Here is a 56,457-nt window from a genome sequence, read left to right as displayed (position 1 = left end):
CGGCAATCCGGATATGCAGAACGGTGTCACCATCATCATCGGCCCCGGCACCGAGATCATCGCCGGCGAAGGCAAGATCCTCACCGCCGGCGGCTTCGACGCGCATATCCATTTCATCTGCCCGCAGCAGATCGAGGAAGCGCTGATGAGCGGCATCACCACCATGCTCGGCGGCGGCACCGGCCCGGCGCATGGCACGCTGGCGACCACCTGCACGCCCGGGCCCTGGCATATGGCGCGGATGATCCAGTCCTTCGACGCCTTCCCGATGAACATCGGCCTGTCAGGCAAGGGCAACGCGTCCTTGCCCGCCGCTCTCGAAGAAATCGTGCTGGGCGGCGCCTGTTCGCTGAAGCTGCACGAGGACTGGGGCACGACGCCCGCCGCCATCGATTGCTGCCTGTCGGTCGCCGACGACTACGACGTGCAGGTGATGATCCACACCGACACGCTGAACGAGTCGGGCTTTGTCGAAAACACGGTCGCCGCCATCAAGGGCCGCACCATCCACGCCTTCCACACCGAAGGCGCCGGCGGCGGCCACGCGCCCGACATCATCAAAGTCTGCGGCCTGCCCAATGTCATTCCGTCGTCGACCAATCCGACCAGGCCCTATACGGTCAACACGCTGGCCGAGCATCTCGACATGCTGATGGTCTGCCATCATCTGTCACCGTCGATCCCCGAAGACATCGCCTTCGCCGAAAGCCGCATCCGCAAGGAAACGATCGCCGCCGAAGACATTCTGCACGACATCGGCGCCTTCTCGATCATCTCGTCGGACTCGCAGGCCATGGGCCGCGTCGGCGAGGTTGCGATCCGCACCTGGCAGACCGCCGACAAGATGAAGCGCCAGCGCGGGTCGCTGCCGCAGGAGACCGGCAACAACGACAATTTCCGTGTCCGTCGCTACATCGCCAAATACACCATCAATCCGGCCATCGCACATGGCCTGTCGAAGGACATCGGTTCGATCGCGGTCGGCAAGCGTGCCGACCTCGTGCTGTGGAACCCGGCTTTCTTCGGCGTCAAACCGGACATGGTCTTGCTCGGTGGCATGATCGCGGCCGCTCCGATGGGCGACCCCAACGCCTCGATCCCGACGCCGCAGCCGATGCACTACCGGCCGATGTTCGGCGCCTATGGCAAGGCCAGGACCAATTCGTCGGTGACTTTCGTCTCTAAGGCGGCGCTGGAGTCGGGGCTGCATGGCAGGCTTGGCGTCGACAAGCAGTTCGTCGCGGTCGAAAACACCCGTGGTGGCATCGGCAAGCATTCGATGGTGCTCAACGACGCCACGCCGCATGTCGAGGTCGATCCCGAAACCTACGAGGTCCGCGCCGACGGCGAATTGCTCACCTGCGAGCCGGCCACCGTGCTGCCGATGGCACAACGGTATTTTCTGTTTTGAACAGAATGGTTTGTCTTGGCAATCACTCGGCACGCAAAACGGTCGTGGCAGTTCTTGCTGTGCTTGGTTGTCTCACTGGCTGCGCATATCTCACGAAGCCGGTTGCTTTTCGGGCCGAATACGCAAGCGTGAAATCCGAAGCGGAACGCAGGTTCCCGTATGGTTCAGACGCAGCTGCTTTTGAGACCTGGTTTGCCGGCAAGTCGGCGTCAAAGCTGGTGAACAGCAATCCATCCTTGTCGAGTTCGTATCCGGGTGGCGGCCAATGCGAACCTCGGATAATGCGACTGCAACGCGTCGAAGGTTGCATGAACATCATGACCGCGGACTACTGCGTGGACGCAGAAGGCAAGATCGCAAAGCTGACGTTCTCAGATTCAGGCCACTGCTAGCATCGCGCCAAAGCCGTTGCGAGCCGTAACAGGACGCCCCAATATGCGGTTCATGAGAAGCAGCGTTGTGATCTAGTATGGCCACCGAAATACCCTCTCCCCACGACATCTTCCCGCATATCCGCATCGTCATGGGCATGGTGATCGGTCTCGGCGTTACGCGCCTGCTGTCGGGACTGGCACGCATTGTCCAGCATCCCGGCCAGTACCGGCTCTATCCCGTGCATCTGGCCTGGGTCGCTTCGGTGCTGCTGATGCTGGTGCATTTCTGGTGGTGGGAGTTCGGCCTCTATGCCATCGAGACCTGGACCTTCGGCAAATACCTGTTCATCATTTTCTACGCCATCATGCTGTTCCTGCTGTGCGCGCTACTGTTTCCGGACTCTATGTTGGATTACACTGGCTACGAGGATTTCTTCTATTCGCGCCGTGCCTGGTTCTTCGGCCTGCTGGGCGCCACCTATCTGCTCGATGTGGTCGACACGTTGCTGAAGGGGCCGGAGCATTTCGCCCATTTTGGCAACGAGTACCTGATCCGCACGCCGGTTTTCGTCGCGCTCTGCATTGTCGCCATCCTGGTGCGCGACCGCCGCTTTCACATTGCCTTCATCGCCGGCACGCTGATTTATCAGGTATCGTTCATCCTGCGGCTCTTCGACACGATCGTATGACCGGCATTGGGCTGATGTTAGGGATGGTCTAGGTTTCTCGGGAAAGGCAGGTTTACGCATGTACAAGGCCGTCGGATCGCGCGGTTCCCGGGTCAGCCGTGTTCTCTGGATGCTCGAGGAACTCGGGCAGCCCTATGAATTCGTCGAGGTCAAATTGCGTTCGCCGGAAGCCTATGCGCTGAACCCGTCCGGCAAGGTGCCGATCCTGATCGATGGCGAGCTCAAGCTGACGGATTCGGCGGCGATCTGCGCCTATCTCGGCGAAAAGCATGCCGACAAGGGTATGGGCGCCAACCCTGGGCTCGCCGGCCGCGCCGAGATGGATTCCTGGATGCATTTTGCCCAATCGGAATTCGAGGCGCCGCTCTGGAACAAAGTGCGCCACCGCTTCCTGCTGCCGAAGGAGCTGCGGGTCGATGTCGGCCCTGCCGCGGCGCATGACTTCGCCTCCGAGGTCAAGGCGTTGGACCGCCGGCTTGGCGAAAACCCCTTTGCGCTGGGCGATCGCTTTTCCGCCGTCGACGTGCTGCTCGGGGATATGGGCAGTTGGGCGCGCGCCGGCCGGTTCCCGGTCGAATCCGATCGCGTCAGCGCCTATTTCGACCGCGTTCTGGCGCGGCCCGCCCGCGCCCGCGCGCAGGCCAATGGAGGTTCCCTTAGATGAAGCTCGATATCCGCACCGACTTCACCAAGTTCCCGCGCGCCGTCTCCGTCCTTACGGCCGGCGAGGCCGGAGCCACCACACCGTACGATCGTGCCGTGCTTGCCCATGACGAGCGGCATCTGCGCCGCCGGGCGATCGAACTTGCAAGTGGCGACAAGGTTCTGGTCGACTTGCCACAACCGGTGGCCTTGAACGACGGTGACCGGCTGGTGCTGGAGGATGGCCGCCACATAGAGATCGTTGCGGCTGAGGAACCGCTCTACGATATCCGCGCCAGCAGCGCCGTGCATCTGTCCGAACTCGCCTGGCATATCGGCAATCGTCATCTCGCAGCAAGCATCGGGGCCGGGCGCATCCTCATTCTGCGCGATCATGTCATCAAGGCGATGCTGGAGGGGCTCGGCGCCACGGTCAAGGACGTCTCCGAACCGTTCAAGCCGGTGCGCGGTGCCTATTCCGGGCACGGCCATGACCACGGTCATTCACACGCGGCGGCGCACAGCCACGCGGAGGCCCATTCTCACTCGCACAGCGAATCGCATTCTCATTCACATTCTCACGCCGGCCACCACCACGACCATGACTGACCAGCCTTCCAGTATCGCCTTGTTGCGGCTGATGGCGTGGCTGTCGCCGGCCTTTCCGGTCGGCGGCTTTTCCTACAGCCACGGCCTCGAGCGCGCCGTGCATGACGGACTGGTGGCCGACGGCGAAAGCCTCGCCGCGTGGCTGGAGACGTTGGTCGAGATGGGCTCGGGCTGGAACGATGCCGTGCTGTTTGCCGAAAGCTGGCGTCGAGCCCGTGACACCGGTGATCTCGACGAGATCGCCGCGCTCGTCGAGGCGCTTGCCGGCTCTCGCGAGCGCCACATGGAGACCATGCTGCAAGGTGCGGCCTTCCTCAAGGCGGCGGCGGCGTGGCCCAATCCAGTTCTGCAATGCCTGCCGGCCGAATGCGCCTATTGCGTCGCCGTCGGCGCCGTCGCCGGCGGCAATGCAATCGCCTTGCAGGACGCGCTGTCGGCCTTCCTGCAGGCCTTCTTCTCCAACCTCGTCCAGGCTGCAATCAGGCTTGGCGTCGTCGGCCAGACCGACGCCACCGCGCTGCTCGCCGGCTTCGAGCCGCTGGCCCTATCGACCGCCGCTCGCGCCGCGGGCTCGACCCTTGACGATCTCGGCGGCTGCGCATTCGTCTCGGACATCATGGCGATGAAGCACGAAACCCAATATTCCAGGCTGTTCCGCTCATGATCGTCCTCGCCTTCGCACTTTCCTTTGTCCTGCTGCTGATCACCACGCTGCATGTCTATTGGGGCATCGGCGGCATCTGGCCGGGCAGGGACGCTGCCTCTTGCGCTCGCACCGTGGTCGGCTTTCGCGGCGTCGACGAGATGCCGACGCCCTTCGCCTGCTTTGCCGTTTCCGCCTGCCTTGGCCTGGCGACGCTGTGGCCGATGGCGCTAGAAGGCATCTTTGCCACGCCCTTTCCCAAGGCTGGGCTCGCTGCCACCTCGCTGCTCATCGCCCTGGTTTTCCTCGGGCGCGGCATTGCCGGCTTCACCCCATGGTGGCGCCGGCTGGCGCCCGAACAGCCTTTCGCGCGGCTTGATGTCAGCTATTATTCGCCGCTCTGCCTGTTGATCGGGCTTGGCTTCGCCACCCTTGCCATCACGGAGTTTTCCACATGACACAAGCCAACGGTCCCCTGCGCATCGGCATCGGCGGTCCCGTCGGCTCCGGCAAGACGACGCTCACCGAAAAGCTCTGCAAGGCGCTGCGCGACGAGTTTTCCATCGCCGTCGTCACCAACGACATCTATACCAAGGAAGACGCCATGATGCTGGCACGGCTTCAGGCGCTGCCCGAGGATCGCATCATGGGCGTCGAGACGGGTGGTTGCCCGCACACGGCCATCCGCGAAGACGCCTCGATCAATCTGCAGGCGATCGCCGAGATGAACCGGAAGTTTCCCGACCTCGACATCGTCTTCATCGAATCCGGCGGCGACAACCTTGCCGCCACCTTCTCGCCGGATCTCGCAGACCTGACGCTCTATGTCATCTCGGTCTGCCAGGGCGAGGAAATCCCGCGCAAGGGCGGACCGGCCATCACCCGCTCCGACTTCCTGGTCATCAACAAGAGCGATCTGGCGCCCTATGTGAACGTCAATCTCGAAGTCATGGAGAGCGACGCCGGCCGCATGCGCGGCAAGCGGCCGTTCGGCTTCACCGATCTGTCGCGCGGCAAGGGGCTGCAAGAGGTGATCAACTTCATCGTCGAGCATGGTGGGCTTCGCGCGGCGCGGTCGGCCGCCTGACGCTTGACGGTGCGAGGAGGTAGTTCGTCCCCTGCACCAAACGAAACCGGTTGCACGCATGTCCGCCTCGCGGCATCCTTGCTTCTTTGACGGAGTTTTTTCGATGAGCATCGCCCGGCTGCAGAAGGAAACGCTGACCAACCTGCCCTTCTACGAAGAGCGCGTCGATCTCGCCGCTGCCTTCCGCTGGACGGCGCGGCTCAACATGCACGAAGCGGTGGCCAATCATTTCTCGCTGGCGGTCAATGACGACGGCACAAGGTTCCTGATGAACCCCAACCAGGTGCATTTCTCGCGCATCAAGGCGAGCGACCTGCTGCTGATCGACGCCAACGATCCCGATACGCTCTCCGGTCCCGATGCACCCGATCCGACGGCGTGGGGCCTGCACAGTGCCATCCATCGCAATGTGCGCCATGCGCGCTGTGTCATGCATGTGCATTCGGTCCACGCCACCGTGCTCGCCTCGCTGGCGGATTCGCGGCTGCCGCCGATAGACCAGAACTCGGCGATCTTCTTCAATCGCCATGTCGTCGACGGCCACTATGGCGGGCTGGCCTTCGAGGAAGAGGGCGAGCGCTGCTCGCAACTGCTTGTCGATCCCAAGGTCAAGGTGATGGTGATGGGCAATCACGGCGTGCTGGTCATCGGCGATTCCGTCGCCGACACCTTCAACCGCATGTTCTATTTCGAACGCGCCGCCGAAACCTACATCAAGGCGCTGTGGACCGGCCGGCCACTGCGCGTGCTTTCCGACGAGATCGCCGAGAAGGCAGCGCTCGAACAGGAAGACTATCCCGGCCAGGCCGAGCGCCATCTCAGCGAATTGAAGGCGATCCTCGACGAGCAGGAGCCGGTCTACCGGAACTGATCGAGTTTACCCCTCTCGCCGTCACTATACGGGGAGAAGGTGCCGGCAGGCGGATGAGGGGCAGCACCCACGTGGCCAGTTTCCTCAGAGTCCCAACTCAGTCCGCAACTCTTCAGCACGATTGACAACAATTGCACCCGGCGGCCCTTCCATCGGCGCCTCCGGCCAGAAGATCGTCTTCATCCCGGCCGCTACCCCGGCCATGGCGCCCGTTCGGCTGTCGTCGACCGCGACCGCTTCAGAGGGGTCGACGCCGGCCAGCCAGGCGGCCCGCAGGAAGGGTTCTGGATGCGGCTTGCCTTCGTGCACGTCGTTGCGGCTGATGGTCCTCATGCCGGGATAGATGAGGCCGACCGCGCGCAGATTGGCGTCGACGATCAGCCGGTCGGAATTCGACACCACCGCTTGCGCCACGCCCCGTTCCCGCAATTCGTTGAAGATCTCGATCGCACCCGGGCGCGGCGTCAGCGTCTCGGCCATCGGCAGGTAATGATCGTATTTGCGCACGATCCAGTCGTCGAACGGCAGGTCCAGCCCGAACTCCTCGCGCAGCATCTCGTAGACCGGCCATGCGGCAATGCCGAGAACCCGCTCATGCAGATTGCTCGGCGGCGCGATGCCGACGCTGTGTAGAGCCGCCACCAGCGCCGCTTCGTGCAGCGGTTCGCTGTCGACCAGCGTTCCGTCCATGTCCCAGAAAACCGCTTTCGGCGTCATGCGAGAATCCCTCTTTCGATCCCCTTAAAGCGTTTGTGTCCTGAGATAAACCATCGAGCCCGTTATTCCCGACGCTGGGGGGCGATTGCCTCATCGAAGGCCTCGAAAGGGTGCAAGCAATTGCTCTGACGATAGACAATTGCGCGCAAGCGCGTTCCCTGCAAGACTATGGCGGCTCCGCCGCGGGTGCTTGGCGGGCTTTGGAGGCAGGAAACTTGAATTCCCGGCAGGACAGCGGCAGCAACAGGCTGGACGACGCGGCGCGCGCGGGCTGGCTTTATTATGTTGCGGGCAACACGCAGGATCAGATCGCCTCGACGCTCGGCATTTCCAGGCAGACGGCGCAGCGGCTGGTGTCGCTGGCGGTGTCGGAAGGGCTGATCAAGGTGCGCGTCGATCACCCGATCGCCAATTGCCTCGACCTCTCGGCACGGCTGAAATCGCGCTTCGCGCTCGATCTGGTCGAAGTGGTGCCGAGCGATCCGGCTTCGTCCTCAACCACCATCGGTATCGCCGAAGCGGCGGCCGCCGAGATCGAGCGGCGGCTGCGCTCGCCGACCCCGATCGTCATGGCGATCGGTACCGGCCGTACGCTGAAGGCGGCGATCGAGCAGCTGCCGCCGATGGAGTGCCCGCAGCACAAGGTGGTGTCGCTGACCGGCAACATTTCCCCCGACGGCTCGGCCGCCTTCTACAACGTCATCTTCACCATGGCCGACAGGGTCAAGGCGCGCTCCTTCCCGATGCCGTTGCCGGTCATCGCCTCCTCGCCGGAAGAGCGCGAGATGCTGCTCAACCAGCCGATGATCCAGCCGACGCTGGCGCTCGCGGCAGAGGCCGACGTCACCTTCGTCGGCATCGGCGATCTCGGCCCGAAGGCGCCGCTCTACGAGGACGGTTTCATTTCGGAGAGCGAACTGAAGGCGTTGCAGAAGGCGGGCGGCGTCGCCGAAATCGTCGGCTGGGTGTTCGACCGCGAGGGCCGGATGATCGACGGCATCACCAACGACCGGGTGTCGTCGGCGTCGCTGCCGTCGCGCGAGAAATCGCTGGTGATCGCGCTCGCCATGGGCGAACGGAAACTGCCGGGCATCCTTGCGGCCGTCAATCGGCGGCTGGTCAACGGCCTCATCACCGATGAGCGGACTGCCGCCGCGCTGTTGGCTGGCGCCTGACCCGAACCGCCGGTTTGGAAGGATCATGCGCGAAAATGGAGACGCAGCGTCCTTGCGTGTCCGCAGGGACAGGCGGCGCCGCATCTTGCGATAAGTTCAACAAGGCTATTTGCGCGGCCCGCAAGGATCGTTGCCGTCGAGAAAGCCCATGTCGCGCTGCAGGTGTGGCGGCAATTCCCGGATGTCGAGATAGGTCCGTCTCCGGGCCATTCTCTGTCCAAATGCAAGTGTCAGCCACGAAAACCAGCTGCGGCCTGGAGTTAGGATCAGTTTTTCCTGTACCGTGGTCATGATCGTCAGCCTCCGCTATGTCTGGACGAGAGTGATCGTCGACCCCGAATATCGGCAGGATCGGCCTCCGCTTCCAATCAAACGTCGATTACGGCCCATAAGGAGAGCTTATGCCTGATCTCAACCCCCGACAGATTTCCCAGCTCCCGCCACTGCAGGCGATCAGGGTGTTCGAGGCGGTGGCCCGGCATCTGTCCTTTACCAAAGCGGCCGAAGAGCTGGGCATGACGCAGGCGGCTGCGAGCTATCAGATCAAGCTGCTGGAGGAGCGCGTCGGCGGGCCGCTGTTCCTGCGCCGGCCAAGGCAGATCGTGCTGACCGATGCCGGGCAGCGCCTTGCGCCGGCGGTCAGCGAGGCGTTCGCACTGCTGAGCGGGGCCTATGCCGCCGCGCGCACCGGCGCCGATGGCCTGCTCTGTGTCTCGACGCTGCTGACCTTCGCCTCGAACTGGCTGGCGCAGCATCTCGGCTCATTCCAGCTCGCGCATCCCTCTCTGGCCGTCCGCCTCGACACGTCGAACCGCCTTGTCGACTTCGCTCGCGAGGATGTCGACATCGCCATTCGTTCGGGCGGTGGCAACTGGCCGGGCATGGAAGTGCACAAGCTTCTCGATGCCGATTTCACGCCAATGCTCAGTCCCAAACTGGCGGCCAGCATCGGTGGCGTGAAGGAGCCGGCCGATTTGTTGCGCCTGCCCATTCTCGATCCCAGCGATATCTGGTGGAGGGACTGGTTCGCGGCAGCCGGCGTGCAGTCCCACGATCTTGCCAGTCGTCCTGGCAGCAGCATGGGTGCGCAAGCCTACGAGGCCAATGCCGCCATCGCCGGCCAGGGCGTGGCCATCCTGACCAGGGCGCTGTTCAAGACCGAGCTTGCCGATGGCCGCCTCATCCAGCCCTTTGATCTCGTCGGAGACGACGGTCACGCCTACTGGCTGGTCTACCCTGAGGCGCGTCGCAACGTGCCCAAGATCCGTGCCTTTCGCGACTGGATCCTGGCCGAGATCGCGTGCCCATAGGGCGGATGATCCATCCAGGCCTGTAAGTTCAGGTCGCCGAACTCCGTCGTTCGCGCGACGGCGAGCCCTCCTCAAAACACCTCAAGCCGCCTGGTGCCGGATGCCGCGCGCCATCCCTCGTGCTGCGCTGCAGCAACGATTCCGGCTTGACATAATTAATGGCAGGTGAGTAATTGCTCACAGCCAAGGCAAATGCTCATCTTGGTATATGGGAGGAATTTGATGAAACTTCGCACGCTCACTTTGGGCCTGTTGTCGGCCAGCGCCCTAGCGTTCGCCGCTCACGCCGAATCCATCACCATCGCCACCGTCAACAATTCCGATATGGTCCGCATGCAGACGCTGACGGACGACTTCACCAAGGCGAACCCCGACATTACGCTCAACTGGGTCACGCTCGAAGAGAACGTGCTGCGCGAGCGTGTCACCACCGACATCGCCACCAAGGGCGGCCAGTACGATGTGATGACCATCGGCACCTATGAAGTTCCGATCTGGGCCAAGCAGAGCTGGCTGCTGCCGCTCGACAAGCTCGGCGACGACTACGACGCCAAGGACATCCTGCCGGCCATTGCCGGCGGTCTTTCGGTCGACGGCAAGCTCTATGCAGCTCCGTTCTACGGCGAGAGCTCCTTCGTCATGTACCGCAAGGATCTGATGGAGAAGGCCGGGCTGACCATGCCCGACGCGCCGACCTGGGACTTCATCAAGCAGGCCGCCGACAAGATGACCGACCGCGCCAATGGCGTGAACGGCGTCTGCCTGCGCGGCAAGGCCGGTTGGGGCGAAAACATGGCCTTCCTCACCGCCATGTCGAACTCCTTCGGCGCACGCTGGTTCGATGAGAACTGGAAGCCGCAGTTCGACCAGCCCGAATGGAAGGCCACGCTGCAGTTCTACGTCGACCTGATGAAGGCCGACGGCCCCGAGGGCGCCTCGTCCAACGGCTTCAACGAAAACCTGGCGCTGTTCCAGCAGGGCAAGTGCGGCATGTGGATCGATGCCACGGTCGCCGCATCCATGGTCTCCGACCCGAACAGCTCGAAGGTCGCCGACAAGGTTGGCTATGCGCTGGCGCCTGACAACGGTCTCGGCAAGCGCGGCAACTGGCTGTGGGCTTGGTCGCTGGCCATTCCTGCCGGCACGCAGAAGGGTGACGCGGCACAGAAGTTCGTGTCCTGGGCAACCAGCAAGCAATATTCCGAGCTCGTCGCTTCCAAGCTAGGCTGGGCCAGCGCTCCGCCCGGAACACGCACCTCGCTCTACGCCAATGCCGAGTACCAGAAGGCAGCCCCCTTCGCCAAGATGACGCTGGACTCGATCAACGCGGCCGACCCGACGCATCCGACCGTCAAGCCGGTGCCCTATGTCGGCGTCCAGTTCGTCGCCATCCCTGAATTCCAGGGTCTCGGCACCACGGTCGGCCAGCTCTTCTCGGCGGCACTCGCCGGCCAGTCGAGCGTCGATGATGCGCTCAAGCAGGCCCAGGACGCTGCCACGGCAACGATGACCGAAGGCGGTTATATCAAGTAAGGCTCCTCCCGGTGCCGAATGCCGGTTGCCCATCGTAGCCGGCAAAGGGGCCGCCCGAATCCCAGTTCGGGCGGCCACCTTCAAAATCCTGGAAATTCTGGCACAACTCTAAAAATCTGGCTGACCTTTGGAGGGTGACCGTCATGGCTACTCAGCAGACCCGCTCGCTTGCCCGCTTCATGATGGCGCCATCCGTGGTGCTGCTGTTCGTCTGGATGATTGTTCCGCTGGCAATCACCCTGTGGTTCTCCTTCCAGCAATACAATCCGCTCAACCCGATCCGTGATGGGTTCGTCGGCTTCTCGAACTACGCGCTGTTCTATTCCAACCCGGCTTTCCTGCAGTCGATCCTCAACACGCTTATCCTCGTGGGCAGCGTGCTTTTGATCACGGTGATCGGCGGCATCATGCTGGCGCTTCTGATCGATCAGCCGATGTGGGGACAGGGTATCGTCCGCATCCTCGTGATCTCGCCGTTCTTCGTCATGCCGCCCGTGGCAGCGCTGGTCTGGAAGAACATGATCATGCATCCGCAATACGGTGTCTTTGCCGACATTGCGCGCTTCTTCGGCGGGCAGCCGATCGATTGGTTCGGGCAGTATCCGCTGACTGCGATCATCATCATCGTCGCCTGGCAATGGCTGCCATTTGCGACGCTGATCCTGTTGACCGCCCTGCAGTCGCTTGACGGCGAGCAGAAGGAAGCCGCCGAGATGGACGGTGCCGGCTTCGTCAGCCGCTTCATCTATCTGACGCTGCCGCACATGTCGCGGGCCATCACAGTCGTCATACTGATCCAGACGATCTTCCTTCTGTCGGTCTATGCCGAGATCCTGGTCACCACCAATGGCGGCCCGGGCTACGCCTCCACCAACCTGCCTTTCCTCGTCTACCAGAAGGCACTGCTGGAGTTCAAAATCGGCCAGGCATCCGCCGGCGGTGTCATCGCCGTCATTCTCGCCAACATCGTCGCCTTCTTCGCCATGCGCGCGGTCGGCAAGAACCTGGACAAGTAAGGGAGGATACGATGGCACGTGCAGTCACCACCCAGCACAAGACAATCGCGACCGCGGCCGCCTGGATCGTCGCGTTGCTGATCTTCTTCCCGATCCTTTATACGATCATCACCTCGTTGAAGTCGGAGCAGGAGGCCATCCAGGGCTTCGCCTTGATCCCGTCGGGGACGTTTGAGAGCTATACCGAGGTCCAGGCGCAGAGCGGCTACTTCAAGTTCTTCTTCAACTCGGTGCTGCTCTCGGTCGGCTCGACCATCTTGGCCCTGATCGTTGCGGTTCCGGCTGCCTGGTCGATGGCATTCTCGCCGGGCAAGCGGACCAAGGACATCCTGATGTGGATGCTCTCCACCAAGATGATGCCGGCAGTGGCCGTGCTGTTCCCGATCTACCTGATCTTCCGCGACGCCGGACTGCTCGACAGCCGCATCGGCCTGATGGTCATGCTGATGCTGATCAACCTGCCGATCGTGATCTGGATGCTTTACACCTACTTCCGCGAGATCCCGGGCGAAATCCTGGAAGCGGCGCGCATGGACGGCGCTACCTTGTGGGGCGAGATCGTCTATGTGCTGACCCCGATGGCGGTGCCGGGCATCGCTTCGACGATGTTGCTCAACATCATCCTGGCGTGGAACGAAGCGTTCTGGACCATCCGCTTGACCACCACCGAGGCGGCGCCGCTGACGGCTTTCATCAGTTCGTTCTCCAGCCCGCAAGGCCTGTTCTGGGCCAAGCTTTCGGCGGCCTCGACGCTGGCGATCGCACCGATCCTGATCATGGGCTGGTTCAGCCAGAAGCAGCTGGTGCGCGGCCTGACGTTTGGCGCCGTGAAGTAACGGATACTGCCTGAAGCAATCGGCGAAAAATAACCCTTCGGGGGAGGAAACCATGGGAAACATCACACTCAAGAACGTCTCCAAGCACTTCGGTTCGACGGTCATCATTCCGGGCCTCGACCTGGTCATCGAGAACGGCGAGTTCGTCGTCTTCGTCGGTCCGTCGGGCTGCGGCAAGTCCACGCTGCTGCGCCTCATCGCCGGTCTCGAGGACACCAGCGGCGGCACCATCAACATCGATGGCCGCGACGTGACCGGCGAGGCGCCGGCCAAGCGCAAGCTGGCCATGGTGTTCCAGTCCTACGCGCTCTACCCGCATATGACGGTGGCCAAGAACATCGGCTTCCCACTGAAGATGGCCGGCGAGGACGTGGCGACGATCGACAAGAAGGTGAAGGACGCCGCCCGCGTCTTGAACCTCACCAACTATCTCGAACGCCGGCCCGGCCAGCTCTCCGGCGGCCAGCGCCAGCGCGTCGCCATCGGCCGCGCCATCGTGCGCCAGCCTTCGGCCTTCCTGTTCGACGAGCCGCTGTCCAACCTAGATGCAGCACTTCGCGGCACCATGCGCCTCGAGATCAGCGAACTGCACCACCAGCTCAAGACGACGATGATCTACGTCACCCACGACCAGATCGAAGCCATGACCATGGCCGACAAGATCGTCGTGCTCAACGCCGGCAACATCGAACAGGTCGGCTCGCCGATGGAACTCTACAAGTCGCCGAAGAACCTGTTCGTGGCGGGCTTCATCGGTTCGCCGAAGATGAACCTGATCGAGGGCGCGCCGGCCGGCAAATACGGCGCCAAGACCATCGGCATCCGTCCCGAGCACATGAACATTTCAACGACGGCAGGCGAATGGAAAGCCGTTGTCGGCGTCGCCGAACATCTCGGCTCCGACACGTTCTTGCACGTTCAGGCTGATGGCGCCGGTCCGTTGACGGTGCGTGCCGACGGCGAACTGGCCGTCCGTCACGGCGACACCATCTATCTGACGCCCGACAAGGTCAGGATGCATCGCTTCGGCGCCGACGGAAAGGCCATGGCGCAGTGAGGCTGAAAGGCAAATCGGCGCTGGTCACCGGATCGGCACGTGGCATCGGCAAGGCTTTCGCCGAAGCTTATGTGCGTGAGGGTGCTACAGTGGCGATTGCCGACATCAATCTGGCGGCTGCCGAAAAGGCCGCCGCGGAGATCGGCGCAAATGCCTATGCGGTCAAGCTCGACGTCACCGACCTCGCCTCGATCGAGGCGGCGGTCAAGGCGGTCGAGACAAAGACCGGCGGCCTCGACATACTGATCAACAATGCCGCGCTGTTCGACCTGGCGCCGATCGTCGAAATCACCAAGGCGAGCTACGACAAACTGTTTTCCGTCAATGTTGCCGGCACGCTGTTCATGCTGCAGGCGGCAAGCCGTTCGATGATTTCCCGGGGCAAGGGTGGCAAGATCATCAACATCGCGAGCCAGGCCGGACGGCGCGGTGAGCCGTTGGTCGGTGTCTATTGCGCCACCAAGGCCGCGGTCATCTCGCTCACCCAGTCGGCGGGGCTCGACCTGATCAAGCACCGCATCAACGTCAATGGCATCGCGCCCGGTGTCGTCGACAGCGACATGTGGGATGAGGTCGACGCGCTGTTCGCCAAATACGAGAACCGTCCGAAGGGCGAGAAGAAGAGACTGGTCGGCGAAGGCGTGCCTTACGGCCGCATGGGCAAGCCGGAGGACCTGACCGGCATGGCCGTGTTCCTGGCCAGCGATGACGCAGAATACATCGTCGCCCAGACCTACAATGTCGATGGCGGCCAGTGGATGAGTTGAGGGGGGAGGCGCTCTTCTCCCCGTCCCTCCGCGGGGAGAAGACGCCGGGATCACAAGGCCGGAGCTCGGCCAAAGGGTAAAAGCAGATGACCGTGAAACTCTCTTCTACCGTCCTTGCCAAGCTTCCTCCAAAAGTCGCCGGCCCGAAATACGATCGCGCCACGCTCAAGCCCGGCATCGTGCATTTCGGCGTCGGCAATTTCCATCGCTCGCACCAGGCCGTCTATCTCGACGATCTGTTCAATGCCGGCGTTGGTCATGACTGGGCGCTGATCGGCGCGGGCGTATTCGAGGGCGAGAAAATCGGCCGCGGCAAGCTTGCCGAGCAGGACTGGTTAACCACGGTGGTCGAACAGGATTCTGGCCATATGAGCGCCCGCGTCACCGGCGTCATGATCGATTTTCTGATGCCGGGCGATGCAGCTGGCATCATTGAACGGCTTGCCGATCCGGCGATAAAGATCGTTTCGCTGACCATCACCGAGGGCGGCTATTTCATCGATCCGGCGTCGGGCGTGTTCAACCCGACCCATCCCGACATCGTTGCGGACGCTCAACCTGGCGCGACGCCGAAGACCGTTTTCGGCCTCATCCTTGCGGGGCTGATCCGCCGCCGCGAAGACGGCATCGTGCCTTTCACCGTCATGTCCTGCGACAACATTCCTCACAACGGCCATGTCACTTCCGATGGCGTCGTGGGGCTGGCGCGGCTGATCGATGAGGATCTGGCAAACTGGGTGAGCGCGAAAGTTGCCTTTCCCAACGGCATGGTCGACCGCATCACGCCGGCCACTTCCGATCGTGAGCGTGGCATTCTCTCCAGCGAATTCGGTCTCGACGACAATTGGCCGGTGTTCTGCGAGCCGTTCAAGCAATGGGTGCTGGAGGATCATTTCACCGCCGGTCGGCCGCCGCTGGAAAAGGTCGGCGTGCAATTCGTCAGCGATGTCGCGCCCTACGAGCTGATGAAGATCCGCATCCTCAATGGCGGTCACGCCACCATCGCCTATCCAGCCGGGCTGATGGACATTCATTTCGTCCATGAGGCGATGCAGGAACCGCTGGTGCGCGGCTTTCTCGCCAAACTGGAGCGCGACGAGATCATCCCAACCGTGCCGCCGGTGCCGGACACCGTGCTGGAGGAATACTACCAGCTCATCGAGCGCCGCTTCTCCAACCCCAAGATCGGCGACACCATCCGGCGGCTTTGCCTCGACGGCTCCAACCGCCAGCCGAAATTCATCATTCCGACCATCGCCGACCGGCTGAAGGCCGGAAAGAGCGTCACCGGCCTGGCGCTGGAATCGGCACTCTGGTGCCGCTACTGCTTCGGCACGACCGATAGCGGCGCCGTCATCGAAGCCAACGATCCGAGCTGGGATAGGCTCCAGGCGATCGCGAAAACGGCGAAGGATGCGCCCGCCGCCTGGCTTGCCATGGAGGACATCTATGGCGATGTCGGCCGCTCGGCAGCGTTCGCCGACGCCTTCGCCCATGCGCTCAAGGTGCTGTGGGCGAGCGGAACCCGCGCGACGCTGACGCGCTATCTCGCAGGCAAGCTCTGAAGCAGAGTGAATGCCATGACGCCTGAACTGGTCATTTTCGACTGTGACGGCGTGCTGGTGGACAGCGAGGCTCTCTCCGTTTCGGCGCTGCTCGGCATGATCGCGCTCGCCGGCGGCGCCGTCAGCGAGGACACCGCCTACGAGCATTTCCTCGGCAAGAGTATGAAAAGCGTCCGCGAAATCCTCGGCCGCGACTTCGCACTTGATATCACCGACCAACACCTGGCCGCGATGCGCGTCGAGCTGATGCGCAAATTTCGCCAGGAGCTGAAACCGATACCCGGCATCGAGCAAGTTCTGCCCAGGCTCGGCGTGCCCTATTGTGTCGCCTCCTCGGGCACACTGGACCGCATCCGCTATGCGCTCGATGTCACCGGACTGCTTGGACTGCTGGAGCCGCATCTGTTCAGCGCCGGCATGGTGGCGCGGGGAAAACCGGCGCCCGACCTTTTTCTTCACGCAGCGTCGAGAATGGGAGCCATCCCGCAAAACTGCCTGGTCGTCGAGGACAGCCCGGCCGGCATCGAGGCGGCGCAAGCGGCGGGCATGCGTGTCTTTGCCTTCACCGGCGGATCGCATGCCGGCAACCCGGCGCTGAAAGCGCGGCTTGCGTCGAGTGAACCGGACTTTATATTCGCTGACATGCTGCAATTGCCCGATCTGATTGCAGGCCTGGGAGCGAGAGTAAAAGCATCTTGACGAACAGCTTCGTTTGCGCGGTCGATGTCGGCACCGGGAGCGCCCGTGCGGGCATTCTCGACACCGGCGGCACCTTGCTCGGTCGCGCCGAGCACCCGATCGTCATGAACCAGCCGAAGGCCGATCACGCCGAGCACAATTCCGAAGACATCTGGTCGGCGGTCTGCATTGCCGTGCGTGCCGCCCGCGAAAAGGCAGGGGTCGCGGCGCAGGACATCGTCGGCATTTCCTTCGACGCCACCTGCTCGCTGGTGGTGCGGGGCAGGGATGGCGGCCAGCTCAGCGTGTCGGTGTCGGGCGAAAGGCGCTGGGACACCATCGTCTGGCTCGATCATCGCGCCATTGCCGAGGCCGACGAATGCACGATGAGCGGTCATGCCGTGCTCGACTATATCGGCGGCGTCATGTCGCCGGAGATGGTGACGCCGAAGCTGATGTGGCTGAAGCGGAAGTTGCCGGGTACATGGAATGAAGCCGGCTACCTGTTCGACCTCACCGATTTCCTGACCTGGAAGGCGACCGGCTCGCTGGCGCGCTCGCAATGCACGCTCACCGCCAAATGGACCTATCTGGCGCACGAGGAAACCGGCTGGCGACGCGACTTTTTCGAGACCGTCGGGCTCGGCGATCTTTTCGAACACGGCAATCTGCCGGAGCAAGCAAGTCCGGTCGGCGTCGATATCGGCCCGCTGAGTGCGGAGGCGGCGGCCCAACTTGGCCTTACGCAACAATGCCGCGTTGGCGCCGGCGTCATCGATGCCTATGCCGGCGCGCTCGGCGTGCTTGGCGGCTTTGCCGGCGACGAGAAGAATATCGGCCGGCATCTGGCGTTGATCGCCGGCACATCGAGCTGCGTCATGGCGATGTCGCCCGATCCGCAGCCTTTCGCCGGCGTCTGGGGACCGTACTATGGCGCGGCACTGCCGAAGCTTTGGTTGTCGGAAGGCGGCCAGTCGGCCACCGGCGCGCTGCTCGACCACATCATCCGCTGGCATGGCGCCGGCGGCGAGCCGGACGCCGCCATGCATGCGAAGATCGCCCGCCGCGTCGCCGAACTGCGCAGCGCCGAGGGCGACAATCTCGCCGCGCGGCTGCATGTGCTGCCGGATTTCCACGGCAACCGCTCGCCGCTTGCCGATCCGCACGCTGTCGGTGTCGTCAGCGGGCTGACGCTGGACGCTTCCTTCGACAGCCTGTGCAAGCTCTATTGGCGCACCGCCGTCGGCATCGCGCTTGGTGTGCGCCATGTGCTGGAGGCGCTGAACGAGAACGGCTATCTGATCGACACGCTGCACGTCACCGGCGGCCACACCAAGAATCCGCTGCTGATGGAGCTCTATGCCGACGCCACCGGCTGCACGGTCATTGAGCCGCTGGCCGACGAGGCGGTGCTGCTCGGCACCGGCATGGTCGCGGCCACCGCCGCCGGGCTGTTCCCCGGCTTGAACGCCGCTTGTGTCGCCATGCAGCAGGGCGGAAAAAAGCGTGTCTCAAACTCGGCCTCGGCCGGCCGTTTTGATCGCGACTACCGGGTGTTCCTCGAGATGCACCGGCAGCGGCAGGTTCTGGACGGGATAAGATAGGCAGGCATGTTGCAATCTGCGCTGCCGCCTCGATCCAAATAGCGTCGGTCCGCCCGGGACCGTGCTATGCCTTTACCACCCGATCGCAGACGATGCCGTTGCGTTGCATCGCGTTGCGAGTGTCGATGATCAGCCGCGAATGGTTGGCGATCAGCCCGTAGTCGATGCCGTCGTGGTCGGTGACGATCACAACGGCATCATAGGCGCCGATGGAATCGCGACTAAGCCGGATGCAGTCTTTGCCAGCCAGCATCGGGTGTTTGCGTGTCTTCGGGATGCGGGCGACAAACGGGTCGTGGTAGGCGATATCGGCCGTGCGCGATTGCAGCAATTCGATCAGCTTCAGCGCCGGGCTTTCCCGGACGTCAGCGACGTTCTTCTTGTACGCGACGCCGACGATCAGGATGGCCGCCTGGCTAAGCGGCAGGCCGAGACGCGTGTCCAGCGCTTCAGTCAGCTTTGACATGACATAGTGCGGCATCGACACATTGATTTCGCCGGCGAGTTCGATGAACTTCGTCGAGACTTCGAACTCACGCGATTTCCAGGTCAGGTAGAATGGATCGATCGGTATGCAGTGACCGCCAAGCCCAGGCCCTGGATAAAAAGGCATATAGCCGAACGGCTTGGTCTTAGCGGCTTCGATCACCTCCCAGATGTCGATTCCCATGGCGCCGTAGATCACCTTCAATTCGTTGACCAGGGCGATATTGACCGCCCGGAATATGTTCTCGGTCAGCTTCACCACTTCTGCGACCTTGATGCTTGAAACCGGCACGACCTTGTCGACGATGGCGCCGTAGAACTGCGCAACCAGCCTGGCCGCGACCGCACCGTCCCCGGCCACGACTTTCGGAATGGTGGCGGTCTCGAAGCCCGCACTGCCCGGATCTTCCCGTTCAGGCGAATAGCCAAGGAAAAACTCCCGGCCGGACCTGTATCCCGACGCCTCGAGGATCGGTTTCATCACTTCATCCGTCGTTCCTGGATACGTCGTGGATTCGAGGACGATCAGTTGATCCTTGCGCAGATGTTCAGCGATTGCGCGCGTCGTGTTCTCGACAAAGGAGAGATCAGGCTCGCGCTGCTTCGTCAGTGGCGTTGGCACGCAGATCGATATGACATCGCACTCCGCGAAGTCCGCGAAATCGAATGTCGGTCTGAATGATCCATCCGCAATGATGGTGTGAAGCGTTTGGTCGGTAACGGCGCCTATATAAGACCGGCCGGTTTTCAGTTTTTCGACCTTTGTATGGTCGACATCGAAGCCGATGACCCTGAAGCCGGCGCGGGCGGCCGTCGCGGCCAGAGGCAGGCCGACATAGCCAAGCCCGACGATACCGATCGTGGCCGTCCGCGTTTCCAATTTCGCAAGGAGGGCGGCTCCCCGGGCATGATCAACCAGCATATTCATTTTCGCGCTCTCCTTGATACAGCCGAAGGTCTTTCGAGCCGTATTCTGACGTTCTGCGAGTCGCGATAGATCATCCCTAAGCTTGATCAGCTGTTGGCATCGCGGTTCGCGCCTGTGAGAGCAAGCGCAACCTTTGTGCCAGTTTATGTCTTGAATAGAACTTCCGCCGCAGAAAGGCTCAGGAGGTGGGAAAGCGGCGTTTTCGGCTGCGACGGGAGGGGTATGTTGTCAAGGGCAAACTGCGTGCCATTTTCGGACACATTTGTTGCAAGATAGCTCATATAGAGCCGGCTTCTCAAAAAGCACAATAAATACAACAGGCTAATTAACCACGGCTGTTGACCATATCGTTAACGATTAGTTGCATTGCCTGTGGAAATGCCCTTTTCATACAAAAAGCCGCACAACGGATCAGTGCGACTTCCCCCTGCACTCAATGCCGGATTGATGACGCCATGAATGCATACGAAGCCAAGGAACTCAGAGTCCTGATCGCGGGCGGAGCAGGATTTGTTGGAACTAACCTTGCGCGCCGCCTTCTTGAACAGGGCGTATCTGTGGACTGCGTCGACAACTTCTCGACCGGTCGCAGGGCCAACGTCGACGACCTTGCCCGATATCCGAACTTTCGGTTCCTGAAGCTCGACGTCGCCGACGCTGGTTCTTGCAACCGCCTGCTGCGTCGCCGCTACAGCCATGTCTACAATCTGGCTTGCCCGACAGGTGTTCCCAACATCGCGCTGCTCGGCGAAGAAATGCTGATGGCGTCGTCTCTCGGATCTCTGAACCTGCTCAAGGTGGCGCGCCGATCGAAGGCCAGCTACCTTTTCGCCAGCACGGCGGAAGCCTATGGCGACCCGGAGGTCTTCCCGCAACCGGAAACCTATGTGGGAAAGGTCGATCCGGTCGGCCCGCGCAGCCCCTATGAGGAGGGCAAGCGCTTCGGCGAGGCCCTTACGCGCTTCTGGGGCCGAAAGCACAGTGTCGACGTTCGCATCGTGCGCATCTTCAACACCTATGGCCCGGGCATGTCGCCGGACGACCAGCGCGTCATTCCGCAGATGCTGTCGCGGCTGATTGCCCATAAGCCGGTGCCGATCTATGGCGACGGAGCGCAGACCCGCACCTTCCTGCACATCGACGATCTCGTCGACGGCTTGTTGACGGTGATGGAGAAGGGCGTGAATGCCGAAGTCTACAACATCGGTGGCGCTACCCAGATCACCATCCGTGCGTTGTTCGAGCTGGTGAAAACAGCAACCGGTCTCGCCGGCAACGCCGTCTTCGAAAAGCATTTCATTGCAGACCATCGCGGCCGTTGGCCCGACACCAGCAAGATAAAGGCGCTAGGCTGGCAGCAAAAGGTTTCGCTCGCAGACGGCATCCGCCAGAGCCACCAGGACATCCTGGCTTCGATCCAGGCTTGCCATGACAAGATGAATGGCACCTCGGTCAGGCCTGCTCCTCTCGCCGCGCACCGCAAGTCTGCCGCAGCCGATCATCATCAGCCACAGCTTGCTTTCCCATGACCGAGACCGTCGCCGCGAACGTCACGATGATGCTCCTCAGTGCTTCGCTGGGGATCAATATCGTGTTCTGGTGCATCGTTGGCGTGATCAGGTTTCTCAGTGAAATCGGCTCAAACCCGAAAATCGGCGGCCTGCCAATGATCGGCATCGCCGATGTTGCCGTAGTCATCCCCGCGCACAATGAGGAGATTGCCCTTCCCAGATGCATATGGGCGCTGACGGCCATCATTCCGGCGAGCCAGATCTATGTCGCCAGCGATGGATCGCGCGACGGCACCGTTGCGATCGCGCGTGCCAATGGCTGCAGGGCGCTCGACATCCAGCCGAATGGTGGCAAGGCCAAGGCGATCGACGAGGCGATCCGCCACTACCGCCTGTGCGATCGCTACAAGGCGGTGCTGATCCAGGACGCGGATTCGGAGATCGACCGCCACTATTTCGAGCATGCGTTGCCGTTGTTCAACGACCCGAATGTGGCGGCAGTCGCAGGCCACGTGCTGTCGCGCTGGCGTGGCCGCAGCTGGCTCAGCATGGACATGCTCTATACGGCATACAGGACGCGTCTCTACCGGGTCCTGCAGACGGCGTTCCAATACGGACAGTCCTGGAAATGGACGAATGTCAGCTATATCGCACCTGGCTTCGCCAGCATCTATCGCACAAGCGTGCTGCGCCAGATCGACATCACCGCTCCTGGTCTCGTCATCGAAGACTTCAACATGACTTTCGAGGTTCAGCACAAGGGGTTGGGCCGCGTAGCCTATTCGCCCAAAGCGCGTTGCTCATCGGAAGATCCATTCAATCTGCGCGACTACCGCAAGCAGGTTCAGCGCTGGTATCTCGGCTTCTGGCAGACGGTGCAGCGCCATGGGATCTGGCCGAGCCGCTTCTGGCTGTCGCTGGGCGGGCTGCTTGCTGAACTGCTCGTCATTTCGGTGTTCGCCCTGGCGCTGCCGTTTGCCGCGATCCTCTATCTGGCGACAGGCTTCGAAGTGCCGGCGGTTTCGCTTGGCGAACTCGCAGTGCGGCCCGTGTCGCCGCTTGGCCTCCTGGTCCTGTTTCTCGTCGTGGACTACGTGCTCACCTTCGTTGTCGCGGTCATCGAATGCCGGCCGAGCCTGCTCCTCTACGGCCTCGCCTTTCCGATCCTCCGGCTTCTCGACGCGGCGCTCTTCCTGCGCGCGTTGTTCAAGTCGTTTTCTGTGAAGTCCGATGGCCGCTGGATCAGTCCGGAACGCTACGCAGCAATCGTCCCGACGGGAGGTAAAACATGAACATTACCCGCCGCTCCGCTCTTCTTGGTGGCCTCAGTCTGCCGCTTCTGGCGATCGCCAACAAAGGCATCTCGCAGGCTGCCGCCAAAGAGCCGTTGCCCAACCCGCTGATCATCACGATCAGCGGCGTCGAGGCCAACGCAAATTCGGCCAGGCTCGCCGCGCTCGTCGACCCCTTCCTGACGCGCAAGATGCCGATCATCGTCACGGTTGCGCCATTCGATACGACAGGAAGCATGCTGGATTACAATTCCGACCTGGCCCGCTGGCTTCGCCAGACGGTCGGGCTCAATCCCATGGGCATTGAATTTGGCGCCCACGCCGACACGATCGTGTCCGGCGATCCCTATTTTCAGGCCCGCCAGGCCAGCGACATCCAGGCCGCGTTTTCCTACCTGATCAACGAGTATCAGCGATATCAGTCGCAGGCCGTCAAAACGGCCTTGACCCTGACCACCAATTCGCCGCTGCGCACCTTCCAGGACGGAGCCTCCATGCGTGCCGCCGGGATTCGCTCTGTCATCCGGCTTGCAGGTGGCGTCGAGGACAAGGCCAGGCAACAGCCGGCCGATGGCGGCTACTGGACGACCGAAACCGGCCTGGTCAACACTTTTGCCTCGCCATTGAGCTCGATAAGGTCAGCTGCTGCAAGCGGCGGATTGCTGGCGCCGGCAACGCTCGCCTCGAACATCGCCGCGTTGAGCGCAAACGACAATCCGATCACTGTAGACATTCCGTTCCGGGCGCTCGCCGGTCTGAGCGACGGCGATCTTGCCGGCTATGCCGCCGAAGTCGCGCAGGCTGTGCTTGCGGCTGTCGCGTCCGGCAGCGTGCGCGCAATCCTTCCGCATAGGCTCTATGTCCAGAGCAAGGACACAAGCCGGCTTATCGTCGTTCGCGTAGACGATCTGAGGGTCGATGTCGACGAGGATCCGAGCCACATGGCTTTTGTCTACGGGCTGATCGAGGCCGGTTACCCCGTAACAGACGGGATTATTCCCGCACCGCACGGCAACCTGCTGTCCAAGGATGAAACAAGCAAGGCATATCTGCGCGCCATGCTCCCGGACCGGCGCTTCGATGTCGCGGCCCACGGCTGGTATCACACGCCGTCCGAGCTTTTGGGGAATTCGGCCCGGAAAGATTTTGACCTGATCAGAGACGGTATCAGCGAAGTCTACCGTTCAACGGGCAGGTTCCCGACCTCCTACATACCGCCCAATGATGCCTTTGACGACAACACGCTGGACGCGCTTGCCGCCACCGGGACGCCCGTGTTCAGTGCCGATAGAGGCAGCATGCGCTGGTTCAATGGCATCGACAGGCGCGGCATCCTTCATGTCTCGAACACCATGAAATTCGAGAAGGCCTGGACCGCCGATGTCCCTTATTTTACCAAGCAACAGGTTCTCGATTATTTCGGAACCGACAATGATGCGGTCTTCTGCATCCATCCCGCCACTGCCAACACGCCAGAAAAGCGTGCGGTGATACTGGAAACGCTGGCGGAGCTGTCCGATCAGCGCGGCACCAGGCTCGTCAATTTTGACGAATATTACAAAGCCGTCAGCCCGGCGATGCCAAAGGCCGAGCGCATTCGAAGCGCGCGCGCCGACGTTTCGGTTCGGGACTGGAAGGAGCCGGACCTGTATCCGCTGGATGATGGGGTCCTGAAGGCGGACGCCGAACTGGCCTGGAGCTATTTCGACTGGGGTTCGAAGAACTACAACGGCATGGTGCCGGCGACGTCCTGGATCGAATCCGGCAAGCAGAAGGGCTATCCCTTCACGACCATGTGGGATGTGGGGACACATATCCTCGCTACACTATCTGCCCAGCGGCTGGGGATCATCGATCAACGCAGCTTCGAAACGACCATCACGCGCATCATTGCGTTCCTCGACGAGTCGAGTTTCCGCTACGCCGGTGGAAGGTTGCCGCACACCGAGCGGGCACTGGGATCGCAAGGTGGCCAGCGCGAGGGCTTCGATAGTGCCGATACCGGGCGCTTGCTTATTGCGCTCAAGATTCTTGACCAGCACACGGCGGGTGCCTTCCCTATTTTCAACCTCGTTTCCAACTGGTCCTTCAAGCCGGTTCTCAAAGGCGGCGAAATGCATGTCGTCAACGAGAAGGGCAGGATCTCGTCAGCTCACACCAGCAGTTATGCAGGCTATGCCGGTCGCGGCTACAGTTTCTGGGGAGAACAGATCAAGCCGGTGTTCGATACCGAGGATCCCGGCCGCAACATGGACGAAGCGGTTGCGGTGCTGGCAGAAATCCAGCGGCGTGGGCGGATTGCGACCGAACCGCATGTGACCGAGGAGATCGAGCTGGGCGGCTCGCCGCATGGCCGCCTCATGGCCGACATTCTCTATGCCGCCCAGATGAAACGCTATCGTGAGACAGGCATGCTTACCTGCGTTTCGGAATGCTCCATGGCGGGTCCGCCCTACTTCACCTACCAGGGGTATCAGCTGACGGACAATGGCGGCGTGTTTTCAGTCGACACGATGAAAATCTCTGCACAAGCCAAGATGGCCAAACTCGCGGATTCGTTGCGCCTGATCAGCACCAAGGGTGCGTATCTCTGGTATTCTACCCGCCCGGGCGATTACTCGGACAAGCTTGTCGCCCTGGTCAGGGAACGGGCCAAAATGCCCGGCATGGGATTTTCGTCCGGCATCTCGGAGCGGACCGGTAAACCGATTCAAGTCACCGACATCAATACAAACGGCATCGTTCTGGAATCCATCGCCTACATTCTGGGTGGCCGAAAGCCGTTTCTCCTGTCGGAAGGCGCATAGTCTACGAATCGACGACGCGGCGCCGCCAATCGCTCACCGAAGCCGAGGCCGCCGGCTATGCCAGCCTCAGCCTCAGCCGCCGCGCGCTCGAAATCCCGCCGCGGCAGAATGATCGCTTCATCGCCGCGCTAGTGCCGAGGGTGAAGACGATCGGACTTGCCCTTGGTGAGGCGTGCGGAGGCTCCCTGGCTCAATCGCTCCCCATCCGTCCTCCCTTGCCTTCATGTCGCATTTCGTTCAAAAGACGGCGCAAACGCTGCGAAGCCGAAGGTTTTGCCGTTTGAAATGCGGCTTCCGGCTCGATCCCGACGTGCCGCAATCGGAAAGAGCAGAAAAATGTCTGCGATCGAAGCCGGCGCTCGTGCGCCGGAAAATCTTTGGCGTCAGGAAATCAGGGCGACGCTGGCGCTCGCCTGGCCGATGGTGCTGACCAATCTCGGCCAGACCGCGATGACCGCGACCGACGTCATGATGATGGGGCGGGTGGGACCGGATACGCTAGCCAGCGGCGCGCTCGGCGCCAACCTCTACTTCATGCCGCTGATCTTCGGGCTCGGCCTGATGCTGGCGACCTCGCCGATGATGGCGACCGAGCTTGGCCGCCGACGCCATTCGGTGCGTGACCTGCGCCGCACGGTGCGCCAGGGCCTGTGGCTGGCGATCCTGATCTGCATTCCGATCTGGTTCGTGCTTTGGCACGGCGAGGCAATTCTGCTGGCGATGGGCCAGGAGCCGGGACTGGCGCGGCAGGCCGGCATCTATCTGCGCTGGCTGGAATGGGCGGTGCTGCCGTTCTACGGCTACATCGTGCTGCGCTCGTTCATCTCGGCGCTGGAGCGGCCGGGCTGGGCGCTGGTCATCGTCTTCGTCGCTGTTGCCTGCAACGTCTTCTTCAACTGGGTGTTCATGTTCGGCAATCTAGGCATTTCGCCGATGGGCATTGCCGGATCTGGCCTCGCCACCACACTGTCGAGCATGCTGATGTTCGTCGGCTTGGCGGCGGTGGTGATGCTTGAGAAGAATTTCCGGCGGTATCGTCTGTTCGGACGCTTCTGGCGCGCCGACTGGCCGCGCTTCAAGGGGCTGTTGCGGCTGGGCATGCCGATCGCCGGCATTCTGGCCTTCGAGGTGACGATCTTCAACGCGGCGGCCTTTCTCATGGGCCTGATCGATGCGGATTCGCTTGCCGCACATGCCATCGCCATCCAGATCGCCTCGATCTCCTTCATGGTGCCGCTCGGCCTCAACCAGGCGGTGACGGTGCGGGTGGGCTTGGCCCATGGCGCTGGCAACCCGGAAGGTGTCAGCCGTGCCGGCTGGACTGCCTTTGTCATGGGCGTCTCCTTCATGGCGCTGATGGGGCTGGGGATGATCCTGTGGCCGCATCTCCTGATCAGCGCCTTCATCGATCTTGGCAATCCGGCCAATGCCAGAGTGATCGGGCTTGCTGTGTCGTTCCTGGCCTTTGCCGCGCTGTTTCAGATTTTCGACGGCGCGCAGGCGGTAGCCGCCGGCATGCTGCGCGGCCTGCACGACACCAAGGTGCCGATGATCTATGCCGCGATTGGCTATTGGGGCGTCGGGCTGCCGCTTGGCGTGCTGCTCGCCTTCCATTTCGGCTTCAACGGCGTCGGCATCTGGATCGGCCTGTCGTCGGGGCTGGCCGTGGTGGCGGCCCTGCTTCTGGCGCGCTGGTTGCGGCGTGACCGAATCGCGCCGCCGCTCGCCCTTGGCCATTGAAAAAGGCCGCCGGTCATCCCGGCGGCCGCTTTTTGTGCAGGCTCGCTCAGTTGCCGTCCGACGACATCGCGCCGAGTAGCCTGCGGATATCGCCGAACCTGGCGATCGCACCGAACACAAGGGCTGCCACCGCGACGAAGAACACCGACACCGAGGCCATGGTCGGCGTGTAGCCGTAGCGCAGTGCGTTGAAGATCTTGATCGGCAGCGTTTCGGTGGTGAAACCGATCGTCATGTAGGCGACGATGTATTCGTTGAGCGACAACACGAAGGCAAAGGCAAAACCCGAGACCAGGTAGGGCAGGATTAGCGGCAGAACCACTGTCTTCAGCACGGTGCGGTCGTCCGCACCCATGGTTGCGGCAGCTTCGACCAGCGAGCGGTCGATCGAGGCAAAGCCCAGCGACAACGTCACCAGCGGCAGCGTCACGAAGAAGATGGCGTGGCTGATGATGGCGGTGAAGAACTGGCCGAACAGCCCGACCGTCGCCCAGAAGGTGAGGAAACCGAGCGCTGTGATGACCGGCGGCAGGATGAAGGGCGCCAGCCCCAGGACCTGGAAGATGTTCGCCCACGGGGCGATGCGCCGCCACAGGAACCAGGCCAGCGGCAATGCGATGGCGACGGCTATCGCAGCTGAACAGACGGCCAGCGTCACCGAATGGATCAGCGCCAGCCGCCATTCCGGATCGGAAAAAATCTGTCCGTACCATGCCAGCGAGAAACCGACCGGCGGGAAGGCCAGATCCTGCTTCTCGTTGACCGAGACGCCGGCAACGACGATCAGCGGCGCTGCCAGGAACAGCGCGACGACAGTGAAATAGAGGCGGCGAAGCAGGGTCTCGATCATAGCGCGTTCTCCCTGCGTCCGACGAGCAGCATCATGCCGACCAGCGCCAGCGAGATCAGCACCAGGAACACCGCCATCGCCGCCGCGAACGGCATGTTGGACTGGTAGATCGCCTGGTCGGTGATCAGCACCGACAACGTCCAGTGCTGCGGCCGTCCTAGGATCTGCGGCAACAGATAGGAGCCGAGCGCGAAGACGAAGACCATGATCAGCGTCGCCACGATGGTGTTTCTGAGCGCCGGCGCAACGACGTTGAAGAAGGCCCTGACCGGCGAGGCGCCAAGCGTGCGCGCGGCCTCGAGCAATGTTGGATCAAGGCGCACAAGGGCGGGGTAGAGCACCAGGACGGTGTAGGGCAGGGCCTGGTAGACCATGCCGGTCAGCACTGCGCCGAAGCTCGGCAGCAGCGCCACCGGCTTGTCCATCAGCCCCATCGCCACCAACAGATTGGTGATCCCGGCGGTGCGCGAAAACAGCGTCGACCAGGCAAAGCCGATGATGACTTCCGACAGCGACAATACCGACAGCAGGCCGACCAGCCACAGCGTCTGCACGTGGCGCGGCCGCCTGGTCAAGAGATAGGTGAAAGGAAAGGCGATACAGACGCAGCAGATCGCGACCAGCACCGCCAGCATCAGCGAAAAGCCAAGCACGCCGCCGAAGAACACCGACAGGAAGCGGGCGTAATTGTCGAAGACGAAGTCCACCGTGTAGAAACCGGCCGGGTTGCGCTTGAAGAAGCTCACCGCGATCATCGTCGAGAACGGCACGACGAAGAAGACGATGAGCATCAGGCCCGGAAAGAACAGCGGTGTGTAGTCGGCGACCGACCTTGGGACTTCGCGTCTCATGAGCCGAGCACCACGCAGCTCTCCGGCGGCAGCACGACGCCGACCTGCGCACCAACCGACACGTTGAGCCGTTCCCGCGGCGTGGTGACGGCGATGATGCTGGTGCCGCCGACCTCGACGAAGGTCTCTATGGTGCCGCCGAGATCGCGCACGAAGCTCACCTGCCCGGTGATGGCGCGGCTGCCGGGTTCGCCAAGATGCACGTCTTCGGGGCGGATCGACACCGAAGCCTTCTTCAGGCCGGCCGGCATGACGAGACCCGGGATGGCGGTGCCGAGGATGGTGGTGCGCCCGGCGCTGTCGACTTCCGCCGGCAAGAGATTGGTGATGCCGATGAAGTCGGCGACGAAGGCGTCGGACGGCTTGCGGTAGATCTCGATCGGCGGCGCCGCCTGCAGGATCTTGCCGTGGCCCATGACAACGACCAAATCGGCCATGGTCATCGCCTCGCGCTGGTCGTGGGTAACGACGATGGTGGTGATGCCGAGCCGCTGCTGCAGCTGGCGCAATTCCACCTGCATGGCTTCACGCAACTTGGCGTCGAGCGCCGAGAGCGGCTCGTCGAGCAGGAACAATTTGGGCGACAGTGCGAGCGCGCGGGCAATCGCCACGCGCTGACGCTGGCCGCCGGACAGTTTGGCCACGGGACGATCGGCAAAGCCGGGCAGATGGATCAGCGTCAGCAACTCGTCGACGCGCTTCTTCTGCTCTTCCTTCGAGGCGCCGCGAATGCGCAGCGCATAGGCGATGTTGTCGCCCACCGAGAGATGCGGAAACAGCGCCAGCGACTGGAACACCATGCCGAGATTGCGCTTGTGCGTAGGCAGCGGCGTGATGTCCTCGCCATCCAGCACGATCGCGCCACTGGTCGGCTCCTCCAGCCCGGCGATCATGCGCAACAGCGTGGTCTTGCCGCAACCCGATGGCCCGAGCAGGCACACGAAGGTGCCATGCGGCACGTTCAGCTGGACATTTTCGACGGCGGCAAAATTGCCGAATTTCTTGGTGATTGCGTTGATGTCTAATCCGGACATGAGTCGATCCTGTAAACCGGAGGATATTGCGAATGGCCCCGCTTTCCCCATTTCGCGATACGAAAGGGAATTGCGGATTCGGCGATCGGCGACCTCTCCCCTGTCAGGGGAGAGGCAATATGCGAGGTCAGGCGAGCTGTTCGGGGTTTAGCCGACGATAAGTTCGGTCCATTTCTGGTTTATCCAGTCGGCCTTCTCCGTGTAGAGGTCGTAGCGCGGGATGATCGGCTCGATATCCGACGACACCGAGGCGAACTCTTCCGGCTTGAGGTCGAGCACCTCTTTCTTCAGGGTCGGCGTGGTGCCGACCTTGCGCGACATGAGGCCCTGAATCGACGGCTGGCTCATATAGTCAATGAAAGCGTGCGCCTCGTCGACCTTGGTCGAGGCGCGCGACAGCACCCAATTGCCGGAATCCTGGATGCCGCCCTCCTTCGGGAAGGTCGAGCGGACATGGAAACCGTCGGCGGCCGCCAGGCCGGTGACGTCGTGATAATACTGGCCCATCGGGATTTCGCCTGACTTCAGCGCCTGTTCGAACTGTGCCTCGTCGCGATACCAGAGGCGGACGTTCGGCTTGACCTCGGCGAGCTTCTCGAAGGCCTTGTTCAGCCCCTCTTCGGTGTCGAGCGCGTTGGTGCCGCCCATGAAGGTCTTGGCCGTCACCTCGAGCAGGAACGAGTTGGAGGCAAGCGCCAGCAGGCCGAGCTTGTCCGCGTTGGCCTTGTCCCAGAGTGCTGCCCAGGATTCCGGTGCATCCTTGTAGACATCCGTGTTGGTGACCAGCGTGATCCACCAGGCAACGGCGCCGATGCCGGCAACGCGGCCATCCGGATACTTGTTGATGAAGCGCGGCAGCAGGTCGCCATAGTGCTTGAATTTCGAGGTATCGAGCGGCGTCCACAATTCGGTCGACTGGCCCTTTATCGTTGAACCCTGCGACATCATCGAAAGGTCGGCCGGTGCCTGACCGGCCTTGGCCGCCTGTTCAAGCTGCACCAGCCACGCCTCGCCGGTTGGCTCGGCGACCGACTCGACCGCGATACCGGTGGCCTTGGTGAAGTCGGGGAAAATGTGCTCGTCGAACGATTTCTTGAAGTATCCGCCATAGACGCCGACCTTCAGCGACTTGTCCTGCGCCCGCAGGATAGATGGCATGGCGAGCACACCGGCGGTGGCAAGACCGGCGGCAAGCATGCCGCGTCGGGTGACGGGTGTTGTGATCAGTCTGTTCATCTGGTTTCTCCTCTGTTTGTGCCGGCTCCCCGGCTGTTACCCTTTCATCCCACCGTTCGCCGCTTTTCGCGGCTCAGTGGGCCGCCGCGCGTTGTTCGAGCGTGCGTGCATATTGCGTCAATGGAAAGCACATGACGAAGAAGATCAACGCCACCAGTCCGTAGACCTTGAACGGTTCGAAGGTGGCGTTGTTGATGGCGTTGGAGGTCCGTACCAGTTCCTCGAAACCGATGATCGAGGTCAGCGCCGTCGATTTGATCAGCTGCACCAGGAAGCCGACGGTCGGCGCGCGGGTGATCGAGAATGCCTGCGGCAGGATGATCAGTCTGAGCTCCTGCAGATAGTGCAGCCCGAGGCTGGCGCCGGCATCCCACTGGCCACGCGGCAGCGCATCGACGCCGCTGCGCCAGATCTCGGCCAGATAGGCACTGGCAAAGAAGGTGAGGCCGAGCACCGCCGCTGTCCACGGCTCGATGCGCAGGCCGAGCATCGGCAAGCCGAAGAACATCAGGAAGAGCTGCATCAAGAGCGGCGTTCCCTGGAACAGCGCGATGTATCCCGAAGCGATACGCCGGCTCCACTTGTTCTTGGCGATGCGGAAGAACAGCACGACCATGCCGACCACGCCGCCGCCGACGAAGGCGGCGAGCGATAAAAGCACCGTCCAGCGGGCGGCGAACAGAAGGTTGCGCAGGATGTCCCAGAAGGTGAATTCGATCATGACACGCCGGCTCCCAGAACACGGCGTCCGCCGCTGACCAGCAGTCGACGCAGTCCCATCGACAGGATGAGATAGACCATCGTCACCACGAAATAGGTCTCAAAGGCGCGGAAGGTGCGCGCCTGCAGCATGTCAGCCTCGTAGGTCAACTCGCGCACCGCGATCTGCGACACGACGGCGGACTCCAGCATCATGATGACGATCTGGCTGGTCAGCGCCGGATAGATCACCTTGAGCGCCTGCGGCAGCACGATCTTGATAAACACCTGACGCGGTCGAAGGCCAAGCGCAAGCGCTGCCTCCGTCTGCCCGCGCGGCACCGCGTCGAGCCCGGCGCCGACGATCTCGATGGTGTAGGCGGCCATATTGAGCGTCATCGCCAGCATGGCGGCCAGTATCGGATCGAGCCTCACGCCGATGCTGGGCAGCCCGAAGAAGATGAAGAACAGCTGCACCAGGAACGGCGTGTTGCGCATCACCTCGACATAGATGGCGATTGCCCGCTTCAGGAGCGGCGGGCCGTTTCGCCGGCCTGCCGCGCCAAGGATGCTGAGCAGCGTTCCCACCAGAGTGGTCACGACGATCAGCAAGACCGTCGTGAGCGCTCCGCGCGCGATGTCGCCCACAGCATCTGGAAGCCAAGCAAAGGCCACGGTAGATCAATCCTTGAGGTTGTCGGGATTGAGCGGCGTCTTCAGCCAGGCTTTCGAGCTTTCGTCGAGTTTGCCGTCGGCCAGCATCTTGGCGACCGCGTCATTGACCGCTTTTTTGAGGCGGTCCTCGTTCTTGTTGAGGCCGATATGCGAGGGCGAGGTGAGCAGCTGGAACTTCTGCTCCGGCTTGATCGCATCCTGCTTCGCCAACACCTGGGCGCCGACATCGTTGCCGACCACCATCAGCTGGGTCTGGCCCGAGATGAAGGCCTGGATGACGGAATTGTAGTTGTCGAAACGCTTGATATCGGCGGAGGCCGGGGCGACTTCGGTGAGCGACGTATCTTCCAGCGTGCCGCGGTTGACGGCGATCGACTTGTCGGCGAGGTCTTCCTTGCCTTTGACCGCAAGTGCTGCCGGGCCGATGACGGCGATGTAGTAAGGCGCGTAGGCGGCGGCGAAATCGATCACCTGCTCACGCTCCTTGGAGTAGCCGACACTCATCAGGATATCGACGCGCTTGTCGGTCAGATACGGGATGCGGTTCTGGCCGGTCACGCTGACCAGGTTGAGCTTGACCTTCAAGGAATCGGCGATGAACTGCGCCACATCGATGTCATAGCCCTTGATGCTCATATCGGCGCTAGCCGAGGAGAAGGGCGGGAAGTCGGAGAAGATGCCGACATTGATGGCACCCGCCTTGGTGATGTCGTCGACCGCGTCGGCATTGGCCTGCGTGACGAAACCAAAGCCGGTCACTCCGAGCATCAGCACGGCGGCAATGGATGATTTGAGTTTCATGTGAAGTGTCATTGTCATTCCCCTTCTGGAAGCTTGTTTGTTTGAGTGCGGCCGCCGGCTCCAGCGCGGCGACCGCCTTGGAATTGTTTCGGGTATCAGGCTCCCTTGCCGGTGATCGCCGGGCTGAAAACCATCAGGCTCAGGATCTCGAACAGAACCTGCGCGCCGACATGCGCGGTGTTGGTGGTCGCGTCATATTGCGGCGCCACCTCGACGACGTCGCCGCCGACGATGTTGAGGCCCTTGAGGCCGCGCAGCAGTTCGAGCACCTCGCGGGTCGTCAACCCGCCGATCTCAGGCGTGCCGGTGCCCGGCGCGAAGGCCGGATCGACGCTGTCGACGTCGAAGGAGATGTAGGTCGGGCCGTCGCCGACGATTTTGCGCGCCTTCTCGATGATGGCGGGAATGCCGAGGCCGGTCACCTCTTCGGCATGCACCACGGTCATGCCGGATTCGTAGGTGAACTCCCACAGATACTCGGCCGAGCCGCGAATGCCGATCTGGATTGTGCGCGACGGGTCGAGCACGCCGTCCAGCACCGCGTTGCGGAACGGCCCGCCATGGTGGAACTTGGTCATGTCGAACAGGCCGCTGGTGTCGCAGTGGGCATCGATATGGATCATGCCGACCGGCGCCTTTTTGCCGACCGCCTTCAGGATCGGATGACTGATCGAATGATCGCCGCCGACTGACAACGGAATCACGCCGGCATCGACGATCTGGTTGGTGCGGCGCTCTATGTCGTCATGGCTGGTCTCCAGCCGGTAGCGGCTCTGGAACGGCACGTCGCCGATATCGGCCACCCGAAGCTCATGCGTCGGTGCGCATTCCAGAACATGGTTGTAGGGGCCGATGCGCTCGATGGCGCGCAGCGCCCTTGGCCCGAAGCGGGAGCCCGGCCGGTTGGTGACGCCGAGATCCATCGGCACGCCGATGATCGCCACCTGCAGATCGCCGAAATCCGGATTGTCGGCGGCGATTTCGCGGTAGGGAGCGGCGAGGAAGGTCGGGATGCCGGAATAGGGCGCCAGCCTGGTGCCGCTCTTGGAAAAGATCTTGTCGGCGACGCGCCTGAATTTCGGGTCGAACATTTCGCCGCCATGGCTTTCGCCATATTTGCGACGCAACGCTTCGAGCTTGCCGCGATCGTAACCCATGTCCGGTCCTCCTGCTGGGCTGGTGCAGTGCGGCGTCGGCGACATCTAACGAACTGACCGTCATCCGGCCGGGTCGCTGTCCCGCTGGCTGCCTGCAGATTTCACGTCTTGATGCTGTTCCGGGTCAAAGTGTCCGGCAGCTGCATTGAAAAATCAATTGATATTGTTAGGGTGTGAGTTGTGAGAAAATCTCACAGTAAATTTGGACATCCATGGCCAAGCGTCTGCCCCCCTTGAATCCGCTGCGCGCCTTCGAGGCGACGGCGCGCCACGCCTCGCTGACCAAGGCGGCGGCCGAGCTGAACGTCACCCATGGCGCCATCAGCCACCAGATCAAGGCGCTCGAACAATCGCTTGGCGTCAAGCTGTTCGAACGCACCGGTCAGCGGGTAAAGCTCACACCGCACGGCGCCGAACTGCTGCCGGCGGTGTCGACCGCCTTCGACGGCATCGCCGCCGCCACGCAGCGCATGACAAGGCCGGCCAGCGCCGGCACGCTCTCGGTCTCCTGCGTGCCGGCCCTGCTGCTGCTGTGGATGACGCCACGACTGGGCAGTTTCATGGCGCAATATCCCGACATCAGGCTGACGCTGATCCCCTCCAACGACCCCAAGGACATCCGCGCGCCGCAGATCGATGTCTGTGTGCATTATGGCGACGGCAGTTGGAGCGATTGCTGGATGCGCAAATGGTCGGGCCTCGAACTGTTCCCGGTGGTCAGCCCGACGCTGATCAACAACCGTCCGATCCGCACCGTCCGCGATCTCGCCGATCATGTCTTCCTGCATGGCGATGATGGCCGCGAGTGGCATACCTGGCTGGCGGCGGCTGACGGGCTGGATCTGGAACGCGGCCGCCGCCACCATCTCGGCGACGCGCGCATGTCGACGGAAGCCGCGGTTCATGGCCATGGCGTGGCGCTCGGCGATTCAGTGACGGCGAGCGCGCTCCTCGCCAGGGGGTTGCTTGTTGCGCCGTTCAGCCTGTCGGTGCCGGCGGTCGACGATTTCTATGTCGTCTGCCGCAACGAGATGAAGTCGACGCCGATCGTGCAACTGTTCATCGACTGGCTGTTTGCCGAGAAGGAGCAGGCCGACAGCCGCGCCGACGCGCCGGTGGCGGGCCGCATCGGCATTCGCCGGAAGCGCCCGGCGCTGCGCGTGATCGGCGCCAAGTCCCCGTCCTGAGCCTGGCCGCAGGGCCTTCTTTTTGTCAGGCCAGCCCGCAAAGCGGGAGGCGCTTTCAAAAATTCAATGCTAAGAGGCATTTGGCCAGTGCATGTCGCCCAAAAGTGCGCAGCGGTTTTGGGAAACGACATGCATAAAACTTAAGACTTGAAGCGCATCGCCTCGTTTCGGCGCGAAGCGCTTCAAGAGCGAGCAGCGAAGGCGGCATCGAGATATGGCAAAGACCGATATAGCGCGGCGTGTCTACAACCACACTTGGAAGCTCGACCCGATCGTCCGCAGTCTGCTCGACACCGATTTCTACAAGCTTTTGATGCTGCAGATGATCTGGGGCATGTACCCCAAGGTCGACACCACTTTCTCACTGATCAACCGCACCACCTCGGTCCGCCTCGCCGACGAGATCGACGAAGGCGAGCTGCGCGATCAGCTCGATCATGCCCGCACGCTGCGCTTCTCGAAGAAGGAGATGATCTGGCTGGGGGGTAACAATTTCTACGGCCGCAAGCAGATCTTCGAACCGGAATTCCTCGCCTGGCTCGAGAATTTCCGGTTGCCCGAATACGAGCTTTCCAAGCGCGATGGCCAGTATGAGCTCACCTTCAGCGGCCCGTGGATGTACACGACGCTGTGGGAGATTCCTGCGCTGGCAATTATCAATGAACTCCGATCTCGCGCCGCCATGCGGGCCTTCGGCCCCTTCGCGCTCGACGTGCTCTATGCCCGCGCCAAAGCCAAGATGTGGGCCAAGACCGAGCGGCTGAAGGCGCTGCCCGGCATCCGTATTTCCGACTTCGGCACGCGCCGCCGCCATTCTTTCCTGTGGCAGCGCTGGTGCGTCGAAGCGCTGAAGGAAGGCATCGGCGAGGCTTTTACCGGTACCTCCAATGTGCTGCTCGCCATGGACAACGACCTCGAAGCGCTCGGCACCAATGCGCATGAACTGCCGATGGTGTTTGCCGCACTCGCCAATTCGGAAAAGGAATTGAAACAGTCGCCATACAAGGTGCTGCAGGACTGGCAGCGCTACTATGGCGGCAATCTGCTGATCGTCCTGCCCGATGCCTTCGGCACCGCTTCGTTCCTGCGCGACGCGCCGGACTGGGTCGCCGACTGGACCGGCTTTCGCCCGGATAGCGCACCGCCGATCGAAGGCGGTGAGAAGATCATTTCCTGGTGGCGCGAAAAGGGCCGGGACCCCAAGCAGAAGCTGCTCATCTTCTCCGACGGGCTCGAAGTGGAGACCATCGAGGAAACCTACCGCCATTTCCGCGGCAAGGTGCGCATGTCCTTCGGCTGGGGCACCAATCTGACCAATGATTTCGAAGGCTGCGCGCCAACCGAAACCAACAGCCTCGACGCCATCTCGCTGGTCTGCAAGGTCACCGAGGCCAATGGAAGGCCGGCGGTCAAGCTGTCCGACAATCCGGCCAAGGCTACGGGGGATTTGAAGGAGATCGAGCGCTATCTGCGCATCTTCGGGGCCAAGGATCGCGTGGAGCAGCTGGTCAAGGTGTGAGGGTCCGACGGATCAATTTCGCCCTCCGGTTAAGATGGAAATCTCGGATAGCGTGAGTTCCCGCCCACCCCCCTCTGTCCTGCCGGACATCTCCCCCTCAAGGGGGGAGATTGGCAGTTCGTTCGAGGGGCGCCTCTACTGCAGCAACGCTGAAGATTTGCGAAAGCCGATATGCCAGCCGATCTCCCCCCTTGAGGGGGAGATGTCCGGCAGGACAGAGGGGGGTGTGAAGGATCACGGCGGGCGAAAATATTTCGTCTGTTCGGCTCTCATCGCGTCGTTCCTCCCCACCCCCGCCTTCGCCCACGCCTCCGACCGCGGCCACGTCCTGTTGCTGCCCACCGGTTACTACGTCGCCGGCGGCGCGCTCGCCGTTGCCGCCAGCTTCCTGGCGTTGGCGCTCCTGCCGCCAGACGCGCTCGACCGCTTTTGGCGGCGGCGCCTGCCGTTTTTCGCATTTGGCGACGGCGCACGGACTGCTGTCAGCCTGCTATCCTTTGCCGGCTTTGCAGTTCTCATGGCCGCCGGCCTGTTCGGCAGTCGCGATCCGCTTTCCAACCCGCTGCCTCTGGTGATCTGGACGCTGCTCTGGGTCGGACTTGCCTTGCTGCAAGGCTTGCTTGGCGATCTCTGGTCGTGGCTGAACCCATGGTACGGGCCATGGCGTATCACCACCCGCCTGATCGGCCGTCGTGGCGACGAAACGCAGGAATCGCGGCTGCCTCCCTGGCTCGGCTACTGGCCGGCCGTCGTGCTGTTCTTCGCCTTCGCCTGGTTCGAGTTGATCGACCCAGCGCCCGACGATCCCTGGCGGCTGGCACGGGCGTCGGGCCTTTACTGGCTGCTGAGTTTTGTTGCCATGCTGATGTTCGGCTACCGCGACTGGAGCCGCAGCGGCGAGTTCCTGACCGTTTTCTTCGCCATGGTGGCGCGCTTCGCAATCGTCGAGCGCGGTGAAGACGGCAGGCTGAACCTGTGCTGGCCGGGCGCGAAGCTGCTCAACGCCGAACCGCTGGCGCTCAGCGGCATCGCTTTCCTGCTGCTCAGCCTGTCATCGGTCTCGTTCGACGGCCTTTCGAAAACCTTCTTCTGGCTCGGTCTGTTCGGCATCAACCCGCTGGAGTTTCCCGGCCGTACGGCGCTGATCGGCTTAGGCAGTTTCGGCCTCGTGCTGACCTTTGTCCTGCTTGCGGCAGTGTTCGCGCTTGCCGTCGTCCTCGGCCAACGTCTTGCCGCCAGCCAGCATCCTTTCAGTCAAGCAGCCGGGCTGCTGGTCTGGTCGATCGTGCCGATAGCACTCGCCTATCATTTCGCACACTATCTGACGGCGTTGCTCGTCGATGGCCAATATGCGTTGGCCGCCCTGTCCGATCCGTTTGCGCTGGGTTGGAACCTGTTCGGCACCGCCGACATGCAGATCGAAGCCGGCATGGTCACCGGCGCCGGCTCGGCCTGGTGGCTGTGGAATTTTCAGGCCGGTGCCATCATTGCCGGCCACATGCTCGCGGTTCTCGTCGCCCATGGTTTTGCCTGGCGGCTGCACCCGGTTCCCACGCGCGCCGCGCTCAGCCAGTTGCCGCTTACCGTGTTGATGATCGCCTACACCGTCTTCGGCCTCTGGCTGCTTGCCACGCCGACCGCCGGATGACGCAAGGCCGGCTTTAATGCCTAGGTGGAAAGCCCGCTTGCCATGCTCGGGCTTTGGTGATTTAGTTTGTACACATGCAATTTCGGACCTCTCGCCAAGTGTGGTCCGCTGTGCTCCAGCCATTGGTCAAAACTCAAAAACAGGGGAACTGCCGTGACTGACAAGAATGGGTTTTTCGATCTCTCCAAAAACGCTCTTACCCGCCGCACCGCACTGAAGGGTTTGGCTGCAGGCGCCGGCCTTGCCGTCGCCCCGGGCTTCGTCCGTTACAGCCAGGCGCAGAGTTCGGCGCCGATCAAGATCGGCTTCCAGTCGCACCGCACCGGCATCGGCGCCGCCTATGGCCGCTGGTACGAGAAGACCACCGCCGCAGCGGTGAAGGCGATCAACGACGCTGGCGGCATCAACGGCCGCCCGGTCGAAGTGATCATAGAGGATGACGGCACCGATCCCGGCCGTGGCGCCGAGGTGGTCGGCAAGTTTGCCACCCAGCACAAGACCGACATCGTCTTCGGCACGCTGTTCTCGCATGTCGTCATCGGCTCGGCGCCGGCCGCCGGCGAGGCCAAGATTCCCTATTTCGTTGTCAGCGAAGGCCACCACGTCGCCTCGACCAAGCTCAACCGCTACGTCTTCCAGCCCGGCATTACCGACGTGAAGAGCCAGATCCAGTCGATGGCGCCGTGGATTGCGGCCAATGCCGGCAAGAAGGTGACGCAGATCTTCCCCGATTTCGCCTTCGGCTACGACCATCGCGACTACCTGCCGCCGGCGCTGAAGGCGCAAGGCGCCGACGTCATCGCCCAGATTGCCATCCCGCCGACGGAATCGTCCTTCACCAAATACTTCCCGCAGATACCGGCCGAAACCGAGGTCATCTACCACGTCATGGTTGGCCCGGCTGTGCTCACCTTCGTCAAGGAACTCGGCGAATTCTACGGCTCCAACCGCCCGCAGCTGTTCGGCTTCATCGATTCGCTCGAAGCCACCGACATCAACAGCCCCGGCCTCGAATTCCTCGATGGCAGCCATTTCTGGGAAGGCTCGCCACGCTATGCGCAGGCCGATGATAGTGCTGCGCAAAAAGCCTATCGCGCCGCCGTCGGGATCGACGACAATGGCGCTGCCGTCGGCGATCCCAAGGACGTCTCCACCGCCGCCCACATGTTCGGCTGCTGGGAAACGCTCTACGTCGTCAAGAAGGCGATGGAGGATGCCGGCTACAAGGGGCCGGAAGACCGCGCCAAGCTGGTCGAGGCGACCGAGGCCCTGACCGAGTTCGCCGAAGGGCCGGAGCATCCGCAGGGACCAAAAACCTTCAACGGCAAGATCCACCAGTGCTTCGGCATCCAGAACATCTCCAAGGTCGAAGGCGGCAAGTTAAAGGTCGTCCACAAGACCAAGATCGAGGACGGGCTCTACGAGCCGGAAGGGGATTATACGACGCAGGCGCTGTGAGCTTAGTTCTTTAAGCGCAGTGCCCTTCGGCCCACCCCCCTTTGTCCTGCCGGACATCTCCCCCTCAAGGGGGGAGATTGGCAGTTCCTGCGATGGCGATCACCTGTCGACCTTGGCGATTGGCGAAAGCCGTCGCGACAGTCGATCTCCCCCCTTGAGGGGGAGATGCCCGGCAGGGCAGAGGGGGGTGCCTCGCGCACTCGTTGGCGCATAAACGATGCACTTCGGACCACACCTCCTCCTCGCCGCCCTAGAAGGCCTCGTCACCTCCGCCGTGCTGGCGCTGACGGCGCTTGGCCTGTCGCTGGTGTTCGGCGTCATGCGCGTTGTCAACGTGGCGCATGGCGAGTTCTTCATGCTGGGCGCGGTGCTTGCCTGGGCGATCAGCACGGCGATATCAGGTCATCCGGCGCTTGGCTTCCTGGCGGCACTGGTGCTGGCGCCGCTGATCGTCGGCGCCATCGCCCTCGTCGCCGAGCGGCTGGTGCTGCGCCGGCTCAACTACAATCCCGAAGCCACCATCGTCGCCACCATCGGCATGCTCTACATTATCCAGCAGCTGGCGCTGACCTTCTACGGTCCGGAAGCGCGGCCCGTGGAGCCGCCCTTCAGCTACCGCATCCTTCTGCCGTGGTTCGGCTATTCCGGCTACAAGCTGTCGATCATCGCCGCATCCTCTTTTCTGCTGCTCGCGACATGGTTCGTGCTGACACGCACGAAGATCGGTCTCGTCATGCGCGCCACGCAATATGACAGCGAGACGGCGCAGGCCTTCGGCATTCCGGTCGGCCGGGTCTATGCCGGCGTCTTTGCGCTCGGCGCCATGCTGGCGGCGGTGGCTGCAGTGCTGATCGTGCCGATCAGCCAGGCACATTATCTGATGGGGCAGGACCCGCTGCTGCTGTCGTTCATCGTTGTCATCATCGGCGGGTTGGGTTCGCTGCGCGGCACCGTCGTTGCCGCCGTACTCATTGGCCTGTCCGACGGCATCATCTCGGTGTTCTTCTCGCCGACGCTGGCCAAGATCATCGCTACGATGCTGGTCGCCATGGTGCTGGTGTTTCGGCCGCAGGGCCTGTTCGGGACGGCATCGCGATGACGGATGCTTTGCCGGCAAAGCCCTATGCGCTGCATCTCGGTGTTGTCGCCCTGCTCTTCGCCCTGAGCTTCGTCCTGCCGGAATATCATCACGGCCTGCTCGCCCGCATCATGGTGCTGGCGGTCTTCGCCATGGGCTACAACATGCTGTTCGGCTATGTCGGGCTGCTCAGCCTCGGCCATGCCATGTTCTTTGCCGCCGGGCTCTACGGTGCGGGCCTAAGCGTCATCCATCTCGGCTGGAATGTGCCGGCCGCTTTCGCCGCCGGGCTGGCCTGCGGCGCGCTTCTGGCGCTGGTGATCGGCCTGCTGGCGCTGCGCACCACCGGCGTCGCCTTCATGATCGTCACCATGATGTTTGCCCAGGTGTTCTATCTCGTCATCCTCTATTTCGCGTCATGGACCGGCGGCGACCAGGGCATGGTCGTGCCGCAGCCGGCGCGCGTGCTCAGCTTCGGCACGACATCGCTCGATCTCACCAACCCGACCGTGCGCTACATGAGCGCCTTGGCGCTGTTCTCGATCGTGCTGCTGGTCACGCTGGCCATTGTTCGTTCCAGGCACGGCCGCGTGCTGGTCGCCATCCGCGAGAACGAGGAGCGGACAAAAATGCTTGGCTACGACACGTTCTCCAACAAGCTCGCCGCGGTCGTCCTCTCCGGCACCATATGCGCGGCGTCGGGCGCTGCCTACGCGCTGCTGTTCGGCTATGTCGGCTCGAGCTTCGCCTCGGTGCAATATTCCATCCTGCCGCTGCTCTGGGTGCTGCTGGGCGGGGCCGCCACGACGCTTGGGCCGCTGATCGGCACGCTGTTCATGTACTATGTCGTCGACGTCACCAGCGGCTTCACCTCGGCCTATCTGCTGATTGTCGGCATTGCCCTCATCCTGCTGGTCTTGTTTTTCCCCAAGGGCATTCTGGGCAGCATTCGCCAGCGCTGGCTTGGGTGGCTGCCATGATGCCGCTGCTGACTACCAAAGGCCTGTCGCGCAATTTCGGCGGCCTGCGTGCCGTCGATGGGGTCGATTTCGCGCTGATGCCCGGCGAGATCCGCGCCGTCATCGGCCCCAACGGTGCCGGCAAGACCACCTTCGTCAGCCTGGTCAGCGGCCGCATCCAGCCGTCCTCCGGCATGATCGTCTTCGATGGCGCCGACATCACCAGTCTGCCGGCCTACGCCAGGGTTCGCCTCGGCGTCGCCTACACTTTTCAGATCACCAGTGTGTTTGCCAATCTCACCGCTTACGACAATGTGGCGCTGCCGGTGCAGCGCACGCTGACCGATGGCCGCTCGAAGGGCGCGGTGCACGCCGGCGTCATGGCGGCGCTCGAGCGCACCGGCCTCGCCGACCGCGCCCACATGCCGGCCGGACAGCTGTCCTATGGCCACCAGCGCCTGCTCGAAGTGGCGATGGGACTGGCGCTGAAACCGCGCCTGCTGATCCTCGACGAGCCGACGCAAGGGCTGGCCGACAGCGAGATCGACAATTTCATCGAACTCGTGCGCGAGATCGCCAAAAGCGCTACCGTGCTTCTGATCGAGCACAACATGCCGGTGGTCATGCAACTCGCCGACCGCATCACCGTTTTCAACGCCGGCAAAATTCTCGCCGAAGGAACACCCGAGCACGTTCGCGCCAACGCCGAGGTGCAGGACGCCTATCTGGGGACCACCCATGGCTGAGACGTTGGTAATCTCAGGGCTCGATTGCTTCTACGGTGAGGTCCAGGTTCTCTACGGCCTCGACCTCGTGCTGAACAAGGGCGAGGTGCTGTGCCTTTTCGGCCGCAACGGCGCCGGCAAGACGACGACGCTGAAGGCGATCATGGGCCTGGTTCCCTCAAGCGCTGGTTCGATCAGGCTCGATGGCCAGGAGCTGACCGGCCTGCCGGCGCACGAGGTGCCGAAGGCCGGCGTCGCTTACGTGCCGCAAGGCAGGCGGTTGTTTGCCGAGATGACGGTGGCGGAGAACATCGAGATCGGCCTGATGGCGCGCGGCAAGGGCAAGGCGACGCGCGAAAACGTGCTCGACCTCTTCCCGCTGCTGCGCCAGCGGCTCAGGCAGCGCTCCGGCACGCTGTCGGGCGGCGAACAGCAGATGCTGGCCATGGCGCGGGCGCTGTGCATCGAACCGCAGGTGCTTCTGCTCGACGAGCCGACCGAAGGCCTGATGCCGTCGATGATCGCCAAGATTCGCGAGACGGTGTCGAAGCTGCGCGAGCTGGGCGTCTCCACCATCCTCGTCGAGCAGCGCGTCGATGCCGTGCTGTCTGTCGCCGATCGCGTCTGCTTCATCGAGAACGGGCGCAACCGCGAGACGGTCGATGTCGAGGAGCTGCGCGCCGACCCCTCGGCCGTCCGCCGCTATGTCGGCGTCGGCTGATCAGCCAAAGAACAGAAAGCCGGCGATCAGGAACGTCGGGATCAGCACCAGGCCCGACCACGCCATGTAGCCGAAGAAGCCCGGCATCCTGACGCCGTGATGCCTGGCAATGGCGTAAACCATGAAATTCGGTGCATTGCCGATATAGGTGTTGGCGCCCATGAACACAGCACCTGCCGAGATCGCCACCAGCGTCGTCGCGGCCTCCGTCATCAGATGCTGCGGGTCGCCGCCGGCGAGCTCGAAGAACACCAGATAGGTCGGCGCATTGTCGAGGAACGATGACAGAGCGCCGGTCAGCCAGAAATAGGCGAAGTCGTTGGGCGCGCCTGCGGGCGAGGTGACAAGCGCGACCAGCGGCGCCAGTGCCCCATCGTGGCCGGCCCTGAGGATGGCGATGACCGGCACGATGCAGATGAAGATGCCGGCGAACAGTTTTGCCACTTCTGATATCGGCCCCCAGTTGAAGCCATTCGCTTCGCGATGGCTCTTGCGCGAGACGGCCAGCGACAGGAAGGCAAGCGCCAGGATGATGGCGTCGCGCACTATGTTCTGCAGCTCGAGACTGACGCCGAGGACGGAAAAGCTGAGCGCAGGTTTCCATGTCGCCGAAAGCAGGATCGCGCCGATCACGCCGGCCAGCAGCGGAATGTTGGGCAGGCCGCGAATGCGCACTTTCGTATCGGGCGTCGGATCCTTGATCTGCGGCGCGCCGCCCTCGCGGCGATGCAGGATGATGTCGATGGCCAGGAAGACGGCGAGCACGACGCCGCCGACGAACAGGGTTTCCTGGTAAAGGTTCGCGGTCGTCCAGAAGAAGTCGACGCCGCGCAGGAAGCCGACGAACAGCGGCGGATCGCCGAGTGGCGTCAGCGAGCCACCGATGTTGGACACCAGGAAAATGAAGAAGATGACGACATGGGCATTGAACGGCCGGTTGTCGTTGGCGCGGATGAGCGGCCGGATCAGGATCATCGAGGCGCCGGTCGTGCCGATCACCGAGGCAAGGATCGCCCCGACCAGCAGCAGCCCGGCGTTCACCGCCGGTGTGCCGTGGATGTTGCCGACAACAAGGATGCCGCCCGAAATGGTGAACAGCGCAAACAAGAGGATGATGAACGACATGTATTCGGTGAGCAGCGTGTGTAGCACCGCCTCGGTGGCCGCAGGCATGCCGAACGCGAGTGCCAGCGGCACGACCACCAAAGCGGCCCAAAGGGCTGATATCTTGCCGTAGTGATGCTCCCAGACATGGTGGAACAGCAAAGGCCCGGTGGCGATCGACAAAAGCAAGCCGGCGAAAGGCAGCGCCCACCACAGGGACATCGCGGCCCCCGGCAATTCATGAGCTTCCGCCGCGAGCGCCAGCCCTGGAAACAGGGTTGCAACAGCCATCACCGCGCCTGCCGTCAAAGCTGTCGCTCGCATCACATTCATCAGATGCTCACGGTCCTATCAGTCCGGCGCGTGTTCTTCGAGCGTCACGCCGGCATCGCGCATCCGCTTTAGCATCGCTTCGACCGAGCCGTTGAGATCGATACCGCGGCAGGCGTCGAGCCGCACTGTTGTCTGGAAGCCGTGCGTCACCGCGTCGAGCGCCGAAAAGGCGACGCAGTAGTCGGTTGCCAGCCCGACCAGGGTCACACTATCGATGCCGCGTTCCTTGAGATAGCCGGCAAGGCCGGTCGGCGTCGTGCGATCGTTCTCGAAGAAGGCCGAATAGCTGTCGATCGCCGGACGGAAGCCCTTGCGGATCACCAGTTCGGCCTTGGTCCAGGCCAGGCCCGAGTGGAAATCCGAACCCAGGCTGCCCTGGATGCAATGGTCCGGCCACAAAGTCTGCTGGCCATAAGGCATGTCGATCGATTCGAAGGGCTGCTTGCCGGGATGACTCGAGGCAAAGCTTGAATGGCCGGCGGGGTGCCAGTCCTGCGTCAGCACGACATGCTCCGTCCGCCGGATCAGGTCGTTGACCAGCGGCACGATCTCGTCGCCGCCGGCCACCGCCAGCGCGCCGCCGGGACAAAAATCGTTCTGCAGGTCGATGACAACAAGCGCTTCGACGGCCATGGGGCCTCCTCTTGGTCTCAGGCTCCAAGTGAAAAATGCCGCTGACGCGACCGGATGCAGAAACTTGACCAGATGGCCGGCTGCGTCAACCACTACAGCGCCGCGCGTCCCTGTTGGACGCGCAAAGGACGCTGTAGCACTTTGATTTTGCGCAAGATCCTTTCCGAAAATCGATTCCGATTTTCGGGGATCATGCGCTGGCGGCATAACAAATGCTTGTGCGCAGGATCGATGCGCACAGCGGCGCAAACTCCGGCTTTGACAATCCCTGCCGGCTTGATATCATTTGCATACGAATGAATTTGGCCAGTTCGGACGCCGGCAGGGTTCCTCGGGAAGCCCTCTTTTCTGGAAGGCCCTTTGTTTCGGAAGGTAAGGCGTGATCCGTTACGCGAAACCCACCACGGTCGACGAGGCGCTCGCTTTGCTTGGCGAAGCTCCGTGGCGCATCCTTGCCGGCGGCACCGATTTCTATCCCGCGCAGGGCAGCAAGCCGCACCGCGAAAACGTCCTCGACATCAATGGCCTGGCGGCTTTGCGCGGCATCACTGAGACCGAGGCCCATTGGGTTATCGGTGCGCGCACGACCTGGACCGATCTTGTCCGCCATCCCTTGCCGGCGGCCTTCGATGCGCTGAAGCAGGCGGCGCGGGAAGTCGGCTCGGTGCAGATCCAGAACGTCGCCTCGATGGCCGGCAATCTCTGCAATGCCTCGCCGGCCGCTGACGGCGTGCCGCCATTGCTCGTGCTTGATGCCGAGGTCGAATTGCGCTCGGCGGCGACGACCCGCACTCTGCCACTGCAAAAATTCATCCTCGGCAACCGCCGCACCGAATTGCAGCCGGACGAAATGGTCACAGCCATCCGTGTCCCGAGATCCGTGGCCACCGGCACCTCTGCCTTCGTCAAGCTTGGCGCCCGGCGCTATCTCGTCATATCCATCGCCATGGCGGCAGCACGCCTGACCGTCGAGGGTGGCATCGTCAGGGACGCAGCCGTCGCCATTGGCTCCTGTTCGGTGGTTGCCAAGCGCCTTTCAGCCGTCGAAGCCGCCTTGCGCGGCCTGCCGGCCAACGCTTTGCTCGCCGATGCGGTCCTGTCCGCGCCGATGGATGAACTTTCGCCGATCGGCGATGTGCGCGGCAGCGCCGAATACCGACTGGGCGCGGCGCGCGAGATCGTCGCCCGCGCCGTGCTTGCTGCGGTCGGCCACAGCGCCAGTGACAAGGTGGCGGCATGATGGAACGCGCCGACATCGCTTTCGAGGTCAACGGTGCCGCCGTTTCCGTCTGCGTGTCGCCGGTGCGGCGTCTCTCCTCGGTGCTGCGCGACGAATTGCGGCTGACGGGCACCAAGGTCGGCTGCGATGCCGGCGATTGTGGCGCCTGCACGGTGCTTGTCGACGGTAATCCGGTCTGCGCCTGCCTGGTGCCTGCTGCCTCCGTGGCTGGCGCGGCCGTGACGACCGTCGAAGGGCTCGCCAACGGAAAACTGTCGGCGCTGCAGGCCTCGTTCCTCGATCATGGCGCGGCGCAATGCGGTATCTGCACACCCGGCCTGCTGGTCGCCGCGACAGCGCTTCTGGATGAGAAACCCTTCCCGACCGAGGCTGAAACCCAGGATGCGCTGGGCGGTATTCTTTGCCGTTGCACCGGCTACCGGAAAATCGTCGCCGCGGTGATGGATGCGTCGCGCCACGCCAACGGCCTCGACCACCGCATGCCGCAGTCCGGCCATGCCGTGGGCTCGTCGCCGATCCGGCTCGATGGCCAGCCAAAGGTCACTGGCGGCGAAAAATTCGGTGGCGATTCCTTCCCGGTCGATGCGCTTGCGGTTCTGGTTGTCCGCTCGCCGCACTATCATGCTGGCTTCACCTTCGGCGACCTGGAAGCCTGGGCGAAGACCCGTCCCGGCATTGTCGGTGTCTTCACCGCTGCCGACATCCCGGGGAAAAACTGTTTCGGCGTGATTAGGCCTTTTGCCGATCAGCCCGCTCTCGCCGAAGGTTTTTCGCGCTTTCGCGGCGAGGCGGTGGCGCTGGTCGCCGGCGAGCGCGAGGCGATCCTCGATCTCGACCTTGCGGATTTTCCGGTTCGCTGGACCGAGCTGCCGCATTTCCTGCAGCCATGCGATGCGCAGGCCGGCGGTGCCCAACTGATCCATGAACACCGGCCGGAAAACCTGCTCACTTCCGGTTTTGTCGAACGCGGCGATCCGGAAGCGGCCCTTGCCGGGGCGACATTCACCGTTTCCGGTGCCATAGACACACCCTATGTCGAACACGCCTACATCGAACCGGAAGCCGGCTATGCCTATATGGACGGCGACACGCTGGTCGTCGTCGCCTGCACGCAGGCGCCCTACATGGACCGCGACGACACGGCAAAAGTGCTTGGCCTTGCCATCGACAAGGTGCGCATCGTGCCGACCGCCACTGGTGGCGGTTTTGGCTCCAAGCTCGATGTCTCGCTGCAACCCCTGATCGGCCTGGTGGCGATGAAGACCGGACGGCCGGCCGCACTCACCTACACCCGCAATGAATCGATGATCTCGACCACCAAGCGCCATCCCGCCGAGATGAAGGCGACGATCGGCGCCGATGCCGATGGCCTTGTCACCGGCATGATCTTCGCGGGCGATTTCAACACCGGCGCCTATGCCAGTTGGGGGCCGACGGTGGCCAACCGCGTGCCGGTGCACGCCTCCGGCCCCTATGCAACGCCGAACTACCGCGCCGAAGGCCGCGCCATCCACACGCATGGCCCGATCTCCGGCGCCTTCCGCGGCTTTGGGGTGCCGCAGGCGACGATCATGCAGGAAACCCTCTATGACGAACTGGCCGAAAAGCTCGGCCTGGATCGGTTGGATTTTCGGCTGAAAAACTGCCTTCGTAACGGGTCCGAAACGGTTACTGGCCAGAAGCTGGTCTCGGGCGTCGGCATCGAAGAGTGCCTTGAGGCCTTGCAGTCGCATTGGGCGCGCGCGCTTGTCGATGCCGAGGCGTTCAACGCCGGCAGCAGCGCAAAAAAACGCGGCGTCGGCGTCGCCTCCTGCTGGTATGGCTGCGGCAACACCTCGTTGCCCAATCCTTCGACCATCAGGGTCGGCATCTCGGCCACCGGCGATGTCGTCCTGCATCAGGGCGCCGTTGACATCGGGCAAGGCTCGAACACCGTCATCACGCAGATCTGCGCCGACGCGCTTGGCCTGCCGCTGGACAAATTCCGGCTGAAGAGCGCCGACACGGCGATCACCCCCGACGCCGGCAAGACATCCGCCTCGCGCCAGACCTTCGTCACCGGCAAAGCCGCCGAAAAGGCCGGTCGCGCCTTGCGTGAAACCATCCTGCGTTTCGCCAATGTGTCGGAGAAGGCATCGCTGCATCTGGATGGGCAGACAATTGTCATTCGTGAGGGCGAAGCCACCCGCCGCATCGACCTTGTCGCGCTCGATGTGGATGCGGACGGGTTCGTCTTCCGTGCCGAGGAGACCTACGACCCGCCGACCCTTCCGCTCGATGCCAAGGGGCAGGGCAAGCCCTACGCCCTCTATGGCTACGGGGCGCAGATCGCCGAACTCGAGGTCGACCTCAAGCTCGGCACGGTCAAGCTGATAAAAATCACCGCCGCACACGATGTCGGCAAGGCGATCAATCCGTTGCTTGTCGAGGGCCAGATCGAGGGCGGCATCGCGCAAGGCATCGGCATGGCGCTGATGGAGGAGTACATTCCCGGCCGCACCGAGAATCTGCACGACTATCTGATCCCCACCATCGGCGACGTACCGCCGATCGAGACCATCCTGATCGAGGTACCCGATCCGGAGGGCCCCTTTGGCGCCAAGGGGCTGGGCGAGCATGTGCTGATCCCGACGGCGCCAGCGATCCTCAACGCCATCCGCCATGCCACCGGTGTGCTGGTCACCAAGGTCCCGGCGACGCCGAGCCGCATCCGCGCGGCGATCCGCGACAAGGAGGCACGCCGATGAGCGAGCTTGCCGAACGTTTCGAAACCCACGATCTCGGCGAGAAGCAGGTGGCGGAGAAGATCCGCTGCGATGCCTGTCCGGTCATGTGCTACATCGCTGACGGCCGCACCGGCGCCTGCGACCGCTACGGCAATGTCGGCGGCAGCATCGTGCGCATGGATCCGCTGACCATCCTCGACCATGCGGCCGAGACCGGCGGCGCGGTCGTGCCCTTCGTTGCCGAGGGCGAGGCCTGGGACGGCGAACTGGTCAACACCGGCCGCCGCTTCGTCACCGCGATCGGCGCCGGTACCACCTATCCCGACTACAAGCCGGCCCCCTTCATCGTCAGCCAGGAGGTCGAAGGCGTCGATCTCGTCACCGTGGTCACCGAGGGCATCTTCTCCTACTGCGGCGTCAAGGTGAAGATCGACACCGACCGTCACCTTGGTCCCGAGACAGCCATTGTCCGCGCCCAAGGCGAGGCGATCGGCCATGTCACCACAGGCGAGTATGGTTCGCAGATGCTGTCGCTGGGAGGCGTGCATCACCTCACCGGCGGCTCCAAGGCGGAAGGTCGCGCGACCTGCGACGCGCTGCTCAATCTGTGCAACGGCAAGCCGGTCGAACTGACCATCGATGGCGGCGCGACCATCATCGTCGAAGCCGGCAAACCGCCGGTCATCGACGGCAAGGTCGAACACCGCATGCGCGTTGGCTGTGGCTCGGCCACAATCGGCATGTTCGCCACCCAGTGGCGGGGCCTTGTCGACGAGGTGGTGGTGGTCGACGATCACATCACCGGCGTCGTCTCCGAGCATCAGGCAGGCAAGGTGCTGGGATGGCAGGACACCGGGATAAAGATCATCGGCCGCCGTTCGACGCCAGGCCGCTATTTCAAGGTCTCCGAGCCCGGCCTCGGCTGGGGCGGCACCAGCATTTCCGACCCGCTGTCGATCCTTGGCGAATGGAATGCGAAGAAGGGCGCTCGCCCCGGCCTGTCGCTGCTGATGGTCTCGACCACTGGTGAGCAGTTTGCCTACTACGAGCTCGACGACGAATTGAAGCCGGTGCAAAAACCGTTCCCGGAGCGGCTGCAGAAGTCGGTCGGGCTGATCGAAGACAATTGCGAGCCGGCGCTCTGCACCGTGCTGTTCATTGGCGGCGCCGGCGGTTCGCTGCGCGCCGGCGTCACCGAAAATCCGGTCAACCTCACTCGCTCGGTGCAAGGCCTGACCACCTATGTGACGGTCGGCGGTGCGCCGGTCTATGTCTGGCCGGGCGGCGGCATCACGCTGATGGTCGATGTTACCCGCGTGCCGGAAGGTGCCTTCGGCTATGTGCCGACCCCGGCATTGGTGGCGCCGATCGAGTTCACCTTGCGTCGCGACGACTATATCAGGCTGGGCGGCCACGAAGCCGAGATCCGCAGCGTCGATGATATCTTTGCCAAGGGCGGCGAGTACCTCAATCCGCGCCGCAACGCCGGTGCAGCAGCACAGAACCCATGGCCGCCGCTGGCACAGTTGCGGCGTGCGCCCTCGTATGGTGCCGGATGATGAACGGCCCGCAGGCGCATTGGCTTGAGAGCGGCAGGCGGATGCATCTCAATCACGGCCCGATCGACCTGATCGTAGAGGCTTTTGGCGAGGCGGGCGAACGCCGCGCGGCCTACGAACAGGCGGTGGCGCGCTTCCAGACCATTCTGACGGAGCTTGTAGAGGAGCTCTCTGAATTGCGCCGCCCGGCCTCATCGCGGTTACGCCATTTCGCCAGCCCGACCGCCCGGCGCATGGAAGCGGCAATCGTGCCGCTGGCGAAAAGATTCATCACGCCGATGGCTGCGGTTGCCGGCTCGGTAGCCGACGAAATTCTTGGCGCGCTGCTTGCCGGGCGAAAACTAGACCGCGCCTATGTCAACAATGGCGGCGACAGCGCCATCCATCTCGGCCCGGGCCAGTCGATGACCCTCGCCATCGCCGGCACTGGACACGGACTTTCCGACCGCATCACCGTACGTGCCGAAGACGGAATTCGCGGCATCGCGACAAGCGGCTGGCGCGGCCGCTCCTTCTCGCTCGGCATTGCCGACGCCGTCACCGTGCTGGCGCGGACTGGCGCCGAAGCTGATGCCGCCGCGACGCTCATCGCCAACGCAATCGACCTGCCCGGTCACCCCGCCGTCAAGCGCGAGCCGGCGCACGATCTCGCGCCCGACAGCGACCTTGGCGACCGCTTGGTCACGCAGGGTGTCGGGCCACTTTCCGCGGCTGAAATCGCCACTGCACTGGACAGCGGGCTTGCTGTCGCCGATGATTTTCGCCGAAACGGCCTGATATCAGCCGCCGCGCTTTTCCTTGCCGGTCATATCAGCATCACTGGTTCCATGGCGCTTGCCGCGCCCACCAAAATCCCTGGGAAGGAAGTTGCCCATGCCTGAGTTTTCGATCCGCAAGATCGCGGTGCTGACCGAGGAGATCTTTCACGAAGGTGGGCCGGTGGCCAAGGTGCCGCGCCGCCGCGCCGCCGCCATGGCGCTGGTGAAGAACCCGTTCGCCGGCCGTTACGTCGACGACTTGCAGAGCGCCATGGACGATCTGAAGCCGCTTGGGCTGCTGCTCGCTGACCGGCTGATCGCCGCTTTGGGCGGCGACGTGAAACAGATCGACGGCTACGGCAAGGGCGCCATCGTCGGCACGGCAGGCGAGCTGGAGCATGGCGCGTTGTGGCATGTGCCCGGCGGCTATGCCATGCGCGAACGGCTCGGCGACGCCAAGGCGATCGTGCCGTCGGCAAAGAAGGTCGGCGCCTTTGGTTCAAAGCTCGACGTGCCGCTTGGCCACATCAACGCCGCCTATGTGCGCAGCCATTTCGACGCCATGGAAGTTGGCATCAGCGACGGCCCCCGCCCCGACGAAATCCTGTTCTGTCTCGCCATGACCTGCGGCCCGCGCGTGCACGACCGCATGGGCGGTCTCGCGGCCAAGGACATCAAGGCCTGGGACGGATTGCGGTGAGCGGCGAGGACAAATTGCTCAAGCTCGTCGAGGCCGAGGAGCCCGACGAAAACGACTATCGCTTGCAGGAGCAGGTCGGTTTCATCCTGCGCAAGGCGCACCAGCGCCATGTCTCGATCTTCGCCGCGCGTATCGCCGATCTGACGCCGCCGCAATTCGCCGCTCTGGCCAAACTGCACGACGTTGGCGAGACCTCGCAGAACCAGCTCGGCACGCTGATCGCCATGGATGCGGCAACGGTGAAGGGTGTCATCGACCGGCTGAAGGCGCGTGGCCTTGTTGACCTTACCAAGCACGAGGTCGACAAGCGGCGCCTGCTGGTCAATCTGACCGCCGAGGGCCGCGACGCGATCGAGCGGCTGATACCGCTCGCTCGCGACATCACTGAGGAAACGCTGGCCCCGCTCTCGGCCAAGGAGGCAGCGACTTTCATGAAGTTGTTGGCCAAGCTGGCCTAGACCTGAATCTCGACACACCCTGGGTCGCGCTACCTTCAAGCGCGCAGCCGTACGCCCTCGGGATCGAAGAACGGTATCGGCGCCACCACCACGCGTGTCGGCGTACCGTCGATGTCGATGCTGAGCTCCGTACCGATCCCGGTGAACGGCAGCCGCAGATGCGCGGTCGCCAGCACTGTGCCCAGCGAATAGCCGTGGTCGCTGTAGGTGACGACGCCGGCATCCTCGCCGTCGGCCAGAACCCGCGCATTCGTCGCAGCCGGCGTATCACCATCGAGGATCAGTCCGGTCCACCGCTCGTCGACGCCTCTGTCGCGAACCCTGAGCAACGCCTCGCGGCCGACGAAATCGCCCTTGTCGAACTTGATCCAGCGATCGAGGCCGACATGAAACGGCGTGCGGCTCTCGTCCATGTCGATGCCATGCGCTGGATAGGCCTTCTCCAGCCCGAGCGTGAACATCGCCAGCACGCCATACGGTTTCAAACCAAAATCCCGGCCGGCCCGCATCAGCGCGTCCCAGATCACAGGGGCCTCGTCGGCCGGCACGAATAGCTCGAAGCCGAGTTCGCCGGTCACCCCGGTGCGCGAGATCAGCACCTTCGTCTCGCCGATTCGACCTGACGTGAACGCCCAGCGTTTCAATCCACCCAGATCGGCATCCTGCACCAGTGCCTTCAGCAGTTCACGCGAGCGCGGACCCTGTATCGTCGGGAAGGCGATGGAAGCGGTGATGTCGGTCACATAGGCCTTTCGCCCCTCTGCATGATGCAGCAGCCATGGCAGCATTTTCAGGCGGTTGACCGATCCTGTCACCAGCATGAAATGCTCAGGCGCCAGCCTGAACACGGTCAGGTCGTCCATGATGCCGCCGTCGTCGCGACACACGGTGGAATAGCGCACCTGGCCGGGTTTCATGGCGGCGGCATCGTTGACGATGACATGATTGACCAGCGCCTCGGCGTCGGGGCCCTTGATGTCCATCTTGCCCATGGTGCTGAGGTCCTGGACGCCGACATTCTTGCGGGTGTTCAGATGCTCGTCGGCAATGCCGGAATAGATCTTGGCCGAGATGAAATCGCCGCCGACCCGTCCCATCGTCGCGCCCAGTCCGACGATGCTGCTGTAGAATGGGGATCGCCGTTCGGCCAAGAAAGTCTCCATCATTCAGAAAAAATCGGCAGCGCCCAGGCGGCGCTGCCGAAGTTGATTGTTGCCGGGATCAGGTGCCGTAGACGTCGAAAGCAAAATACTTGTCGTTGATTTCCTTGTACTTGCCGTTGGCGCGCAGCGCGTCGATCGCGGCATTGAGCTTGTCGGTCAGCTCCTTGTTGCCTTTCTGCAGCGCGATGCCGACGCCGGGACCATGAATGGCCGGATCCGCGGTCAGGGTCCCAAGCAGCTTGCAGCAGGCGCCCTCGGGCTTCTTCAGCCATTCGGTCAGGATGATAGAGCCGTCCATCACCGCGTCGAGGCGGCCATTGACCATGTCGGCGCGGGCCTCGTCACCGGTTGGATAGGCCTTGACGGTCGAACCGCTGTATTTCTGCTCGGCGAAATTCTGATGGATGGTCGCGCTCTGCACGCCCAGCGCCTTGCCCTTCAGGTCCTCAGGTGCAGTCCCGGTGATCGCCGAATCCTTCGGCACGGCTATAGCCGGCGGCGTTTGGTAGTATTTGTGGGTGAAATCCACCTTCTCGGCGCGCTCCGGCGTGATGGTGAGGTTGATGATCGCATCGAACTTGCCGGCCTGCAGCGCGGGGATGGAGCCGTCGAAATCCTGCACGACGAATTCGCATTCGGTCTTCATCTCGGCGCACAGCGCCTTGCCGAGATCTATGTCGAAGCCGCCCAGCGTGCCATCGGCATTGGCGTAGTTGAAGGGCGGATAGGCACCCTCGGTGCCGAGCTTGAGTTTCTTGTCCTGGGCGGAAGCAGCACCCGTGGCGAGAGCCAGGGCGAGCGAAGCGGCAAGCACGAAACGAGCGTAGGGGCGCATGGTCCTGATCTCCGTTGACCGGAGAAGTCTACGATCTTTTGTGTCCCCGGCGGAGACGGAAACGACATGTCATGCGCCGATCGCGGCGCAGCGATCGATCGGCGCTAGAGCAATTCCAGGAAAAGTGTGAAACGGTTTTCCGTCCGGAATTGCGTCAAAACAAAGAGATAGAGCGGTTCTGCCTTTTCGTGAAACGATGAACCGCTCTAGCGAGATTAGCCGGTGCGCGTGCTTGTTGTTGCTGCCCGGTCGATTGCCCGCCCATCCGCCGACAGCGCAACGCCGAATTTCTCCGCGGCTTCTGCGGACGTGTAGTAGCCCAACCCCACATCCCGCAGCACCAGATCGGCGTCGCGCTGGAACGGATCGCCATAGCCGCCGCCGCCCGGCGTGCCGACACGAACGCGGTCGCCGGCTTTCAGTGCGATGTCCTGCTCCTTGGACAGATGCGGCGGCACATGCTCCTCGCCACCACGAAACACCGTCACTGTGTTGACCGCGCCATCCTTGCCGCCGAGCGCGCCCTGCGGTCCGAAACGGCCATGGTCCATGACGAAGGAGGCGCGGGCGTCGCCGCGCAGGATCTCCACCTCATAGGCAAGGCCGAACCCGCCGCGATGCTTGCCGGCGCCGCCCGACCCTTCGCGCAAGGCGTAGTGGCGATAGAGCACCGGAAACGCCTGCTCCATGATCTCGACCGGTGGCGACTTGGAAATGCCGATGGTCGAGCAGCCATTGGTCAGCCCGTCATGGCCGGCATTGCCGCCATAGCCGCCGCCGGAGATCTGGTACATGACGTAGTCGCGGCCGCGCGCCGGGTCGTTGCCGCCGAGCGCGAAATTGCCGCTGGAGCCGGCCGGCGCGGCCGTCACCTTGTCGGGCAGCGCCTGCACCATTGCCGCGAACACCGCTTCGGCGATGCGCTGCGAAACTTCGGCCGCGCAGCCAGACACCGGGCGCGGATACTTTGCGTCGAGGAAGGTGCCGTCCGGCCGCTTGACG

At 62.9% G+C, this 56,457-nt stretch carries 51 protein-coding genes (2 of these 51 only partly in view); 36 read left to right on the top strand and 15 right to left on the bottom strand.

Features of this window, described 5'->3' with window-relative positions; genetic code table 11:
* The 8 genes from ureC to LHFGNBLO_RS07060 form a co-directional block, all read left to right on the top strand.
* Positions 1 to 1,411 carry the 3' portion of an urease subunit alpha gene (ureC, locus tag LHFGNBLO_RS07095; RefSeq protein WP_413774669.1) on the top strand. It extends 302 nt beyond the left edge of the window, so the window shows 1,411 of its 1,713 coding nt (coding positions 303-1,713); the start codon falls outside the window, past its left edge; the stop codon is at positions 1,409 to 1,411.
* 469 nt (positions 1,412 to 1,880) lie between these two features.
* A complete protein-coding gene (locus tag LHFGNBLO_RS07090) occupies positions 1,881 to 2,474 on the top strand; it encodes a hypothetical protein (RefSeq protein WP_258605466.1) in 594 nt (197 codons plus the stop codon).
* 58 nt (positions 2,475 to 2,532) lie between these two features.
* Positions 2,533 to 3,138 (top strand): glutathione S-transferase family protein, encoded by a 606-nt coding sequence (locus LHFGNBLO_RS07085; protein WP_258605464.1) that lies wholly within the window; start codon positions 2,533 to 2,535, stop codon positions 3,136 to 3,138.
* Positions 3,135 to 3,725, top strand: a complete 591-nt coding sequence (locus LHFGNBLO_RS07080; protein WP_258605463.1) for an urease accessory protein UreE — start codon at positions 3,135 to 3,137, stop codon at positions 3,723 to 3,725. Before LHFGNBLO_RS07085 ends, LHFGNBLO_RS07080 begins: the two co-directional genes overlap by 4 nt.
* The gene (locus LHFGNBLO_RS07075) at positions 3,718 to 4,389 is read left to right on the top strand and encodes an urease accessory protein UreF (RefSeq protein WP_258605461.1); all 672 of its coding nucleotides are present in this window, start codon (positions 3,718 to 3,720) and stop codon (positions 4,387 to 4,389) included. Before LHFGNBLO_RS07080 ends, LHFGNBLO_RS07075 begins: the two co-directional genes overlap by 8 nt.
* A complete protein-coding gene (locus tag LHFGNBLO_RS07070) occupies positions 4,386 to 4,826 on the top strand; it encodes a DUF3995 domain-containing protein (protein WP_258605460.1) in 441 nt (146 codons plus the stop codon). The genes LHFGNBLO_RS07075 and LHFGNBLO_RS07070 overlap by 4 nt, the downstream gene beginning before the upstream one ends.
* Positions 4,823 to 5,455 (top strand): urease accessory protein UreG, encoded by a 633-nt coding sequence (gene ureG, locus LHFGNBLO_RS07065; protein ID WP_258605459.1) that lies wholly within the window; start codon positions 4,823 to 4,825, stop codon positions 5,453 to 5,455. Before LHFGNBLO_RS07070 ends, ureG begins: the two co-directional genes overlap by 4 nt.
* A 103-nt stretch (positions 5,456 to 5,558) precedes the next feature.
* Positions 5,559 to 6,326 (top strand): class II aldolase and adducin N-terminal domain-containing protein, encoded by a 768-nt coding sequence (locus LHFGNBLO_RS07060; RefSeq protein ID WP_258605458.1) that lies wholly within the window; start codon positions 5,559 to 5,561, stop codon positions 6,324 to 6,326.
* Positions 6,327 to 6,410: 84 nt separating this feature from the next.
* On the opposite strand, the gene LHFGNBLO_RS07055 is transcribed toward LHFGNBLO_RS07060, so the two are convergent.
* Positions 6,411 to 7,043 (bottom strand): HAD family hydrolase, encoded by a 633-nt coding sequence (locus LHFGNBLO_RS07055; protein WP_258605457.1) that lies wholly within the window; start codon positions 7,041 to 7,043, stop codon positions 6,411 to 6,413.
* A gap of 215 nt (positions 7,044 to 7,258) precedes the next feature.
* Here LHFGNBLO_RS07055 and LHFGNBLO_RS07050 point away from each other — a divergent pair, with 215 nt between their 5' ends.
* The 10 genes from LHFGNBLO_RS07050 (at position 7,259) to LHFGNBLO_RS07000 (ending at position 18,584) form a co-directional block, all read left to right on the top strand.
* Positions 7,259 to 8,218: a sugar-binding transcriptional regulator gene (locus tag LHFGNBLO_RS07050; RefSeq protein WP_258605455.1), complete on the top strand. Its 960-nt coding sequence runs from the start codon at positions 7,259 to 7,261 to the stop codon at positions 8,216 to 8,218.
* 401 nt (positions 8,219 to 8,619) lie between these two features.
* Positions 8,620 to 9,528 (top strand): transcriptional regulator GcvA, encoded by a 909-nt coding sequence (gene gcvA / locus LHFGNBLO_RS07040; protein WP_258605452.1) that lies wholly within the window; start codon positions 8,620 to 8,622, stop codon positions 9,526 to 9,528.
* A 222-nt stretch (positions 9,529 to 9,750) separates the two neighbouring features.
* Positions 9,751 to 11,061, top strand: coding sequence for an ABC transporter substrate-binding protein (locus tag LHFGNBLO_RS07035; RefSeq protein ID WP_258605450.1), 1,311 nt, complete (start codon positions 9,751 to 9,753; stop codon positions 11,059 to 11,061).
* 143 nt (positions 11,062 to 11,204) lie between these two features.
* Positions 11,205 to 12,077, top strand: coding sequence for a carbohydrate ABC transporter permease (locus LHFGNBLO_RS07030; protein ID WP_258605449.1), 873 nt, complete (start codon positions 11,205 to 11,207; stop codon positions 12,075 to 12,077).
* An 11-nt stretch (positions 12,078 to 12,088) separates the two neighbouring features.
* Positions 12,089 to 12,913, top strand: a complete 825-nt coding sequence (locus tag LHFGNBLO_RS07025; RefSeq protein ID WP_258605447.1) for a carbohydrate ABC transporter permease — start codon at positions 12,089 to 12,091, stop codon at positions 12,911 to 12,913.
* A gap of 52 nt (positions 12,914 to 12,965) precedes the next feature.
* On the top strand, positions 12,966 to 13,970 hold the full coding sequence (locus tag LHFGNBLO_RS07020; protein WP_258605445.1) for an ABC transporter ATP-binding protein: 1,005 nt from the start codon (positions 12,966 to 12,968) through the stop codon (positions 13,968 to 13,970).
* Positions 13,967 to 14,737, top strand: coding sequence for an L-iditol 2-dehydrogenase (locus LHFGNBLO_RS07015; RefSeq protein WP_258605443.1), 771 nt, complete (start codon positions 13,967 to 13,969; stop codon positions 14,735 to 14,737). The genes LHFGNBLO_RS07020 and LHFGNBLO_RS07015 overlap by 4 nt, the downstream gene beginning before the upstream one ends.
* An 86-nt stretch (positions 14,738 to 14,823) precedes the next feature.
* A complete protein-coding gene (locus LHFGNBLO_RS07010; protein WP_258605441.1) occupies positions 14,824 to 16,302 on the top strand; it encodes a mannitol dehydrogenase family protein in 1,479 nt (492 codons plus the stop codon).
* Between the two features lie 15 nt (positions 16,303 to 16,317).
* Positions 16,318 to 17,001 (top strand): HAD family hydrolase, encoded by a 684-nt coding sequence (locus tag LHFGNBLO_RS07005; protein ID WP_258605439.1) that lies wholly within the window; start codon positions 16,318 to 16,320, stop codon positions 16,999 to 17,001.
* Entirely contained in the window at positions 16,998 to 18,584 is a 1,587-nt protein-coding gene (locus tag LHFGNBLO_RS07000) for an FGGY-family carbohydrate kinase (protein WP_258605436.1), read from the top strand. Before LHFGNBLO_RS07005 ends, LHFGNBLO_RS07000 begins: the two co-directional genes overlap by 4 nt.
* 64 nt (positions 18,585 to 18,648) lie before the next feature.
* On the opposite strand, the gene LHFGNBLO_RS06995 is transcribed toward LHFGNBLO_RS07000, so the two are convergent.
* Positions 18,649 to 19,992, bottom strand: coding sequence for a nucleotide sugar dehydrogenase (locus tag LHFGNBLO_RS06995; protein ID WP_258609634.1), 1,344 nt, complete (start codon positions 19,990 to 19,992; stop codon positions 18,649 to 18,651).
* 461 nt (positions 19,993 to 20,453) lie between these two features.
* Here LHFGNBLO_RS06995 and LHFGNBLO_RS06990 point away from each other — a divergent pair, with 461 nt between their 5' ends.
* The 4 genes from LHFGNBLO_RS06990 to LHFGNBLO_RS06975 all read left to right on the top strand — a co-directional run bounded on the left by LHFGNBLO_RS06990 (position 20,454) and on the right by LHFGNBLO_RS06975 (position 27,348).
* Positions 20,454 to 21,527 (top strand): NAD-dependent epimerase/dehydratase family protein, encoded by a 1,074-nt coding sequence (locus LHFGNBLO_RS06990; protein ID WP_258605434.1) that lies wholly within the window; start codon positions 20,454 to 20,456, stop codon positions 21,525 to 21,527.
* Positions 21,524 to 22,801 (top strand): glycosyltransferase, encoded by a 1,278-nt coding sequence (locus tag LHFGNBLO_RS06985; protein ID WP_258605432.1) that lies wholly within the window; start codon positions 21,524 to 21,526, stop codon positions 22,799 to 22,801. Before LHFGNBLO_RS06990 ends, LHFGNBLO_RS06985 begins: the two co-directional genes overlap by 4 nt.
* Complete coding sequence (locus tag LHFGNBLO_RS06980) at positions 22,798 to 25,608, top strand: DUF3131 domain-containing protein (protein ID WP_258605431.1); 2,811 nt, start codon at positions 22,798 to 22,800, stop codon at positions 25,606 to 25,608. Before LHFGNBLO_RS06985 ends, LHFGNBLO_RS06980 begins: the two co-directional genes overlap by 4 nt.
* A gap of 336 nt (positions 25,609 to 25,944) precedes the next feature.
* Positions 25,945 to 27,348: an MATE family efflux transporter gene (locus LHFGNBLO_RS06975; protein WP_258605430.1), complete on the top strand. Its 1,404-nt coding sequence runs from the start codon at positions 25,945 to 25,947 to the stop codon at positions 27,346 to 27,348.
* A gap of 46 nt (positions 27,349 to 27,394) precedes the next feature.
* Here LHFGNBLO_RS06975 and LHFGNBLO_RS06970 read toward each other — a convergent pair whose 3' ends face one another.
* The 8 genes from LHFGNBLO_RS06970 to speB all read right to left on the bottom strand — a co-directional run bounded on the left by LHFGNBLO_RS06970 (position 27,395) and on the right by speB (position 34,651).
* Positions 27,395 to 28,198, bottom strand: coding sequence for an ABC transporter permease (locus LHFGNBLO_RS06970; protein ID WP_413774668.1), 804 nt, complete (start codon positions 28,196 to 28,198; stop codon positions 27,395 to 27,397).
* Positions 28,195 to 29,049: an ABC transporter permease gene (locus LHFGNBLO_RS06965; protein WP_258605429.1), complete on the bottom strand. Its 855-nt coding sequence runs from the start codon at positions 29,047 to 29,049 to the stop codon at positions 28,195 to 28,197. Before LHFGNBLO_RS06965 ends, LHFGNBLO_RS06970 begins: the two co-directional genes overlap by 4 nt.
* Positions 29,046 to 30,083, bottom strand: coding sequence for an ABC transporter ATP-binding protein (locus LHFGNBLO_RS06960; protein WP_258605427.1), 1,038 nt, complete (start codon positions 30,081 to 30,083; stop codon positions 29,046 to 29,048). Before LHFGNBLO_RS06960 ends, LHFGNBLO_RS06965 begins: the two co-directional genes overlap by 4 nt.
* 147 nt (positions 30,084 to 30,230) lie before the next feature.
* Positions 30,231 to 31,319: an ABC transporter substrate-binding protein gene (locus LHFGNBLO_RS06955; RefSeq protein ID WP_258605425.1), complete on the bottom strand. Its 1,089-nt coding sequence runs from the start codon at positions 31,317 to 31,319 to the stop codon at positions 30,231 to 30,233.
* 73 nt (positions 31,320 to 31,392) lie between these two features.
* On the bottom strand, positions 31,393 to 32,040 hold the full coding sequence (locus tag LHFGNBLO_RS06950) for an amino acid ABC transporter permease (protein ID WP_258605423.1): 648 nt from the start codon (positions 32,038 to 32,040) through the stop codon (positions 31,393 to 31,395).
* Positions 32,037 to 32,693, bottom strand: coding sequence for an amino acid ABC transporter permease (locus tag LHFGNBLO_RS06945; protein ID WP_258605422.1), 657 nt, complete (start codon positions 32,691 to 32,693; stop codon positions 32,037 to 32,039). The genes LHFGNBLO_RS06950 and LHFGNBLO_RS06945 overlap by 4 nt, the downstream gene beginning before the upstream one ends.
* A gap of 6 nt (positions 32,694 to 32,699) precedes the next feature.
* Complete coding sequence (locus tag LHFGNBLO_RS06940) at positions 32,700 to 33,506, bottom strand: transporter substrate-binding domain-containing protein (RefSeq protein WP_258605421.1); 807 nt, start codon at positions 33,504 to 33,506, stop codon at positions 32,700 to 32,702.
* An 83-nt stretch (positions 33,507 to 33,589) separates the two neighbouring features.
* Positions 33,590 to 34,651: an agmatinase gene (gene speB / locus LHFGNBLO_RS06935; RefSeq protein ID WP_258605419.1), complete on the bottom strand. Its 1,062-nt coding sequence runs from the start codon at positions 34,649 to 34,651 to the stop codon at positions 33,590 to 33,592.
* A gap of 212 nt (positions 34,652 to 34,863) precedes the next feature.
* On the opposite strand from speB, the gene gcvA (LHFGNBLO_RS06930) reads away from it, so the two are divergent.
* The 8 genes from gcvA (LHFGNBLO_RS06930) (at position 34,864) to LHFGNBLO_RS06895 (ending at position 43,946) form a co-directional block, all read left to right on the top strand.
* Positions 34,864 to 35,838 carry a transcriptional regulator GcvA gene (gene gcvA, locus LHFGNBLO_RS06930; protein WP_258605418.1) on the top strand — a complete coding sequence of 325 codons (975 nt, stop codon included), beginning with the start codon at positions 34,864 to 34,866 and terminating at the stop codon, positions 35,836 to 35,838.
* Positions 35,839 to 36,052: 214 nt separating this feature from the next.
* Positions 36,053 to 37,357, top strand: a complete 1,305-nt coding sequence (gene pncB / locus LHFGNBLO_RS06925; RefSeq protein WP_258605416.1) for a nicotinate phosphoribosyltransferase — start codon at positions 36,053 to 36,055, stop codon at positions 37,355 to 37,357.
* Positions 37,358 to 37,559: 202 nt separating this feature from the next.
* Positions 37,560 to 39,005: a hypothetical protein gene (locus LHFGNBLO_RS06920; protein WP_258605415.1), complete on the top strand. Its 1,446-nt coding sequence runs from the start codon at positions 37,560 to 37,562 to the stop codon at positions 39,003 to 39,005.
* Positions 39,006 to 39,158: 153 nt separating this feature from the next.
* Positions 39,159 to 40,463, top strand: coding sequence for an ABC transporter substrate-binding protein (locus LHFGNBLO_RS06915; RefSeq protein ID WP_258605414.1), 1,305 nt, complete (start codon positions 39,159 to 39,161; stop codon positions 40,461 to 40,463).
* 217 nt (positions 40,464 to 40,680) lie between these two features.
* On the top strand, positions 40,681 to 41,562 hold the full coding sequence (locus tag LHFGNBLO_RS06910; RefSeq protein ID WP_258605412.1) for a branched-chain amino acid ABC transporter permease: 882 nt from the start codon (positions 40,681 to 40,683) through the stop codon (positions 41,560 to 41,562).
* The gene (locus tag LHFGNBLO_RS06905; protein ID WP_258605411.1) at positions 41,559 to 42,521 is read left to right on the top strand and encodes a branched-chain amino acid ABC transporter permease; all 963 of its coding nucleotides are present in this window, start codon (positions 41,559 to 41,561) and stop codon (positions 42,519 to 42,521) included. The genes LHFGNBLO_RS06910 and LHFGNBLO_RS06905 overlap by 4 nt, the downstream gene beginning before the upstream one ends.
* Positions 42,518 to 43,246, top strand: a complete 729-nt coding sequence (locus LHFGNBLO_RS06900; protein WP_258605409.1) for an ABC transporter ATP-binding protein — start codon at positions 42,518 to 42,520, stop codon at positions 43,244 to 43,246. The genes LHFGNBLO_RS06905 and LHFGNBLO_RS06900 overlap by 4 nt, the downstream gene beginning before the upstream one ends.
* Positions 43,239 to 43,946 carry an ABC transporter ATP-binding protein gene (locus tag LHFGNBLO_RS06895; RefSeq protein WP_258605407.1) on the top strand — a complete coding sequence of 236 codons (708 nt, stop codon included), beginning with the start codon at positions 43,239 to 43,241 and terminating at the stop codon, positions 43,944 to 43,946. Before LHFGNBLO_RS06900 ends, LHFGNBLO_RS06895 begins: the two co-directional genes overlap by 8 nt.
* On the opposite strand, the gene LHFGNBLO_RS06890 is transcribed toward LHFGNBLO_RS06895, so the two are convergent.
* Entirely contained in the window at positions 43,947 to 45,341 is a 1,395-nt protein-coding gene (locus tag LHFGNBLO_RS06890; protein WP_258605406.1) for a sodium:proton antiporter, read from the bottom strand.
* A gap of 60 nt (positions 45,342 to 45,401) precedes the next feature.
* Positions 45,402 to 46,016: a bifunctional nicotinamidase/pyrazinamidase gene (pncA, locus tag LHFGNBLO_RS06885; RefSeq protein ID WP_258605404.1), complete on the bottom strand. Its 615-nt coding sequence runs from the start codon at positions 46,014 to 46,016 to the stop codon at positions 45,402 to 45,404.
* A 379-nt stretch (positions 46,017 to 46,395) separates the two neighbouring features.
* Here pncA and LHFGNBLO_RS06880 point away from each other — a divergent pair, with 379 nt between their 5' ends.
* From LHFGNBLO_RS06880 to LHFGNBLO_RS06855, 6 genes are read left to right on the top strand one after another with little or no spacing between them, the layout of a single operon-like run.
* A complete protein-coding gene (locus tag LHFGNBLO_RS06880; RefSeq protein ID WP_258605402.1) occupies positions 46,396 to 47,256 on the top strand; it encodes an FAD binding domain-containing protein in 861 nt (286 codons plus the stop codon).
* Positions 47,256 to 50,003, top strand: coding sequence for a molybdopterin-dependent oxidoreductase (locus tag LHFGNBLO_RS06875; RefSeq protein WP_258609631.1), 2,748 nt, complete (start codon positions 47,256 to 47,258; stop codon positions 50,001 to 50,003). Before LHFGNBLO_RS06880 ends, LHFGNBLO_RS06875 begins: the two co-directional genes overlap by 1 nt.
* Complete coding sequence (locus LHFGNBLO_RS06870; RefSeq protein ID WP_258605400.1) at positions 50,000 to 51,541, top strand: 6-hydroxynicotinate reductase; 1,542 nt, start codon at positions 50,000 to 50,002, stop codon at positions 51,539 to 51,541. Before LHFGNBLO_RS06875 ends, LHFGNBLO_RS06870 begins: the two co-directional genes overlap by 4 nt.
* Positions 51,541 to 52,422 carry a UPF0280 family protein gene (locus tag LHFGNBLO_RS06865; RefSeq protein ID WP_258605398.1) on the top strand — a complete coding sequence of 294 codons (882 nt, stop codon included), beginning with the start codon at positions 51,541 to 51,543 and terminating at the stop codon, positions 52,420 to 52,422. The genes LHFGNBLO_RS06870 and LHFGNBLO_RS06865 overlap by 1 nt, the downstream gene beginning before the upstream one ends.
* The gene (locus LHFGNBLO_RS06860) at positions 52,415 to 52,999 is read left to right on the top strand and encodes an amino acid synthesis family protein (RefSeq protein ID WP_258605396.1); all 585 of its coding nucleotides are present in this window, start codon (positions 52,415 to 52,417) and stop codon (positions 52,997 to 52,999) included. Before LHFGNBLO_RS06865 ends, LHFGNBLO_RS06860 begins: the two co-directional genes overlap by 8 nt.
* Positions 52,996 to 53,457, top strand: a complete 462-nt coding sequence (locus tag LHFGNBLO_RS06855; RefSeq protein WP_258605394.1) for a MarR family winged helix-turn-helix transcriptional regulator — start codon at positions 52,996 to 52,998, stop codon at positions 53,455 to 53,457. Before LHFGNBLO_RS06860 ends, LHFGNBLO_RS06855 begins: the two co-directional genes overlap by 4 nt.
* Before the next feature lie 35 nt (positions 53,458 to 53,492).
* Here the strand turns inward: LHFGNBLO_RS06855 and LHFGNBLO_RS06850 are convergent, their stop codons facing one another.
* The 3 genes from LHFGNBLO_RS06850 to LHFGNBLO_RS06840 all read right to left on the bottom strand — a co-directional run.
* On the bottom strand, positions 53,493 to 54,623 hold the full coding sequence (locus LHFGNBLO_RS06850; protein WP_319944215.1) for an aminomethyltransferase family protein: 1,131 nt from the start codon (positions 54,621 to 54,623) through the stop codon (positions 53,493 to 53,495).
* A gap of 55 nt (positions 54,624 to 54,678) precedes the next feature.
* Positions 54,679 to 55,455, bottom strand: a complete 777-nt coding sequence (locus LHFGNBLO_RS06845) for an ABC transporter substrate-binding protein (protein WP_258605390.1) — start codon at positions 55,453 to 55,455, stop codon at positions 54,679 to 54,681.
* 215 nt (positions 55,456 to 55,670) lie between these two features.
* Positions 55,671 to 56,457, bottom strand: partial view of a hydantoinase B/oxoprolinase family protein gene (locus LHFGNBLO_RS06840; protein ID WP_258605389.1) — the end only. The gene runs 956 nt beyond the window's last position; the window shows 787 of its 1,743 coding nt (coding positions 957-1,743); its start codon lies beyond the right edge, outside the window — the gene reads right to left on this strand; the stop codon is at positions 55,671 to 55,673.

The sequence above is a fragment of the Mesorhizobium sp. AR10 genome (genome assembly GCF_024746795.1).
Classification (GTDB): domain Bacteria; phylum Pseudomonadota; class Alphaproteobacteria; order Rhizobiales; family Rhizobiaceae; genus Mesorhizobium.
Note: the sequence above shows the minus strand (reverse complement) of the source record. Positions and strands in the feature narration are given on the sequence as shown.

Bases quoted from the DNA above. Each gene is read 5' to 3' on its own strand.
- LHFGNBLO_RS07090 (WP_258605466.1), top strand. From the start codon at position 1,881: ATGGCCACCGAAATACCCTCTCCCCACGACATCTTCCCGCATATCCGC.
- LHFGNBLO_RS07085 (WP_258605464.1), top strand. From the start codon at position 2,533: ATGTACAAGGCCGTCGGATCGCGCGGTTCCCGGGTCAGCCGTGTTCTC.
- LHFGNBLO_RS07080 (WP_258605463.1), top strand. From the start codon at position 3,135: ATGAAGCTCGATATCCGCACCGACTTCACCAAGTTCCCGCGCGCCGTC.
- LHFGNBLO_RS07075 (WP_258605461.1), top strand. From the start codon at position 3,718: ATGACTGACCAGCCTTCCAGTATCGCCTTGTTGCGGCTGATGGCGTGG.
- LHFGNBLO_RS07070 (WP_258605460.1), top strand. From the start codon at position 4,386: ATGATCGTCCTCGCCTTCGCACTTTCCTTTGTCCTGCTGCTGATCACC.
- ureG (WP_258605459.1), top strand. From the start codon at position 4,823: ATGACACAAGCCAACGGTCCCCTGCGCATCGGCATCGGCGGTCCCGTC.
- LHFGNBLO_RS07060 (WP_258605458.1), top strand. From the start codon at position 5,559: ATGAGCATCGCCCGGCTGCAGAAGGAAACGCTGACCAACCTGCCCTTC.
- LHFGNBLO_RS07055 (WP_258605457.1), bottom strand. From the start codon at position 7,043: ATGACGCCGAAAGCGGTTTTCTGGGACATGGACGGAACGCTGGTCGAC.
- gcvA (WP_258605452.1), top strand. From the start codon at position 8,620: ATGCCTGATCTCAACCCCCGACAGATTTCCCAGCTCCCGCCACTGCAG.
- LHFGNBLO_RS07035 (WP_258605450.1), top strand. From the start codon at position 9,751: ATGAAACTTCGCACGCTCACTTTGGGCCTGTTGTCGGCCAGCGCCCTA.
- LHFGNBLO_RS07030 (WP_258605449.1), top strand. From the start codon at position 11,205: ATGGCTACTCAGCAGACCCGCTCGCTTGCCCGCTTCATGATGGCGCCA.
- LHFGNBLO_RS07025 (WP_258605447.1), top strand. From the start codon at position 12,089: ATGGCACGTGCAGTCACCACCCAGCACAAGACAATCGCGACCGCGGCC.
- LHFGNBLO_RS07020 (WP_258605445.1), top strand. From the start codon at position 12,966: ATGGGAAACATCACACTCAAGAACGTCTCCAAGCACTTCGGTTCGACG.
- LHFGNBLO_RS07010 (WP_258605441.1), top strand. From the start codon at position 14,824: ATGACCGTGAAACTCTCTTCTACCGTCCTTGCCAAGCTTCCTCCAAAA.
- LHFGNBLO_RS07005 (WP_258605439.1), top strand. From the start codon at position 16,318: ATGACGCCTGAACTGGTCATTTTCGACTGTGACGGCGTGCTGGTGGAC.
- LHFGNBLO_RS06995 (WP_258609634.1), bottom strand. From the start codon at position 19,992: ATGCTGGTTGATCATGCCCGGGGAGCCGCCCTCCTTGCGAAATTGGAA.
- LHFGNBLO_RS06990 (WP_258605434.1), top strand. From the start codon at position 20,454: ATGAATGCATACGAAGCCAAGGAACTCAGAGTCCTGATCGCGGGCGGA.
- LHFGNBLO_RS06985 (WP_258605432.1), top strand. From the start codon at position 21,524: ATGACCGAGACCGTCGCCGCGAACGTCACGATGATGCTCCTCAGTGCT.
- LHFGNBLO_RS06980 (WP_258605431.1), top strand. From the start codon at position 22,798: ATGAACATTACCCGCCGCTCCGCTCTTCTTGGTGGCCTCAGTCTGCCG.
- LHFGNBLO_RS06975 (WP_258605430.1), top strand. From the start codon at position 25,945: ATGTCTGCGATCGAAGCCGGCGCTCGTGCGCCGGAAAATCTTTGGCGT.
- LHFGNBLO_RS06970 (WP_413774668.1), bottom strand. From the start codon at position 28,198: ATGATCGAGACCCTGCTTCGCCGCCTCTATTTCACTGTCGTCGCGCTG.
- LHFGNBLO_RS06965 (WP_258605429.1), bottom strand. From the start codon at position 29,049: ATGAGACGCGAAGTCCCAAGGTCGGTCGCCGACTACACACCGCTGTTC.
- LHFGNBLO_RS06960 (WP_258605427.1), bottom strand. From the start codon at position 30,083: ATGTCCGGATTAGACATCAACGCAATCACCAAGAAATTCGGCAATTTT.
- LHFGNBLO_RS06955 (WP_258605425.1), bottom strand. From the start codon at position 31,319: ATGAACAGACTGATCACAACACCCGTCACCCGACGCGGCATGCTTGCC.
- LHFGNBLO_RS06950 (WP_258605423.1), bottom strand. From the start codon at position 32,040: ATGATCGAATTCACCTTCTGGGACATCCTGCGCAACCTTCTGTTCGCC.
- LHFGNBLO_RS06940 (WP_258605421.1), bottom strand. From the start codon at position 33,506: ATGACACTTCACATGAAACTCAAATCATCCATTGCCGCCGTGCTGATG.
- speB (WP_258605419.1), bottom strand. From the start codon at position 34,651: ATGGGTTACGATCGCGGCAAGCTCGAAGCGTTGCGTCGCAAATATGGC.
- gcvA (WP_258605418.1), top strand. From the start codon at position 34,864: ATGGCCAAGCGTCTGCCCCCCTTGAATCCGCTGCGCGCCTTCGAGGCG.
- pncB (WP_258605416.1), top strand. From the start codon at position 36,053: ATGGCAAAGACCGATATAGCGCGGCGTGTCTACAACCACACTTGGAAG.
- LHFGNBLO_RS06920 (WP_258605415.1), top strand. From the start codon at position 37,560: ATGTCCGGCAGGACAGAGGGGGGTGTGAAGGATCACGGCGGGCGAAAA.
- LHFGNBLO_RS06910 (WP_258605412.1), top strand. From the start codon at position 40,681: ATGCACTTCGGACCACACCTCCTCCTCGCCGCCCTAGAAGGCCTCGTC.
- LHFGNBLO_RS06905 (WP_258605411.1), top strand. From the start codon at position 41,559: ATGACGGATGCTTTGCCGGCAAAGCCCTATGCGCTGCATCTCGGTGTT.
- LHFGNBLO_RS06900 (WP_258605409.1), top strand. From the start codon at position 42,518: ATGATGCCGCTGCTGACTACCAAAGGCCTGTCGCGCAATTTCGGCGGC.
- LHFGNBLO_RS06895 (WP_258605407.1), top strand. From the start codon at position 43,239: ATGGCTGAGACGTTGGTAATCTCAGGGCTCGATTGCTTCTACGGTGAG.
- LHFGNBLO_RS06890 (WP_258605406.1), bottom strand. From the start codon at position 45,341: ATGGCTGTTGCAACCCTGTTTCCAGGGCTGGCGCTCGCGGCGGAAGCT.
- pncA (WP_258605404.1), bottom strand. From the start codon at position 46,016: ATGGCCGTCGAAGCGCTTGTTGTCATCGACCTGCAGAACGATTTTTGT.
- LHFGNBLO_RS06875 (WP_258609631.1), top strand. From the start codon at position 47,256: ATGGAACGCGCCGACATCGCTTTCGAGGTCAACGGTGCCGCCGTTTCC.
- LHFGNBLO_RS06870 (WP_258605400.1), top strand. From the start codon at position 50,000: ATGAGCGAGCTTGCCGAACGTTTCGAAACCCACGATCTCGGCGAGAAG.
- LHFGNBLO_RS06865 (WP_258605398.1), top strand. From the start codon at position 51,541: ATGAACGGCCCGCAGGCGCATTGGCTTGAGAGCGGCAGGCGGATGCAT.
- LHFGNBLO_RS06860 (WP_258605396.1), top strand. From the start codon at position 52,415: ATGCCTGAGTTTTCGATCCGCAAGATCGCGGTGCTGACCGAGGAGATC.
- LHFGNBLO_RS06850 (WP_319944215.1), bottom strand. From the start codon at position 54,623: ATGATGGAGACTTTCTTGGCCGAACGGCGATCCCCATTCTACAGCAGC.
- LHFGNBLO_RS06845 (WP_258605390.1), bottom strand. From the start codon at position 55,455: ATGCGCCCCTACGCTCGTTTCGTGCTTGCCGCTTCGCTCGCCCTGGCT.